The 57,671-nt window shown below is 48.2% G+C and carries 49 protein-coding genes and 1 pseudogene (1 of these 50 running past the window's edge); 13 read left to right on the forward strand and 37 right to left on the reverse strand.

Annotated features, from left to right (window positions below; all coding sequences use genetic code 11):
- The 7 genes and pseudogenes from J1784_RS06975 to J1784_RS07005 all read right to left on the reverse strand — a co-directional run.
- Positions 1 to 133: pseudogene (locus J1784_RS06975) on the reverse strand (IS256 family transposase); the annotation flags it as partial.
- A 69-nt stretch (positions 134 to 202) separates the two neighbouring features.
- Positions 203 to 463 (reverse strand): hypothetical protein, encoded by a 261-nt coding sequence (locus J1784_RS06980; protein WP_217148575.1) that lies wholly within the window; start codon positions 461 to 463, stop codon positions 203 to 205.
- A 294-nt stretch (positions 464 to 757) separates the two neighbouring features.
- Positions 758 to 1,228, reverse strand: coding sequence for an ECs1072 family phage-associated protein (locus J1784_RS06985; RefSeq protein ID WP_120508691.1), 471 nt, complete (start codon positions 1,226 to 1,228; stop codon positions 758 to 760).
- Between the two features lie 106 nt (positions 1,229 to 1,334).
- Entirely contained in the window at positions 1,335 to 2,024 is a 690-nt protein-coding gene (locus tag J1784_RS06990) for a LutC/YkgG family protein (RefSeq protein WP_120508690.1), read from the reverse strand.
- A complete protein-coding gene (locus J1784_RS06995; protein WP_217148576.1) occupies positions 2,017 to 3,441 on the reverse strand; it encodes a LutB/LldF family L-lactate oxidation iron-sulfur protein in 1,425 nt (474 codons plus the stop codon). The genes J1784_RS06990 and J1784_RS06995 overlap by 8 nt, the downstream gene beginning before the upstream one ends.
- Complete coding sequence (locus J1784_RS07000; protein ID WP_119823139.1) at positions 3,432 to 4,169, reverse strand: (Fe-S)-binding protein; 738 nt, start codon at positions 4,167 to 4,169, stop codon at positions 3,432 to 3,434. Before J1784_RS07000 ends, J1784_RS06995 begins: the two co-directional genes overlap by 10 nt.
- Before the next feature lie 167 nt (positions 4,170 to 4,336).
- A complete protein-coding gene (locus tag J1784_RS07005; protein WP_217148577.1) occupies positions 4,337 to 4,798 on the reverse strand; it encodes a fructose PTS transporter subunit IIA in 462 nt (153 codons plus the stop codon).
- A gap of 677 nt (positions 4,799 to 5,475) precedes the next feature.
- Here J1784_RS07005 and J1784_RS07010 point away from each other — a divergent pair.
- Positions 5,476 to 6,771: a porin gene (locus J1784_RS07010; protein ID WP_238485430.1), complete on the forward strand. Its 1,296-nt coding sequence runs from the start codon at positions 5,476 to 5,478 to the stop codon at positions 6,769 to 6,771.
- Between the two features lie 263 nt (positions 6,772 to 7,034).
- Here the strand turns inward: J1784_RS07010 and J1784_RS07015 are convergent, their stop codons facing one another.
- Entirely contained in the window at positions 7,035 to 7,925 is an 891-nt protein-coding gene (locus J1784_RS07015; RefSeq protein WP_217148578.1) for a LysR substrate-binding domain-containing protein, read from the reverse strand.
- A gap of 186 nt (positions 7,926 to 8,111) precedes the next feature.
- Between J1784_RS07015 and J1784_RS07020 the strand changes: the two genes are divergently transcribed.
- Genes J1784_RS07020 through J1784_RS07030 form a run of 3 tightly spaced genes read left to right on the forward strand, consistent with a single transcriptional unit; the run spans position 8,112 to position 10,905 of the window.
- Positions 8,112 to 9,608 carry a UbiD family decarboxylase gene (locus J1784_RS07020; RefSeq protein WP_217148579.1) on the forward strand — a complete coding sequence of 499 codons (1,497 nt, stop codon included), beginning with the start codon at positions 8,112 to 8,114 and terminating at the stop codon, positions 9,606 to 9,608.
- Positions 9,608 to 10,195 carry a UbiX family flavin prenyltransferase gene (locus J1784_RS07025; RefSeq protein WP_120508685.1) on the forward strand — a complete coding sequence of 196 codons (588 nt, stop codon included), beginning with the start codon at positions 9,608 to 9,610 and terminating at the stop codon, positions 10,193 to 10,195. The genes J1784_RS07020 and J1784_RS07025 overlap by 1 nt, the downstream gene beginning before the upstream one ends.
- Positions 10,192 to 10,905: a DUF554 domain-containing protein gene (locus tag J1784_RS07030; RefSeq protein WP_217148580.1), complete on the forward strand. Its 714-nt coding sequence runs from the start codon at positions 10,192 to 10,194 to the stop codon at positions 10,903 to 10,905. Before J1784_RS07025 ends, J1784_RS07030 begins: the two co-directional genes overlap by 4 nt.
- A 185-nt stretch (positions 10,906 to 11,090) precedes the next feature.
- On the opposite strand, the gene J1784_RS07035 is transcribed toward J1784_RS07030, so the two are convergent.
- From J1784_RS07035 to cfa (J1784_RS07095), 13 genes are all read right to left on the reverse strand, one after another.
- A complete protein-coding gene (locus J1784_RS07035; protein WP_217148581.1) occupies positions 11,091 to 12,719 on the reverse strand; it encodes a DsbA family protein in 1,629 nt (542 codons plus the stop codon).
- Positions 12,720 to 12,820: 101 nt separating this feature from the next.
- Positions 12,821 to 13,927: a CfaE/CblD family pilus tip adhesin gene (locus J1784_RS26725; protein WP_217148582.1), complete on the reverse strand. Its 1,107-nt coding sequence runs from the start codon at positions 13,925 to 13,927 to the stop codon at positions 12,821 to 12,823.
- A gap of 56 nt (positions 13,928 to 13,983) precedes the next feature.
- A complete protein-coding gene (locus tag J1784_RS07045; protein WP_217148583.1) occupies positions 13,984 to 15,228 on the reverse strand; it encodes a CfaE/CblD family pilus tip adhesin in 1,245 nt (414 codons plus the stop codon).
- Positions 15,228 to 17,822 (reverse strand): TcfC E-set like domain-containing protein, encoded by a 2,595-nt coding sequence (locus tag J1784_RS07050; protein WP_238485431.1) that lies wholly within the window; start codon positions 17,820 to 17,822, stop codon positions 15,228 to 15,230. Before J1784_RS07050 ends, J1784_RS07045 begins: the two co-directional genes overlap by 1 nt.
- A 235-nt stretch (positions 17,823 to 18,057) precedes the next feature.
- On the reverse strand, positions 18,058 to 18,561 hold the full coding sequence (locus J1784_RS07055) for a CS1 type fimbrial major subunit (RefSeq protein WP_238485432.1): 504 nt from the start codon (positions 18,559 to 18,561) through the stop codon (positions 18,058 to 18,060).
- A 51-nt stretch (positions 18,562 to 18,612) separates the two neighbouring features.
- A complete protein-coding gene (locus tag J1784_RS07060) occupies positions 18,613 to 19,359 on the reverse strand; it encodes a fimbrial protein (protein ID WP_217148585.1) in 747 nt (248 codons plus the stop codon).
- A 322-nt stretch (positions 19,360 to 19,681) separates the two neighbouring features.
- Complete coding sequence (locus tag J1784_RS07065; protein WP_217148586.1) at positions 19,682 to 20,290, reverse strand: helix-turn-helix domain-containing protein; 609 nt, start codon at positions 20,288 to 20,290, stop codon at positions 19,682 to 19,684.
- Positions 20,291 to 20,871: 581 nt separating this feature from the next.
- Positions 20,872 to 21,537, reverse strand: coding sequence for a tetratricopeptide repeat protein (locus tag J1784_RS07070; RefSeq protein WP_217148587.1), 666 nt, complete (start codon positions 21,535 to 21,537; stop codon positions 20,872 to 20,874).
- Positions 21,538 to 21,953: 416 nt separating this feature from the next.
- Entirely contained in the window at positions 21,954 to 23,096 is a 1,143-nt protein-coding gene (cfa, locus tag J1784_RS07075) for a cyclopropane fatty acyl phospholipid synthase (RefSeq protein WP_120508678.1), read from the reverse strand.
- A gap of 34 nt (positions 23,097 to 23,130) precedes the next feature.
- Entirely contained in the window at positions 23,131 to 23,475 is a 345-nt protein-coding gene (locus tag J1784_RS07080) for a PerC family transcriptional regulator (RefSeq protein WP_217148588.1), read from the reverse strand.
- 117 nt (positions 23,476 to 23,592) lie between these two features.
- Positions 23,593 to 24,024 carry a PACE efflux transporter gene (locus tag J1784_RS07085; protein ID WP_217148589.1) on the reverse strand — a complete coding sequence of 144 codons (432 nt, stop codon included), beginning with the start codon at positions 24,022 to 24,024 and terminating at the stop codon, positions 23,593 to 23,595.
- Between the two features lie 562 nt (positions 24,025 to 24,586).
- Positions 24,587 to 25,012, reverse strand: coding sequence for a hypothetical protein (locus J1784_RS07090; RefSeq protein ID WP_217148590.1), 426 nt, complete (start codon positions 25,010 to 25,012; stop codon positions 24,587 to 24,589).
- An 85-nt stretch (positions 25,013 to 25,097) separates the two neighbouring features.
- Entirely contained in the window at positions 25,098 to 26,237 is a 1,140-nt protein-coding gene (gene cfa, locus J1784_RS07095; protein WP_238485433.1) for a cyclopropane fatty acyl phospholipid synthase, read from the reverse strand.
- A gap of 216 nt (positions 26,238 to 26,453) precedes the next feature.
- Here cfa (J1784_RS07095) and J1784_RS07100 point away from each other — a divergent pair, with 216 nt between their 5' ends.
- A complete protein-coding gene (locus tag J1784_RS07100; RefSeq protein ID WP_274387317.1) occupies positions 26,454 to 27,203 on the forward strand; it encodes an AraC family transcriptional regulator in 750 nt (249 codons plus the stop codon).
- 77 nt (positions 27,204 to 27,280) lie between these two features.
- Here the strand turns inward: J1784_RS07100 and J1784_RS07105 are convergent, their stop codons facing one another.
- The gene (locus J1784_RS07105) at positions 27,281 to 28,846 is read right to left on the reverse strand and encodes a glycoside hydrolase family 43 protein (RefSeq protein ID WP_217148592.1); all 1,566 of its coding nucleotides are present in this window, start codon (positions 28,844 to 28,846) and stop codon (positions 27,281 to 27,283) included.
- A gap of 14 nt (positions 28,847 to 28,860) precedes the next feature.
- A complete protein-coding gene (locus J1784_RS07110) occupies positions 28,861 to 30,291 on the reverse strand; it encodes a glycoside-pentoside-hexuronide (GPH):cation symporter (protein ID WP_120508672.1) in 1,431 nt (476 codons plus the stop codon).
- Positions 30,292 to 30,600: 309 nt separating this feature from the next.
- Here J1784_RS07110 and J1784_RS07115 point away from each other — a divergent pair, with 309 nt between their 5' ends.
- The gene (locus tag J1784_RS07115; RefSeq protein ID WP_217148593.1) at positions 30,601 to 31,437 is read left to right on the forward strand and encodes a spermidine synthase; all 837 of its coding nucleotides are present in this window, start codon (positions 30,601 to 30,603) and stop codon (positions 31,435 to 31,437) included.
- A gap of 1,030 nt (positions 31,438 to 32,467) precedes the next feature.
- Here J1784_RS07115 and J1784_RS07120 read toward each other — a convergent pair.
- Both J1784_RS07120 and J1784_RS07125 read right to left on the reverse strand, forming a co-directional pair.
- Complete coding sequence (locus tag J1784_RS07120) at positions 32,468 to 32,737, reverse strand: metal-sensing transcriptional repressor (RefSeq protein WP_217148594.1); 270 nt, start codon at positions 32,735 to 32,737, stop codon at positions 32,468 to 32,470.
- Positions 32,738 to 32,771: 34 nt separating this feature from the next.
- Positions 32,772 to 34,070 carry an MFS transporter gene (locus tag J1784_RS07125; RefSeq protein ID WP_217148595.1) on the reverse strand — a complete coding sequence of 433 codons (1,299 nt, stop codon included), beginning with the start codon at positions 34,068 to 34,070 and terminating at the stop codon, positions 32,772 to 32,774.
- A 758-nt stretch (positions 34,071 to 34,828) separates the two neighbouring features.
- On the opposite strand from J1784_RS07125, the gene metK reads away from it, so the two are divergent.
- The 6 genes from metK (at position 34,829) to J1784_RS07155 (ending at position 42,075) form a co-directional block, all read left to right on the forward strand.
- Positions 34,829 to 35,974, forward strand: coding sequence for a methionine adenosyltransferase (metK, locus tag J1784_RS07130; RefSeq protein WP_217148596.1), 1,146 nt, complete (start codon positions 34,829 to 34,831; stop codon positions 35,972 to 35,974).
- Positions 35,975 to 36,610: 636 nt separating this feature from the next.
- Entirely contained in the window at positions 36,611 to 37,153 is a 543-nt protein-coding gene (locus J1784_RS07135) for a spore coat protein U domain-containing protein (protein ID WP_217148597.1), read from the forward strand.
- Between the two features lie 29 nt (positions 37,154 to 37,182).
- Positions 37,183 to 37,704, forward strand: coding sequence for a Csu type fimbrial protein (locus tag J1784_RS07140; protein WP_217148598.1), 522 nt, complete (start codon positions 37,183 to 37,185; stop codon positions 37,702 to 37,704).
- A gap of 37 nt (positions 37,705 to 37,741) precedes the next feature.
- The gene (locus J1784_RS07145) at positions 37,742 to 38,497 is read left to right on the forward strand and encodes a fimbrial biogenesis chaperone (RefSeq protein ID WP_217148599.1); all 756 of its coding nucleotides are present in this window, start codon (positions 37,742 to 37,744) and stop codon (positions 38,495 to 38,497) included.
- A 17-nt stretch (positions 38,498 to 38,514) separates the two neighbouring features.
- A complete protein-coding gene (locus J1784_RS07150) occupies positions 38,515 to 40,902 on the forward strand; it encodes a fimbria/pilus outer membrane usher protein (protein WP_217148600.1) in 2,388 nt (795 codons plus the stop codon).
- Between the two features lie 9 nt (positions 40,903 to 40,911).
- Positions 40,912 to 42,075 carry a Csu type fimbrial protein gene (locus J1784_RS07155; RefSeq protein WP_217148601.1) on the forward strand — a complete coding sequence of 388 codons (1,164 nt, stop codon included), beginning with the start codon at positions 40,912 to 40,914 and terminating at the stop codon, positions 42,073 to 42,075.
- Positions 42,076 to 42,527: 452 nt separating this feature from the next.
- Here the strand turns inward: J1784_RS07155 and J1784_RS07160 are convergent, their stop codons facing one another.
- From J1784_RS07160 to J1784_RS07210, 11 genes are all read right to left on the reverse strand, one after another.
- Positions 42,528 to 43,382, reverse strand: a complete 855-nt coding sequence (locus tag J1784_RS07160) for a tagatose bisphosphate family class II aldolase (protein WP_217148602.1) — start codon at positions 43,380 to 43,382, stop codon at positions 42,528 to 42,530.
- 12 nt (positions 43,383 to 43,394) lie between these two features.
- A complete protein-coding gene (gene agaF / locus J1784_RS07165) occupies positions 43,395 to 43,841 on the reverse strand; it encodes a PTS galactosamine/N-acetylgalactosamine transporter subunit IIA (RefSeq protein WP_217148603.1) in 447 nt (148 codons plus the stop codon).
- Positions 43,842 to 43,850: 9 nt separating this feature from the next.
- Positions 43,851 to 44,744 carry a PTS system mannose/fructose/sorbose family transporter subunit IID gene (locus J1784_RS07170; protein ID WP_217148604.1) on the reverse strand — a complete coding sequence of 298 codons (894 nt, stop codon included), beginning with the start codon at positions 44,742 to 44,744 and terminating at the stop codon, positions 43,851 to 43,853.
- A complete protein-coding gene (gene agaW / locus J1784_RS07175) occupies positions 44,734 to 45,525 on the reverse strand; it encodes a PTS N-acetylgalactosamine transporter subunit IIC (RefSeq protein ID WP_119825127.1) in 792 nt (263 codons plus the stop codon). The genes J1784_RS07170 and agaW overlap by 11 nt, the downstream gene beginning before the upstream one ends.
- A 12-nt stretch (positions 45,526 to 45,537) precedes the next feature.
- Complete coding sequence (gene agaV, locus J1784_RS07180) at positions 45,538 to 46,020, reverse strand: PTS N-acetylgalactosamine transporter subunit IIB (protein ID WP_119825125.1); 483 nt, start codon at positions 46,018 to 46,020, stop codon at positions 45,538 to 45,540.
- Between the two features lie 3 nt (positions 46,021 to 46,023).
- Entirely contained in the window at positions 46,024 to 47,211 is a 1,188-nt protein-coding gene (locus tag J1784_RS07185; protein ID WP_338019899.1) for an SIS domain-containing protein, read from the reverse strand.
- Positions 47,204 to 48,523: a D-tagatose-bisphosphate aldolase, class II, non-catalytic subunit gene (locus J1784_RS07190; RefSeq protein ID WP_217148606.1), complete on the reverse strand. Its 1,320-nt coding sequence runs from the start codon at positions 48,521 to 48,523 to the stop codon at positions 47,204 to 47,206. Before J1784_RS07190 ends, J1784_RS07185 begins: the two co-directional genes overlap by 8 nt.
- 32 nt (positions 48,524 to 48,555) lie before the next feature.
- Positions 48,556 to 49,329, reverse strand: coding sequence for a transcriptional repressor AgaR (gene agaR, locus J1784_RS07195; RefSeq protein ID WP_217148607.1), 774 nt, complete (start codon positions 49,327 to 49,329; stop codon positions 48,556 to 48,558).
- A 1,664-nt stretch (positions 49,330 to 50,993) separates the two neighbouring features.
- Positions 50,994 to 51,590: a DUF2913 family protein gene (locus tag J1784_RS07200; protein WP_217148608.1), complete on the reverse strand. Its 597-nt coding sequence runs from the start codon at positions 51,588 to 51,590 to the stop codon at positions 50,994 to 50,996.
- Positions 51,591 to 52,456: 866 nt separating this feature from the next.
- A complete protein-coding gene (locus J1784_RS07205; RefSeq protein WP_274387318.1) occupies positions 52,457 to 53,785 on the reverse strand; it encodes an L-cysteine desulfidase family protein in 1,329 nt (442 codons plus the stop codon).
- A 20-nt stretch (positions 53,786 to 53,805) separates the two neighbouring features.
- Complete coding sequence (locus J1784_RS07210) at positions 53,806 to 55,137, reverse strand: amino acid permease (protein ID WP_217148610.1); 1,332 nt, start codon at positions 55,135 to 55,137, stop codon at positions 53,806 to 53,808.
- A gap of 560 nt (positions 55,138 to 55,697) precedes the next feature.
- Here J1784_RS07210 and J1784_RS07215 point away from each other — a divergent pair.
- Positions 55,698 to 56,090, forward strand: coding sequence for a Rid family detoxifying hydrolase (locus J1784_RS07215; protein WP_119825111.1), 393 nt, complete (start codon positions 55,698 to 55,700; stop codon positions 56,088 to 56,090).
- A gap of 259 nt (positions 56,091 to 56,349) precedes the next feature.
- Here J1784_RS07215 and traI read toward each other — a convergent pair whose 3' ends face one another.
- On the reverse strand, positions 56,350 to 57,671 hold the end of the coding sequence (gene traI / locus J1784_RS07220; protein WP_217148611.1) for a conjugative transfer relaxase/helicase TraI. The gene runs 3,910 nt beyond the window's last position; only the last 1,322 of its 5,232 coding nucleotides appear in the window; its start codon lies off the right edge, out of view — the gene reads right to left on this strand; the stop codon is at positions 56,350 to 56,352.

The following is a 57,671-nucleotide window of genomic DNA, read 5'->3' on the forward strand; positions in this document are numbered from 1 at the left end:
CAGTCAGCTCTGCATTGAGCGCTGTTTCGACAGTAAGCTTGGTCAGCATACGGGAAAACGCATTGAGATCGGCTTCGGTTTTAAGGCCTTTAGCCAGTTCAGCCGCAAGGGCTTTAAGTTTCTTTTCATCCATAATTTACCTGTCTCCGTTGCTGGAGTGAACATATCAAAAACAGGCAATTACACAATTTTAATTACAGTCTCACTGTTCCAACCGTGTTCGAAGACGCTCGACAACCGTCCTTTGCGCCTCATAGATTGCCTTAGCACTTCTTTCAGCCTCCCATAACTCTCCCATCATTTGCTCATGAAGACTATCGTATTCCGTATTTTCATCCGGATCTTCAATTTCCTTTTCAATAGCTAGGTGTAAAGCCAGTCTTGCGTCTTGGTATGACTGATAACATTTCTCGAGTACAGCTTCGGCGACTACCCTATGTTTTTCCACTTCTTCTTTAGTCATATTCACTACCCCTTATCATTAACTCATTAAATACACGGACTCGCTGTACATGTGAATGGTGCAACCTATTTTCACAGCGGGGTGATTGTCTGGATACGGAATTTCCGCCAAACTGCCCCGCCCCATAATGACAAATAAATGCTGTCCCAATTTCAATGAGGGTGCGTGGCATACTGAATCAATTTGGACAATCCCCCTGTTGAAAGAATACGTCTAATGAAAGCAAACCGTTTGAAAGCGAAAAAGTGTTGAAACTGCGTATTCTCGAAACGTTAATCCCACGTCAATATCACCCTATTTCAAAAACAACGCATCGCACAATTCGGGATCCCACTCACTGTCATCGAACATAATTTTATTAACGCAATGTTTTTGTGTTTCATGAAAATGAAAGGTCACCCCGTCGATATTCAGTAAAGCAGTCATTAATTTTTGCGAAATTTCCTCGCCGTTTATATCCGGTAAAATAAGGGTGAGTGCATCATGCAAAGAAAGCGATTTAGCCTCCGTGAACGGAACCTTGTAATGAGTGAAAAGGTATGAGGCTAAGGCATTTCTGCCATAAAGAATAAACCTGTGCTCATCCATTTTCTGTTTGTAAGCAAATAAGATAAGGTCTAATTTAAATATCATCAGCGTCCGGTGAGAAATGCAAGCCTTCACGTCCTGGTCTGAATTGACCTTTTCGGAGATGCCCACTGAGTGTTTGACATTTTTATGCACTTGTTCAAAAAGCGTTGCCATGTCTGTCATCGAAATGCCCATAGGTTACGTCCTCTTGCTCATTAGCGTCTCAATCCTTCGCACTTACGCAGGAAAGAGAGGGGATAAAATCTGTCATCGCGTTGACTTCGGCTTCCATACCCACGCCTCATTCATCATCGATAACGACACAGACCGAGTTCGCTGGGCCATGAACGCCGATCACCTTAATAAGTTCAATATCTGAGGTGCAGCTTGGGCCGCTGATAATATTGATGCAGGACGGCAGGACTAAGCCCAGTTCCACCATCGCATCGAGCCGAGCAGCCAACTGGGCAACCGACGGGATAAGTGCGCTTTTTCTTACGATAAACAGCGTCGTTTCAGGTAACAGGCTTAAGCTACGGCTCTGTCGCGGCGAGGAAAAAAGCACCACACTTCCTGACTCTGCCAGCCCGTACTCGGCATAGACAATGCCCGTCCTGGCATTGCGCGCGTTACGGGTGTTCTTATTACCTTCAGAAGGTGACTGAACAGCAATATGGTGCGTCGGTTGAAGAATTGAGCGAAAGTCAGGCAGCCCGCTCCCGTCCATGTCTGCTAGCACCACCGGTGTCCCATATTCCCGGCATAGGTCAGCCACCAGCCCCGTGAGCAGCGCTGAGGTTGTGACACAGTTACGGTTACCGGCCTGTTCTGAGCGAATTAAAAATAAAGCAAGCAGGTCCTCCGCGGTCATCCCGGTCAGGCGAGTTTCCGGCAACCGGTTCACCGGCTCAGGTCGGGAAGCGGGCACGGTGCGCAGGGGGCGCCCGAGCTGCGATGCCAGATGGGACAGGAATGCTATTTTTTCAGTCATTTTTGCGCTCCTTTTGATGATCGCGAAACCAGCTCCGGAAGCTTTCCCCGTCGCCGGTCGGGAGATCCCTTGTCCGGGTCCATTCACGGAGTACCCCGATATTCAAGGGAGCACGCCCCTTGCGGATAAACCAATGCGCCATTGGCGCCCCGGCCACCATCCCTATTTTCCAAAGGCTCGGATGACTATTGAGGAAGCTGAATGCCTTAATGGCCATCCGTTCGCTCGTTGGCGGGATATGCTGTTTGACCATTTCCTCACGGTGTTTACGGATTAAGGCTGAGAGGGGGATCTTGACCGGGCAAACGGCATCGCACGCGGTACACAGCGAACAGAGGTGTGGGAGGAAGCTGAAATCCTGATACCCTTCAAGCAGTGGGGTGAGTACGGCACCCACGGGGCCGGGATAAATCGACGCGTACCCCTGACCGCCAATATGTCGATATGCAGGACAGGTATTCATGCAGGCACCGCAACGAATACACCGCAGAATGTCATTAAACGCGGAACCAAGCACTGCTGAGCGCCCATTGTCTACGACGACCAGATGGAATTCTTCCGGACCGTCACTCTCATCGGTTTGACGAGGGCCGGTTAACCAGGTGTTGTAGCCTGTCAGCCTGAGGCCCACGGCGTTGCGCGCCAGCAGGGTTATCATGATATCGACATCCCGGAATTCGGGGACGATCCGTTCCATCCCCATCACCGCTATATGAGTCTTTGGCAGAGTCGTACACAGACGCGCATTGCCCTCGTTGGTGACAAGACAGACGGAGCCGCTTTCTGCCACGGCAAAATTACACCCTGTGATCCCAATATCGGCTTTAAAAAACTCACCCCGGATAAATGTCCGAACGAAGCGGGTCATCTCTTCCGGCGTTTCAGAGCCTTCATAACCCAGTCGGTCATGAAAAAGCTGCCTGATTTGGTGCCGGTCTTTATGAATGGCAGGCACGACAACGTGTGAGGGCGCATCTCGGGCCACTTGCAAAATGTATTCCGCAAGATCGGTTTCGGTTACCTGGATGCCTTCGGCGGCAAAGGCATCATTAAGACCGATCTCTTCTGTGACCATAGATTTGGCTTTAACGACGGTTTTGGCCTGTTTCTCGCGGGCAACCCCAAGGATATAGTCCGTTGCCTCTTCTTTCGTTTTTGCAAAAAAGATATGCCCGCCGTGATGCGTCACGTTCTCAGACAACTGGTAAAGAAGAGCATCCAGATTCTCCAAAACGTAATGACGTAGCTGCGCCGCCCTGTCCCGCCAGCTTTGGGTATCCCCCAGTTCATCGAGTACTCTCTGCCTGTTGGCACTGATGGTATCCTGAGCATTGGCGATAGCAGTCTGCATGCCGGCGTCTTCCACCTGACGCCGGATGAGGGTTTTATAAGGTAAATGACTGGTTTTTACCGACATGCTTTCTCCTCGCAAGACATCAACGCCTCGGCAATGTGCATGACTCTGACCGAGTGCCCTTCTCGGGCCAACCGCCCGCCAATATTCATCAGACAGCTGATATCAGCCCCAATGAGAAAATCCGGTTTTGCGGCCATAATGTGGCTGACCTTCTCTTTCACCATCTCCCCCGACACATCCGCCATCTTGACCGAGAAAGTGCCACCAAAACCGCAGCAGGTCTCTGCGTGTGATAAGGGGAGTAGCTCGAGTCCCTGGATGTGGTTAAGCAGGATCAGGGGTTCCTCCCTGATCCCCATTTTGCGAAACAAGCTGCAGGAAGGATGGTAAACGGCGCGCCCCTGAAGGCGTGCGCCCACATCCTGTATTGCCAGGTCATTGACGATGAACGAGGTTAGATCCCGCATTCGCGCGGCCACACGCCTGGCTCTTGCCGCCCAGTCAGGTTCGCCGGCAAGGTAGTTCGGGTAACTTTTTATGGCATAGGCACACGAACCTGCGGGCGAGACGATGGGAAATTCATTCTCCTCGAGCGCGCAAATAAGCGACTTGATAGCGGGAATGGATTCCCGTGTATAACCACTGTTAAGCGCCGGTTGCCCGCAGCATCCTTGCTTGTCGGGGAAATGGACATGACAGCCCAACTTTTCAAGCAAGAGCACACAATCTCGGGACGTCCGGAACTTGAGTACATCACCTAAGCAGGTGACATAGAAATTGACATTCATCCTTCCCTCCTCAGGAAGACAACGGGGGCAGTCGGTATGGGTTTCCCCCAACGGATTACATTAATTTTCTCTCACCCGAGGAAACGCGCACTCTTAACGTGGGCCTTACTGACCCTGTTATTTGCACATCGCATCGATTCTGATTACGCGTAGCCACACAGAGGAGTTTAAAGTGCATCCATTTCCGTAATCCGGTCGCTCATGAAATTGAATATTTCCTGGGCATTTATCGACTCTAATAAAATTTGGCGAAACTTATCATCAATGATCTGACACATGAGCTCGTTTATAATGTGCAGATGTAAGCGCCGCGCCCCTTTTTCAGGAATAAAAATGGCACAGACGAGTTTTATCAGGCCCGAATCGTGACCTTCCCAATTTATCGATTTTGGCAACCTTATAAACATGACACCGGACTCTTTTACGTTGGCTGTTTTCACGTGAGGCATGGCAATTTTCCCATCAAATCCTGTGTGATATTCATTTTCTCTTGTCCACAGATCTGCTTCTAATGCCGCTGCATCCTCAGTCCATCCTTGTTTTTCGGCTTGCACAGCCAGAAACCGAAATATAGCTTCCTTACCCGAGAAGTTTTTATCCAAAAAAATCGTCTCTTTACCTAAAAACATACCGTGATCCTCACAGTCCTCATCCGCGACATGTGCATCTTTTATAAAAGAAAACCCAAAAAATATTGGAAGGTTAAAATTATCTATACATCATGGGGTTACATAATAAGACGCGTTATCTCCCACCTATCTTCGGCAATTTCCATACCCACCACCAGGCGGCGATAATGTTCAAAATCTTATGACTCCATGCAGGTGAAATAAGTGATCCAGATAACACCTGAATGAATATCACACTTTCTTTCATTTTCATTATGGAATTACCCGCCTTCGCTAAGTCAATTGCATCATATTGTAAAATTGTGCAGAAGTTCCATCTTTTAGATAGTCAAGGCCGATAATCGAAACAGTTTGTCTTTATATAATAATACCTGCGGTTAATTTAATGACAATAATCCCACACCCTTTCCTCTCATCTTATTAGGAGGCTTAACTTAAATTTAAACGCATTCTCAACAGAGCTTTTATTTTAAATAAAAAATCATCAACTGTGATTGATGTCTCATATGCCTTTTCATTTTTAATTGGCAGAAATAATGACGTCTACAGAATGATTCAGTCGTGTTAGCCCTTATTCATGAACTGCAGGGAAAAGATTTTACATTCAACCTTTTTTATTAACTTTCACTTCATCTCTTTATTTCATTAGGCACATTTTTACAGAGAAGGATTAAGCAATGGTCCATTCAAAATACATGAAACGCTACGCCCCCCTGGTATTAGTGATCACGACCGGTGTCCTCGCCGACGGTGCCTCAATGGCGGCAGATAACGAAACGCCTTTACAGGCCGCGCCGGCATATACCGCCACCCAGACGAAAGGCGAGACAGTCTGGAGTGATGCCGATACGTCAGTCGGTGTACTGGGCTCGGTCCGTATGTTTGGGAAAACGGATTCGAAACGCTCTCAAAAGCATGACATTCAAAACAACGACTCCCGGCTAGGGATAGCGGTACGTCATAATTTTGATTTCAACGGCGGAGACAGTTTTTCATTAGGCTATTATGAAACCGGCATTCATGGATTAGATTCCGCCACGGATGACCAGGGCAACGATGTCTACACCCGCCAGGCTTATGCCGGTTTAGGGAGTGATGAATACGGTATTGTCACCTTTGGTAAGCAATACGCCCCGACCGACTGGGCGCTGGGGGTTGATACCACCTATGCGTGGGGCGGCAAGGGTAAACATAACACCGCCGGCATGTCGACCGACATCATTAACTCCGCCGCGATTTATTATTACAGCGATGACCATCTCACCCTCGGCCTGATGGGACAAGGAAACGATACGGTAGACAGTATTGGTTTTGCTGACTACGGTGACGGTCCGAAATTACATGATGCCTATCGCGACGGTTCGGCGAATGTCCATGGGGGGGCGGCGCTTGGCGGGCAATATCTTTGGGATAATGGGATCTCTGTATCAGGCGCGGTGGCTTATAACAATTACACCGTCAATAGCGGCACGGTGACGGATTGCACGTTAGTCAGCAGCGGGCATTGCTATGTCTATACCGATCACGACGGTGCCTCGTATGACGGGAATACCTACTCGGTAGGGGCCACCACCAAATACACGGCGAACGTTGGCGATCATGCCTGGTCTAACGGCGCCCAGGTTACCTGGTATGTTAATAAAGTTAATGATGTAAAGGCCGCAACGCTCGGCAGCTATCGACATAACCAAACAACCAGCAACGCCCAGGAAACCCTCCTTGGCCTTGAGTATAATTCTCAGTTCAAGATCACCCCGGAATGGGGCGTGTATGCAGATTACAGTTGGTTAAAAGGGGGAGACGCAATGGAAGGGCAGCATTTCGAATCTGCCGTTTTCGGGACCGATTATTGGTTAGGTAAAAATGCGGTGACCTATGTTGAGTACGGTTACGAAAAAGCATGGGGTAACGACAATAAAGACTGGAACACCGATGACCATTTAACGGCTGTTGGCCTGCGTATCTTCATCTAATAAGCCAAAAATTTTCATTCACCTCCCGTCATTGCCTGTTTTCGGCATGTCGCCCGCGACAACGAAGGCAGGCAAATCATGAAAGAGACACGACGCCAGCCGGTGGTTGATATCGCGTTGAACCACTCTATACGTACCCTGTCCCGTACATACCTTTTATGACCCAAACGCTCTGCGTACCCTCTCCCCAGGATTGAGCGTGATCGCGCCCTACGCTGCCTTTATCGGACAACCAGAAGAAGATCTTAAGCCGCGAAGTCATGTCATACACGCAGGATTTCCTTCACAAAATGGATGAAGTCAACAACTAACTTGTTTTTAGTGCGTGATGACCAGACCAGCGACAGCGTGGTCAGCGTGGGTTCTCCTTCAAGTTGACAATATGTCACGTTGGGGATTTTCACGGTGCTCTGTGTTTGCGGCACCAATGTCACCCCCATGCCCATGGAGACCATGCCAATTGCGGTTGAAACATCCTGCGTCAGCTTCACGCCTTGGGGGGTAAATCCGGCCTGAAAACACGCATCCAATGTAGACCACCCTAATCCTACGCCGGGAGGATCTTGCTGAATGAAGAAAGGGTCTGACGAGAGTGAGGCAAGTGGGATCGTGCCGTTTTGAGCCAACCTATGATCCTCAGGCAGCACGGCAATGAGTGGACAGGTAGAAATCGTGCAATACTTTAAGTGTTCATGTTGTGATATGGGCATTCTCACCACGGCGACATCGAGGAGATTATCTACTAGCAGTGCTATTTGGTCACAGACGTTGTGCTCTTCCAAAATTAATTTTACATTCCCAAATTCTCTTTTATAACCTTGTATCAGCACCGACAAAACAGGATCGGTAATAGAGGAACCCACATAGCCTAGTTTGAGGATCCCATGTTCTCCTGCCTGTAAACTTCGCGCTACGTCTTTAACGTTTTTATAGTTTTTAATTAACAACCGTACTGGCTCCAGCAATTGCCTCCCTTCATCTGTCAGGGCTACCTGCCTGTTTGTTCTTTTAAATAGCTGTATTCTAAGTTCACTTTCCATTCCTTTAATATATTGACTTAACGCAGGCTGAGTAATATTCAACTTTTGTGCAGAAATTCCAAAATGCAACTCTTCAGCAAGCACAGAGAACGAGATTAAGTGCCTGTATTCCATACCATTACCCTCTTGAAAAGCGACGATAAAGAACTCTTATCAATCACACGTAAAAGATTATTATCCTTATGCAAACAAAGACTTTACAGTCCAAGTGGATGTTATTAAGCATACAGGCAACCTCTCTCTATAAATATATATTTACCTGTTTCGTTTTTCATTCATTTAACACAAAAGGAAAAACTAATGACTATTAGCCCGAAACCTGTAACAGATTTACGTTCCGCACTGGACTTACTCAGTCAATATGAAAATGAAGTGATTACCACGGATGAACCGGTTGATCCTATTGCGGAGCTCTCAGGGATATATCGTTATGTTGGCGCGCACGGGACATGTAAGCGGCCAACAAAGCTGGGCCCTGCCATGATATTTAATAATATTAAAGGCTATACCGATATGCGCGTGCTGATAGGGCTGCTTTCCTCCCGCAAACGGGTATCCCGCATGCTGGGCACCACCCCGGAAAAGCTGGCTTTTGCGCTGCGTGATTCAGTGGCTCATCCCATTCCCCCTGTCGTTATTGCGCCACAGAATGCCAAGTGCCAGGAGGTGGTTCACCTCGCAAGTGACCCGGACTTTGATATCTTAAAACTTCTGCCCGCCCCGACCAATACCCCAGAAGATGCCGGTCCTTATTTCACCTTGGGAATGTGCTACGGGGCTGACCCAGATACCGGTGAGCACGACGTGACCATCCACCGCCTATGTGTACAGAGCAAAGACGAAATCACCATGTATTTTGTACCGGGTCGTCATCTTGATGTCTTCCGTCAGAAATATGAGTCCCGCAATCAACCTATGCCTATCTCCATCAGTATTGGCGTGGATCCGGCGATTGAAATTGCGGCCTGTTTCGAACCGCCAACAACGCCGCTGGGATTCGATGAATTGTCCATCGCCGGTGCACTCCGGGGGCAGGCGGTAGAGCTCTCTCAATGCGTCAGCGTGAACGCCCGCGCGATCGCCAATGCTGAGGTGGTCATTGAAGGTGAATTACTGCCAAATGTCCGCATACGGGAAGACCAGAACACCAATACAGGCAAAGCCATGCCTGAATTCCCGGGGTACACAGGCGAAGCCAAGGCCGAATTGCCGGTCATTAAGGTAAAAGCGATCACCCACCGCCAACACCCTATTTTACAGACCTGCATTGGCCCAAGTGATGAGCATACCAACATGGCGGGGATCCCGACGGAAGCATCCATTCTTTCCATGGTTGAACGTGCACTGCCAGGATTTGTGCAGAACGTCCACTGTCCTTCCCCAGGCACGGGCAAATACCTGGCTGTCATTCAGGTCAAGAAAAGCACCATGAATGATGAGGGTCGCCAGCGCCAGGCAGCATTACTTGCCTTCTCCGCGTTTTCAGAGCTCAAACACGTGATTCTGGTGGATGAAGACATTGAGATCTTTGATATGAACGATGTGATGTGGGCGATGACCACACGATATCAGGGTGACGTGAGTACGATTTTCATTCCTGGCGTACGTTGCCATCCACTTGATCCGTCTTCTGATCCGGCCTTCAGTCCTTCCATCAGAGCACATGGCATTGCCTGCAAAACGATCTTTGACTGTACCGTGCCGTTTGCGATGAAAGGCAGCTTCCACCGTAGCGAGTTTCTTGAAGTGGATGTGGACAGGTTCATTCCGGGCTTTTCAGACAGTAAGGGGGGCTGATGAGGGTCGTTGTCGGCATTAGCGGTGCCTCGGGTTTTCGGTACGGGGTGGAAGTGCTCCGCCTGCTGCGTCAGATGCATGTTGAAAGCCATCTGGTGATTTCCGCTGCCGGGCACATAAATCGGGAGCATGAAACCCCCTTAAGTGAGGAAGACGTCAATGCCCTCGCCGATGTGGTGTACTCCAATACAGACATTGGGTGTGCCATAGCGAGCGGGTCTTTCCAAACGATGGGTATGATCATCGCGCCCTGCTCCATGCACTCGCTGGCGGCGATTGCCAACGGGATCACACCCAACCTGCTGACCAGAGCGGCTGATGTCATTCTGAAAGAAAGACGCAAGTTGGTGCTCATGGTGCGAGAAACGCCCCTTCACATGGGTCATATTCGTAACATGTTACACGTGACAGAGGCGGGGGGGATCATTTTCCCCCCTGTTCCTGCCCTGTATGCCAAACCACAGAGTGTTGACGAAATCATACGCCACAGTGCGGCACGCGCGCTTAGCCTTTTGAATGTTGAGTGCGAGGGCATGCCACGCTGGGGGAAAGATATTTCATTGAGTCAAAAGGATAAAATAATATGATCATCGGTCCCTTTATCAATGGTTCTGCCGTGCTCATCGGAGGGGGGGTAGGCGCAGTACTGGGCACGCGATTACCTGAACGGTTGCGCGTCTCCATGCCTCTCATGTTTGGTGTGGCATCGATGTGCATGGGTGTGATCCTGGTGATGAAAGTCAGTCACATGCCCGTAATGGTGCTTTCCATCATTCTTGGCGCACTGATAGGTGAATTAATTTATCTCGAAAAAGGCATTGCCATTCTGGGCGGAAAGGCACGGGGCATCGCGTCGGTGTTTTCGAAATCGAGCGCAGGCGAATCGGATGAAAAATTTCTGCAAAGCTATGTGGCGATCATCGTGCTGTTTTGTGCCAGCGGAACGGGTATTTTCGGTTCGATGCATGAAGGGATGACCGGTGATGCCAGTGTACTCATTGCAAAATCCTTTCTCGATTTGTTCACCGCCGGTATCTTTGCTACGACCCTGGGTGTCGCGGTGTCGTTAATCTGTGTCCCTCAACTGATCATTCAGTTAGTGCTGGCCTACGGGGCCATCTTTATTCTTCCCTTTACCTCACCTGAAATGCAGGCGGACTTCTCAGCCGTGGGCGGGGTATTGATGGTGGCCACTGGTTTTCGTATTTGCGGCATCAAGGTGTTCCCCGTGGCAAATATGCTGCCCGCTCTGGTTCTTGCGATGCCCATTTCGCATTTCTGGAGTAGCGTATTTTAAGCACAACAGGCGGGTCGCCGTCATTGTGCCCTGTTCCTTTTCTAAGGGTGGAGGAGAATTTTTACCCTCACAAACACATCTTGTGTAAGGGGGGTGACGTCACTCGCCAGGAAGCTTTGCCATCAGCAGATAGCGGGCTTCCTGGCGGTTGCTTTCCTAAGCTAGGTCGTGGCGACAAAACGCCGTCAATTCACCGCTTTTTTCCCTTCCCGTGCAAGCTTCACCGCGGCCTGAAGCTCGCCCTCTGACGGATAGCCCGGTATGACCGTGATGGTATTCACATCTCCACCTACCACCGGCATCACGAGTACGGCGGGCGTCCCACTAAACCCGACCTTGTGTGAGAGTATGTCGTTTCTTTCCAGTACGGCGTCCACGTCTTTCGCTTTCTTAGTATTGAGCTTCACTTCCGAGCTCACTTTGCGGATATCGGCTGTCGTCAGTTCTCCTTCCGTGTGCCCAATAGCAAACAGGCCATGGTAGTAATCCAGATAGGCATTTGGCCCCTTTTGATACCAGATTTGCAGCCCGGTTCGTGCCGCTTCGACAGAAGCCGGCCAGCGCGCCCCCAATATCGGCCATTCCTTAAACGCAACGCGGACATCAGGGTTAGACTTCATCACTCTGTCGATTTCATAAGACAATCGGTGGCTCCAGACAGACTGATAATCAAAGAATGTCACCACGACCACTTTTGCATCCGCAGGTCCATAGGATGGGGTATCGGGGTCGGCAGTCAGCTCGGTATAATTTTCGAACGCCGCCTGCGCCATCGCCACTTTTCGTTGCGCCGCCTGCTGTGCCTGCAGTGTCTCCCCCGCCTTGACCAGAATTTCAGGGTGCGCAACCAGGTAGTCGGACATGATTTTTTCAATCTCGGCCTGCTGTGAGGCAGTAAATTTGTTCGCTGCAACAGGACATGGTGTCTTCCCTTCAGCCTTTGCGACGTCCTCAGAAGGATAAATCACGGCGCCCGCGGCAGGTGCAGGTGCAGGTGCAGGTGCAGGTGCAGGTGCAGGATGACTGACTTTCTTCTCCGGCGTGACTGACACCGGATTAACCGGTGTCTTTAATACTGAGGATACAGGTGGTGAAACAACGGCCTGGTCCCCTTCATCTCCCGCCTTGGCTGAAGAAGTGCTTACCGACTCTGGTATTACCGGGGGAGCGGAAGGAGTCAAAGCCGGGTGACTCGATGGCGCCACGGGCTTGATCGAAGGCTGACTACCCTGCACCTGTGATGCTGCCGGTACGGAAGGTGTTGTCGAGAGAGGGCTCACTTCCTCCACAGATTTTGCGGAAGGCGAATTGGCCGGCACCTGCGTTTTAACGGATACGGAAGGAGCAGTCCCCCCATGATCCACTTCTTCTCCCGGTGTGACTGACGACTGGCTACCGGGCCCGCGTATTTCCGGGGGGGCGGAAGGCACTATGGCCGGCTGATTCGATTCCTCCACTGGCTTGATGGAAGGCTGATTACCCTGCGCCTGTGATGCTGCCGGTACGGAAGGTGTTGTCGCGAGGGGGCTCCCTTCCTCGATTGGCGTTACAGAAAACTGGCTCACGGACGGGCGTATCGTTACGCGTGTGGTGGGGGTTGTTGCCGGGCGCTTCACTTGCGTATTTCCTGAAACGGGGGGCTGACTGTCGGGTACAGGTATCGCAGACGCCTCCCCCGCAGGCAAGGTTGCAAATAAAGCAGGATCGTGGCCCGCGGGCTCAGTGACAGCAGTCTGCTGCGCGAACACAGTCCCGGTTAAGAGCCCTGCGGTAATAGATAGGATGGTGAATACATTTTTTCTGCGGTTATCCATGGAAATCGTTAACTCCCTTTTGTTCAAGTTCTCTTGCAGCCGAGGCCATCGCATCCTGAATGAATGCCCTAACGTTATGGCACCGGTCACATTGGTGAGGGTCAGGTGGTAGATGGGCGGTAAATGATCTTCAACTGACCGCCGTATCGCCCTGCACTTTTATCTCCTATCCCGAAGGCCGGCGTGCGCAGCGTTAGCGGCGCGGGAAGACAGTGAGAGAGCCCCGGAATGCCCGGCAGTGACACCAGCTGCTGCACGGCGCGTTTTGCCGTCCCATTCCAGACAATCGCATCCCCCTGGCTCACCTGTTCACGCGCCCCCGTTGTCGGGTTGATAATGCTCACCTGATAATCCACCCGGTCAGTCTGCGCGGTTTTATTGCCACCCAACCGATACACCGAAAACTGCCCCGCGGGTCTGCCTGGGGCGGGGCTCCCTTCATCCATAAGGGTTAACGTCGTACGTGAACTGGAGGCATCATCCCCGTCGTAGAGGCACATCTGCACGGTCTTGGTCCCTTCCATCGAGGAAGGCGTGGCTTTCTGGAGCATGAGGTTGACGCGAGGTGAACCTGATGGAGAGTCCGGAAAATAAATCTGGAACTCACGTGGGGGGACAAACACAGAATTTGAGCCCGATACCGATACCGTCCAAGGCCGCGAATAAATATTGAGTTCAGCCAGAGCTGTGGGCGAAAAAATCAGGGGGTAATGGCCTGACTTTAATTTCTCAGACGTTTTAATAATTTTGGCGATCATTCTTCTAGGCACTGTGTTGCCTGTATTAGGCCGCTCAATTTGACCGAGGTAGACTTTCGCGCCCGCACATTGAAGAGCCCTTCCCTTATCATCATAAAAGGTAATACCCAGCCCTTGCGTGCCAGTGGAGCAGACACTGCCCGCGCCGGTGGCATTTGGCACCAGATAAAGTAACCAGGGATTATAACGGTTGGGCGCTTGCATTGTTACCTTCCCAGCAGGTACCCAGACGGAAGAGCAATAAAATCCTCCACCCTCGAAATACATCTGACCAATCACGGTACCTACTGGTTCACTGGACGAAAGATAACCGTCGATTTCAGTTTTCAAACTCAGTGAAAATCTGTCACCACCGGTGCTGTAACAGACATCAGCCCCAGTGGCAGCCAGTGAGCAGACAGAAAATACACAGAAAAAAATAGCGGCTAACACTCTGAAAATTGTGTTCACAGTGAAACACTCTCCCAACCCACTTTACTTGCAGACATGCGATATCCCTTCGGTATTTAACCAATGGTGGGGATGCGGTAAATAACCTTTAATACACCCATGTAATGCCCGGCGTTCTTTCCATTAGCTTTGAAGGCAGGTGTTTTCAGGGTAAGCGGTGCAGGCACGCAATAGGTCAACCCGGGGACGCCCGGTAATGCGACCCGACGCTGTATGCCGCGGTTATTCGTTCCCCCCCAGTAAAACTCTTTACCCTCTGTCACCGCCTCAGTTGCACCGGTAGTTGGATTAAGGACACTGAGCTCATAGTCCAGCCTATCAGCCACCTTCGATTTATCCGAGCCCTGACGATAGACCGAAAACATACCCGGTAAGCGTCCTGCCGCGCTCACCCCTTCATCTCGTAGTGTCAGTGAAATAAGTTTACTGGTGGAGTCGTTGCCATCGTAAAGGCACATATCCACTTGACGTATCCCCGACATGCTTCCGCTAGGTCCGCCCTTAAGACCCAAATCCACGTTCGGTGAGGCGAGGGGGAATTCTGGAAAAAAAATTAAGGGATTGCCGGTGGAAACTTGTATAACATCACTCCCTCGATTTAAAAAACCCCCCCAAGGAACACTGTCCGTATGTCCTGGGTAATATGCTGTAAGCCTAGCAGTTAAATTTAATTGATGAGCTCCAGCCGTTAACGGACCGCTTATCCTTATAAGTCTGGCTAATACTTTTCCATTATTAAGAAACCCACTCTTGGTGTTATTGGGTATCTCAAGTATGTCGTTCCAATGATCGCAACGGATACCGTTCCCGTCAACATTTAGATATTGAATTCCAATTCCATTAATATTGGTTTTACATACATCCTGTCTGCCATCAACAGATATAGACCTTGGTACAAGCTGCAAATCCCATCTCCAAGATCTTAATGGGCAGGTAAAGGCAGTTCCTATGGCAGATATTTGACCGAAGACAGTACCTGGAGGAGTATTTTTCGTTATTTTCCCGTAAACATGTAAATTATAACTTAGAGAATATCTATCATCTCCAGAAGAGGTTTGGCAATCTTTTCCGGATATTGCATAGGCATTATTCAACAGTGATAGTGCTATCACTGCGCTAAAAACAAATACTTTTAGTTTCACACAAAGACTTTTAAAATTAACCGTTGGGCCAGTATTACCTGTCAATACGACGTTTGGACGGGCAGAATAACCTGACACGGTTTCATGAGGGGGGTTTAATACCCTTGACGGAAGTGTACGATGTATCTGACCCAATACACTGCCTAACAGCATTATCATTACTCTGCTCCTTGCAGTGATTTTTCAGCTTGGTTGGCGGCCACCGGCGCTGCATCCCGGTCGTCCTTACGCACGGCCATCAGTTGCACTTGCTTCTGCTCTCTCTCAGGCAGCTTCGCCATCGTCGTGTTGGTACACAGCGAGGTGCCCGTCCAGCGCACCACGTCACGCATGGATTTCACCTTAAGACCGCACCGCCAGAACTCGCTGTCTTTCATCACAAACACCACCTTGAGCAACTGTGTTGTTTCCATCAGGAATCCCCCCTGCCCGAGCGGCGTCCAGGACGCCACATTCAGCGGGATCCCGCGCTCCAGGGGGCGGCTGGCACTGTCGAGCATTCTGCCCAGCCAGGTGTAATGGGTGGTGATGCCGACATCGCGGCGGTACATTCTCCCCGGTTGCATGAACACCGAACGCGTGCCGGCACCGCGATTAATTGCGCTGCCCGCCCCTTCGGTGACGCCCACGGATTCGGTCACCCTTAGCGTGCTTTCCCGAAAGCCTGGTACGGTAAACAGGGCCCGGCTGTTTCCCCTGACATTAGCTTGACCGCTACCGTCCACGGCGATATTCACTCTTGCTCCTTCACCCTCATCCTCTGGCGTATCAACGCCGACGGTAAAAGCTGAGGATGGCGTGCCATCTCCCCACCGTCCCCAGTAAAATCCGCCCTGACCGAGCGCCACAGACGAACTGTAATTGCCGCTCGCGCTAAGGGAATGACCACCATAATCCCTGTTCCATGCATCGCTTACCGTCAGTGAACCATTTCCCAATTGTCCGCCAGAGCGGGTATAGGCCGATAAGGTAGACGAGTCGGTATTGATCCCACTCACGGCGGCACCGAGTTCGTTTTCTCCGCCTTCATCCATGTAACGACTGTAAGCCATGTTGTATCCCAGCCGGTCCTCGTCGCGCTGGCTATGCTGCCAGCTCGCCCCTAAGGAAGAGGTACTGTGTCGGCCATTGACACCATTGTTTCCGTTAAACGACATGTTCATGCTCAGAAATACCCCCTTGTCCCTGGCGGTGTATCCCGTGTTGTTACGGACGAATGCGTTGAGGTTGCTGTTGATATTGATGCCCGCCACTGAGAAATACCGGCTGACACCGGCCTGCCACGTTTGGCTGCGATAGCGAGAAAAGTAGATCCTGTCCCAAGGTGCGCCGTCACGAACGCCCTCGTCGTCGACGGGCAGCTGGTTACGATAGACATACCGCCCCTGGTTATTTTCCAGGGAGTAGCCTAAGTTGAGATACCACTGATGGACGGGGACGGAGAACGTCAGGCTGGTGCTTTCGCTGCAACCGCTGTAGCTTCCGTAATGCTGACTGTCGCCTGAGCTATCACAGTCCGGGGCCATCATCGCCGAACGATAAAAGCTCAGGGAAAAGCCGTCACTGTAAGTCACTTGCTGCATATTCCCGCGTGAGCCATCACTGCTGTAGAGGAAGCTGGCCCGGGAGGTGAGCAAACCGTCCAGCGGACCACTGCTGAAACCATGGCTCCAATCGGCGGCGGCCTCATAATACTGAACGTCTTTTAACAGGGTGCTGCCAAGTGTCAGTGACAGCTCGGTGGATACCGGGATCCTGACACCTCCCTGAATGACAGGCGGGTTACCATCGCGTTGATAACCCTCTTCCGTGTCCAGGCGCCCCCCTTGGAGAAACCACTCAAACGTATTCTGTTGCGGGTCACCCGTCCCGGTATAGGGTACCGTCTGCGTTCTGACCAGTTGGTTACTTTCATAAATTCTGAGCGTGACAGTGTAACTGCCAGTCGGAAAGGCGCGCGTATCGAGTTTCTGCATGCCCGCCTTAAGATAAAAAGAGGACAACAGCTGACCATTGCGGTACGCATCGACACGTGAGTCTGCCGATAAGAAGACCGTGACGGGGGTTCCCCGTGAAACCTGACTTTGGTTAACCCAGGCTTGGGTTGAGCCTGTTCTTAGCCCTTGGATCCGGCCAATAGGCAATAAGCTCAGATTGATATTGCCGCCCGCGTTACTGAAGATGTCACGGGAATCCATGACACCGCCCTGCACGTACATGCGTTTGAGGAAGTCCTGCCGGAAATACGCGTTATTCACCTGCGCATGTTGCTGGCTTTCCGTGCGATAACGCTGCCCCTGCCACAACCAGTCAAGGTTCGCATAGCCATTTTGTGTGACCCCCAGCGTGCCATTACCCTGAACCGAGGCGGACTGAAAGTCCTGGTCAGCGACAAAGTTAAGATTTTGCTGGTGAATAAGGGCCCGACTGCTTTCAGGGGTAGCCTGATAATATATGTCGGGGATTTGTTCACGAGGAAGATAATGCGCAGGCAGAAAGAGACTGAGCTTTGCATTGTTTTCATCATAAATCACGGCCACCGTTTTGGTAGCGATAAAGTCACACCCTTCGGTTTTCCCGGTCGTCTTGCATGACAGGTTGTCATTACGCTTAAGCGGCGCACGAAGGGACATGGCCAAAAGCCGCGCGAGTGCCGGATCGTTATTATACTTTTCCTTAATGACTGCCATCAGATCGTCCGGTTTCTGGAATGTGACGTTGTCCAGGTCGACTTTGAGCTGAAACAATCCCATCGGTTCACCGTATAAGGAAACATCCAGCCACAGCTGTTGCCCCCGAGCCAAATCTTCAAAACCCGGCGGAACGTTTACGGCAGCATGTGCATTGGCCGCTATGCCCGCTAACACCAAAGCGGCTAAGACTGATAAACACGGACCTCTCCTGAAGCTATACATCCCTGTGGTCTCCCAAAAATACAGGCGGAAAGATCCCCGCCTGTATGGATAAAACGTGAAATTGAATAAATTATTACGGCGTTGGAGTGGTCGCCTGGGAGACGATAATGCTGACCAGACCGCTGTACTTGCCTTGTTCTGTCACCACTTCACGCGTGGTCTGGGAGATGACCAGTGGCATGACACGTGAACCATTCGCAATACCGGATGGGAAAGTTGACGCATATTCAAACGTGGTGGCCGTCGTGCCAAGCGGCTTTCCGTCAAGCGAGACGCTGAGCGGAATATTCTTGGTTGCATCTGGAGAAGTCAGAAGCGGATTTGATGCCAATGCCACGGTGAGGTTTTTATCTGTGGAGTTTGACCACAGCTTAATTTGTTTATTGATCGGATCCAGACCGCGCCCTGGCTTATAAAGCATCGGCAGGGTATCTGGCATCGCGGTACCGTCGCCACTGGTGATAGACACTGTCGGGTCAATATCGGCGACAACAGTAATATCGGCCTGGAAGGCATTTGCGGCAAAAGCAGTAAGCATAGCAGCAGAGCAAAGTGCCATTTTTGGCAACATTTTCATGGTATTTTTCCTTAGTAGAGTCGTGCTAATTTCCCTTTCTCCGAAAGGGGGTTATTTCACCTGCGTGGCAGGTAATTCGATTTCCTGGTTGCTATTTTTTATCCAATCAAAATATTTAATCCGATAGGTCTTGCCGGCAGTCAAAATCATTTTCGGCAGATGGACCTCCGTGCTTGGATAAATTGTGGCTTTCAGGGTTTTCCAAACACAGTTATTACCCGAGTTACATGTTGCGATCTCTTTAATAGGTACGCGTACGGTTCCCTCATTAATAATGACGTCAGAGGCAGGCTTATATTTCAAGCTTACCCAGGGGTTGACTGGGGCGACATGAATGAGCGCTCCCCAGACCACACTGACCCCCACATCGGCGGAGCTGTGCACGGGCTCGCTTGTTTGACTATGCCCATCGAAAACCTCTTCTGACACACTTTCGAAATAGACGCGCCAGGTGGCTTCTTTTGTAGGTGGAAAAAGAGAGACCAGTCTGACAATCCGCTCTCCACCGGGTGTCAGGGCCAATTTTTGAGGCGTCACAACTAGGGCACTTTGGTCGGCAACGCCGGCCGGAATTTCCTTTTCATTCTTTGTCCCGGGTTCGGTAATCTTTTTCACCGTGATCCGAATAAACTGAACTTTATCGTCCTGAGACATCACCCTAATTTGTGCAGAACCCGTTTCCCCAACAGCCGTTTCCATCGGATAAACCGTCATGCCTGCGGACGCTGAAAAAACTGAAATAGAGGCAGCGCCAACGATTAATTGAAGGAGATAACGTATTGATGGAATATTCTTCATTTTTCTTTCCATGATTGAAAAAGCTTTAATAGAATATATTACTCAATTAAATAATTAATGAATTTCATACATCCTTCAAAAAAGGAATGCTTTCCAGAAAAATTAATTAGCCCATACTGATAGGCAAAAATAATTGCATTAAAAAGACAACGCGTGGCCGCATTGATTAAAATCAATGTGTCGATTTTAAAAAACAACATTCAAACACGCAATATAAATGCGCGTACTTACCCCATCCAACATAAATCATGGGGTTTTACCTCTCTGAAGGTCTATTATAGAGAGATGCTTCCCAGCAGATCGATTGTAGGTTTGCTACCCATTACAAGTTATATAACAGTGAAAGTTTTCGAATATTCCGCACACCCATTTTTTCCATACAGTTATGATAGTAGCTGTATATTGTTTTAGGCGAAAGACCTAAAGTTTTAGCAATTTCATGCACCTTTAAACCCAATAAGTACCCCTTTAGCACAGATCTTTCGCGCACAGACAATTTCTCATCACGATATCCTGACTGTCGACGATTAAAATGCCCCTCACCATTTTCAGCCAGGATCGCGCCTTGCGTATTACGGACAGTATCATTGTCATAAATCACGCTTATTCGGCAGGAAAAGAGTCGAGAAATAAGCTCCTCTCGAATACGTTGCTTGTTTTCCAAAAAAATGACGAGATGGTTTATCTGCAAGTCACAAAGTTGAAGTAAAATGAGCAGCCAGGAGGCCAGGTCCTGAGAATTAGGTGGACAAAAAATGACAAGACCATGGCTACTTTTTCGGACCCTCACAATGCCGCGAATTTTATTCTGTTTATCAATGTCACATACGTCCAGCAACCTGCCATTTTCAAAAGCATAGGTTCCTGCCAGTAAATAAACACCATAGTTATGAAGGCTACGTCTTCCTATAAAAGTTACTTTCTCGTCCATAAAACCTAGATCTCCAAAATGTTCCTGAATGTGATGGATATATCTTCTTTGATTCCATACCTTCACTTTTATAGTTTATCTCTGTGTAAGATTTTTCCCTCTCACACCCAGAAAAGCCAAATCTGTAATGAGTGGTGCTACGAGGTAAATACCAAAAAGCTAATTCTCATATCACCATTCAATCTTATTCCCTTCACAAACAGACGATAAACCGTATTACTCATTTCGATGTTGAGATACTACAACACGAAATATGAATTGATCAACATAAACGATCGTTATTTGAAATATGATAGGCACAGGCTATCATTATCGATCTATCGATCGATAATGACAATGCGAATGATTATCATTTATTGATCTAGATCAATGAAATATTTATGTGTTTGAATTTTAAGGATTAATTAACAATCATCTAAGTTTTCATATTGAAACGTCCAGTAAATACATGTTTCAGGCAGGCAGATATTGGCTGGTTTATTGCGCATTCAGCACCCTTTTCCAGCGGCCACTCACGCAGAAGTCGACGAGTGGGGAGGTGATCACTTCGCGTGTTATTAGGTTGTAAAAATGAAAGCAATTTACTCAGGTTTCTTTTGGTGTATGGCAGTCAGTGGAGGTAGGCAGGGAATATCAGCAACAGGATGAATAAAATATTTCAACGGTAAAAGAATCAGCACTCTTTTGGTCAAAACAAGATTGTCAATTATCAGCTGGGAGCTGCTTGCTAACCGCTCGAAGTGAGACATAATCCTCCAGGCAATAATTGCTTTTTGGGTATGGCATTGTTGAATACCCCTCATCGTTTGCATATTGAGGGATTCCGTTTTGTCAGGGCTTATGACGATAAAATTATTCAGAAGCTGCTGCGCCTGATGGTTTTTTATAGGATCCGCGGAATGGGCCAATACTTCGGCGTAGCCTATTCTGGCGACAACGTTTCTTGGGTCTAATTGATAGGCAGACGCAAATGCCTCGGATGCAGTGTCAAAATCATTGAGCGCGATGCCCACCTGCCCTAAAGAAATCCAGCAATTTAATTGTGTGGGATGGGTATGTAGACGTTCTCTGAGATCGGTTCTAAGTTCGACCAAATCATCACGTGTCTGCGGTGCTCCCCCAGGGATAATGACCCGATGGAAAGCCGCTGTGGCGTGTGACGCAATCATATTGGTTTTTTTTCTGCTGATCGAACACCCTAACCACAAAATAATGATGACGAAGATAACGACATAACGATAAAACATGGTATCTCCGTGCAAAAAGGAGGGGATGTTTCAAAAAGCCATCACGTTTTATTGATTTTGATATCTCATGTGGCATTTCTCAGCCATAAATCAGTTACTGCATCCAAGAAAAAGTCCTCACCGTGATCCGAAAATTCATGTCTACATTGTTTTAATGAAGTTGTTAAAAAATTACTTTTCTGCGGGCCTGGTTAACTATTTCTGTGGCCTTTGTGTCAAAAAAGTCATCCATTTAAGGGCGGAAATCTCCGCCCCTTCTTCGATGGTTGTGTTCTGATTCACCCACTATCGAAATGGTAGGTTTCAGCAGGGAGTGACAATTTGAGTACTGGCATAAATAAAAAGCATAAGGTCCGTTATTGGTTTTACCGTGTGAATGGTTAACCTCATTATGCGGGTTTGATAGTGCATTTTTATTAACGTGGAACGGTCAAGCCTCCCATCGTCCCTCTTGAAAAGACCACCTGCCAGAGTTGAATATCACGAGCGCGAAAGGCACCGGCGCAGGAGTTTAAATAATAAACAAACATACGTTTAAATCTTTCTGAGTAGTTATCTTCAATGGTATTCCATGACGCTAAAAAACGCTCACACCATGCCATTAATGTTTTATCATAGTCCTGACCGAAATTATGAACGTCCTCCGTCACAAAATGCCGTTCACTTGCCGCGGCAATATGAGCAAGAGAAGGTAAACATCCATTAGGGAAGATATACTTGTTGATCCAGGGATCGACATTGAAATCGGTTTTGTTTGCGCCAATGGTATGCAATAAGAAGATGCCCTCAGGTTTCAAATTTCTGTTTACGACATCGAAATACGTTGCATAGTTTTTAGGCCCCACGTGCTCGAACATCCCGACAGAGACAATGCGGTCGAATTTTCTGTCAAGTTCCCTGTAATCCTGCAAAAGGATTTCAACATCCAGACTGGAGCAACGCGTTTGGGCCATTTTTTGTTGTTCTGCTGATATCGTAATTCCTGTCACTTTGGCGCCATAATGTTCAGCCGCGTATGCGGCAAGCCCACCCCAGCCGCAACCGATATCCAGTAGGCTCATTCCTGGTTTTAGTTTTAACTTTTCACAAATCAGCTTCAATTTGTTCTGCTGGGCCTGGTAAACATTTTCTGCATTCTTCCAATAACCGCAGGAGTATTGCATCCAGGGGTCGAGCATGAGACAGAAAAGATCATTACCGAGATCATAATGTTCTTTACCTACTTTCAACGCCCCTTTTTTGGACTGGAAATTGATGAATCGTGCGCCTGCAACACGAATAATGTCCTTCAAATTTTCAGGCACACGGGATTGCAAATCAGCATTGATGATTTTTGTAAAAAAGACATCTAATTGGGAGCACTCCCACCAGCCGTCCATATAGCTTTCGCCCAAACCCAGAGAGCCTTTTTTTAACACGCGCTTATAAAATTTTGGATTTTTAACATGAATATCGTAGGGTTTATCCCCGTCAATCTCGATACCCGCTTCATTAAGAAGCTCCCGGCAGATTCTCTGCCATTGATTAAAGTCCTTCGGTAAAATCATCTTCTTCTTCATGCGCGTGCCTTTTAATATATTACGTTATACAAAATCATGAATTTCTTTTGCAATTATAGATAAAATCTCGTGAGCGCTGGGTGAGGTGTTGTATTTCCTTTGCGCTGACCCCTTGATGAAGCAATTGGATTATTTTATCTTTATCTTGTGCGATGTTTTTATATCTATCAGGAAAGGTCTTTAAACCTTCTCTCTGCCTGGCGGCTTTTTTATCAATGATGGTGGAAAGGCGTTTTAAGTGGATTAAAGCCAACTCTCTCTCATACTGGCTAAATGTTTGGCCCAGAGAAATCTCCTGCCAGACTAATATTGCTCGTCGAAATAGCCCTTTCCTCTCCAGCACGCTGGCTTTTTGTTTCAGAATGGATAAGTCATTCATATAGGCAACCTCATAAATTTCACCAAAAAAAATTAATTCTAATAATGGCAGTTTTATAAGTATTACATTTCAAAAAGTTAAAAACCGGTTATAACTTCTCCGTATCAAAAAGCCTGGTTATTCACTTACCACAAAACGCCAACGTATATAATCATAAGACCAGTTAAAGAGTAGTGTGTAGGGAAGGAACACAAATATTAACCCTATTTCAACCATGAAAGCCTTTACTAAAGATAACTGGAGCAGGAACATCGCAACAGGGGTGAGGGAAAGAACAAGTACGAGTTCAAAAATCACGGCATGCAAAACCCTCACGATAAAGCTTCTTTCGAATAAGTAATGTTTTTGAATTGCATCAAAACACTTATTAAACACGTAGTTCCAAACTGTTGCAGTGACCGCAGAGGTCACAGATAGTTTGCCGGATTGTAATATAGACACCTTAAGGAGGCTTGAAAGAAAGAGAGCGATGACAACATTCCCCAGCAATTCAAAAAGAACGGCATGAAAAACCCTCTCGGCTATACTCTTATTCAATTCCACTTTCATCTTACCCGACTCCAACGTAACGCAAATATCCGGACCAGAACCATTCTTGCTCATCAATGTAATGAATGCACCATCATTTCAATTCTTCCCCGAAGATGCAGCCAGTAATGGATCCCGTTGAAATGCTTATGGAGCATGGCCGCGGATATATCATCGCTGACCTCTCTGTACACAGGATGAAAACGAAGTAAACAGTAAGGAATGTGTTTAACGGGTACATTTAGGGAATTAACTAAACGCATATCCCCCCTTTGCTGCCCCACCGTTATTTTCCGTACCCTACAGACCTCGCCCCACCCGAGCCCGCAATCTTCCGTGGTGTCACCCACGGCCATGTTGAGCAAGACATCGTCGAGGACTTTGATCTGATCTGAGAAACTATTGCCAGGCGTACAAACGACAAACAGACAGGGTTCAACTGCGAGAGCCGTCATATTTGAAAAAATAGATAACAAAGATATGCCGGCTAAAAGATACTTACTCATTAACAAGCCACATGAAAAACCATTGCCTCAACACACGTTTAAACCATTACAAAATGCTCGCTTATTCATTGTCTTCATTAGCTTGCGGATAACATCGCGGCAAAACCTGCACCTACTGCTGCAGTAAAGACAACCGCAGCAACGACCACTGTCGTGGCCACTCCCGTGCCGACGGCGGCGGCAGTTTTCCCTTTCGAGATGTCCTTGCGCTTAAGTGAGGCAAGGTCCGACAAATTAATCACAAGCCCCTTGTCGCTGATGAGGGTCTGAGGAGTAGTTTTCTTAACTGTCATTGTGCCGCTTGATCCATTGTGCAGCTCATATTGCACGACATCCCCGTTGTAAAGTGGCGGATCAATTTTGTAATAGGTATAAGGCGTGGATGTCGGGTTTGAAACCTCCGGCAACTGCTGCTTACTCAGGTGCAGAGCATTATAACTGGAGCAGCCGGACAGGGTCAGAGCGGCGATAATAATAGTTGAATATAACGTCGTGAATTTCATAATATCTCTTACTTAGTAAAAATAAACTTTGTATGTAAATACCCAGAAGCGTAAAAAGATTGCAGAACCCATCACGCACTTAACTTCAAATTTTTTTAGCATCATTTCGGCTAAAGACGACTTCCCACATATTTAACTTCCTGGCCCGCAAAAAACCGGCACAGGAGCATAAATAATAATCAAGCATTCGCTTAAACTTGGGTGAGTAATGATGTCTCAATTCAGGCCAAGCAGTGTTTACTCTTTTTTCCCAGGCCATAAATGTCTTATCATAATCCTCTCCCAAATTAATCCAGTCTTCAATGTGAAGATACAGTTGGGTAGAATGAATGATTTGCTCCCCTGAGGGTAAACATCCTCCTGGAAAGATATACTTGTTAATCCATGGGCCGATATGGTTAACCAACTGACCACTGCCGATACTTTGCAAAAGGAAAAGTCCATCTGGCCTCAGGCAATTAGCGACCCATTCAAAAAAAGTCTGGTAGCTCTTCAGACCGATATTCTGAAGCGTGCCCAGAGCAATAATGCGGTCAAATTGGTCATCAAATGGGTCGCGGAAATCTCCCAACATGATGGTTACATTAAGTCCTTCACATCGTGCTTGAGCTATTTTCTGCTGCTCTGTTGAATCAGTTATCCCTTCCACATAGACGTCATAATGGCGCGCCATGTACTCAGCCGTCCCTCCCCAGCCGCACCCAATATCTAATACACGCATACCCGGCGTTAACTGAAGCTTTTCGCACATCATATCTAATTTGGCCGTTTGAGCTTCGTTTAAGCAAGAGGCCTGACGCCAGCAACCACACGAATACTGCATATAAGAATCGAGCATGACGGCAAAAATATCACCCCCGATTTCATAGTCGTTGTGGCCCCGTTTAAAATTGCTCTCATCAGATCTGATACTTAACAGTTTGGCACTAAAGAACTTCAAAATATCGTGTAAATGCGTGGGCAAAGCTTCGTCTAATTGTCCGGAAAGGAACTTATAGACAAATATATCCAGGCGTTCACATTCCCACCAGCCATCCATATAGCTTTCACCCAACCCCAAAAGACCTTGCTGCATAATGCACTTGAAGAAGCCTGGGTGGCATATTTTGATATCCCAAGGTCGACTACCCTCTATCTGGATATCTGCCTGCTCAAGAAAGGCTTTACCCATGAGATACTGTGAGTCATGCTGACTCTCTTGCGCAATTGAATAAATACCTTTCAAAATTTTTCCGATTATTCAAGAATTTGTTTCTATAAAGGCTGATGCTTTTCTTCGACCATGACATTTCATGCGAATTATTATTATCTATAATCACGGCATATGTATTATTATAAGAGGCCAATCTATATCGATAAGCAGTCTATGAAAGATGTTCTTGGGAAATGAGCAATGAAAACCTTCACAAACCGAAATTGGCTTTCACCAGAGCACTATTCAATGTCTAAGGGACCCCGCCCTGTTCATTTTCGCTCTTATTTAATTGAGTCAAACACCTGTGTGTCACCTCATTTGCATGAATTTGCACAGTTTCATTTTGCGCGGAAGGGGAATATGCGTCTGGAAACTGCTGATAATTGTTGGATTGTTCCCTCACATTACGGTATCTGGATCCCCGCTTATATGGAACATGCCGTATGGGCGATGGATGATGTTTTCCTGGAAAGTTTGGATATTGAAACGGAACTTTTAGACGAGACTATCTCCATGTGCCAGGCGGTCACGATCAGTGATGTGGCAAAAGAGCTGATACACCATGCCTCAGAAACTATTCCTGAGTTGTACGACGAGCATGGCAAAGACGGGAAACTGGTCAGTGTACTACTGGATATCATTTTCAATTTACCACAAGTGGACTTTGTGCTTCCCTGGCCGAAAAATCCTGCCCTGAATGAGATGTGTCGTACCATCCTGGAATCACCCGGCGCAGAACATTACATCGAAATTTGGTCCGCCAAAGTGGGAATGTCCACCCGTAACTTTTCCCGAAAATTTAAAACTGAAACAGGATTATCTTTCAGTCTCTGGAAGCAAAAGATGCGCATTTTTGAGTCAGTGATTATGCTCAAGCAGAATAAAAGTGTTACCACTATTGCCCTTGAAATGGGCTATTCAAGCACAGCCGCCTTTAGCTATTCCTTTAAAACCATATTAGGTGTGCCTCCTACCGAGTACGCAGGGCAGAGTTAAACGTGGTCTGAAAATGACCGGCAGAAACACCAGGGTGGTCAACGCACCCTGGTGACCTACTCGGCAGTCTCTGATATTTAGGACGACATCCCGCTGATATGAAAATACGAAAATGCGCCATAGCCTGGGGCTGAATTCTCCGTCGCTGAGGCTGCAAAAATGCCAATTTTCGCGCCGACCCACTTTCCTGCCGAGGCTGAAAATGGGGGACTGATACCCTTCCACACATCCCTGTCATCTTGCCGGAATGCAAAGTGACAAACTCCGCGTGGAAAAATTTCTGCCTTGAGAAATACCGGCTTATCTTCTTTCAACGTTTCCAATAGGATCCTTTTCTGGCTCAGCACACCCTTATCGCTCATCCATCCGAAATCGAATACCAGCACCCTGGCCTCCTCCTGCTGACATACAGAAACTGCACCATACCTTTCGCCATAGACAATCAAACCACTTTGTTCGCCAGTATGGTGGAAATGCGGTTCAAGACGCGTTATCGCGGTAAAAGCCGGCGCAGAGAACTTTTGCAATAAAAGTTGCGGTGTATCATACAAACCTCGCGGCCCCAGAAGACAGCACGTGAGTTGCAATCCCATGGGGGATGAAACCCTCCAGTTATCTTGCGGATTCGCCTGCCATTGCCACTGCAGGCCATACTCACCCTTTAAGAAGTCATCCGAGGTCTGGGGAATGCAGGGGGTTACGGGTAAATGGATAGCGGGTTTTTGATGAATCATTACCGGCTGCCCGAGCCCTTCACGATTGATATTTTCCCCGATTTCGGGCCATCCATCTTCCCGCCAGCGCATGGGTTGCAGATGCACAATACGCCCCGCATGCGCAGCTTCCTGAAAATGCATAAACCAGCATTCCCCGTTTTTGAGCTCTACCCATCCACCCTGATGCGGACCGTTCACTTTTGAGTTGCCCTGATGCAGCACATCACGTGCCTCATAGGGACCGGTGATGTGACGCGACCGTAATACCGTCTGCCAGCCGCTTTCTACGCCCCCAGCAGGCGCAAAAATGTAATACCACTCATGGCGCCGGTACACTTTGGGGCCTTCAAGTGTCGGGTGCGAGATGGTGCCATCAAAGAGGATCCTGCCTTCATCCAGAAGAGATGTCGCATCGGGAGCCATTTCGCAAAGCTGCAACTGATGTTTGATACCGGAACGGCTATAGGCGAACGCATGGACCAGCCAGGCGCGGCCATTGTCATCCCAAAACGGACAGGGATCGATCCAACCTTTCACGGCTTTAATACAATGCGGCTCGCTCCACTCTTTCGTCGGATCCTGTGCAAAAGACATAAAAATGCCTTCGTCCGGCATGCTGTAAAATACCCAGAACAGACCGTTATGATAACGAATGCTGGGTGCCCAAATCCCTTTACCCGGCTGAACCTGGTCGTAGTGCACATTATTGATTCGTGGCACGACGTGATTCACAAGGGTCCAATTGACCAGGTCTTTAGAATGCAGGACCGGTAGCCCCGGAATATGGTTAAAACTGGAGGCCACCATGTACACATCGTTCTCCACACAAACAATATCCGGGTCTGAATAGTCTGCATACAGAACAGGGTTCTGGTATAACCCCTCGCCGCAGTCCGGTACCCATCCGGATGTGCTGATTAGTTCCATACAGTTTTCCTCCTTCATTTAACGGCCATCACTGGTGCAAGACCTCCGGCGTTGTTTTCTTGCTCACGGCTGATTTCTGCACTTCGAGAAGCCAAATCGGTTTGAATTTTCTTCATGGTCGTATCATCAAGTTTGTAGAAACGTGCAAGGAAATAGAGGATCAGATACGAAATGGAAGGGCCGACCGTCAGCAGGCCAATGATGCCTGTCGTCGCCAGCGCGGTTTGTGTTTCCGCCCCGGCATGATAGCCAAACCAGCCGAGTGAGAACCCGACAAAAGCGCCAGCAAAGGCCATGCCCAGTTTTAATGCGAACAAGTTGCCTGAAAATGAGAGGCCCGTGATACGTCTTCCCGTTTTCCATTCACCATAGTCTGCCGCATTAGCCATCATGTTCCATTTAAAGGGCTGATACATTTGGTGTAAAAAACCAATGATGAAGTACAGGGGGAAAATCACGGGAAGAAATTTTGGTGGTACAAAGAACATCACACCTCCTGCCACGACCAGCAACAGGTTAATACTTTTAAACATCCCCAACGTGCTGAAACGTTTGGCAAAATAGCCTGCCGCCATCGCCCCAAAAATCGTCCCGACGACGCTGGTGGTGATAAAGGTACTTTTCATCGCTGTGCCACTCACCACGCTTTGCCCCTTATCCAGCATCAGGTACGTTGCGTAATACAGCGTTGCAGAACTGCGCATTACACCCGCCATGCTGGAGAAAAAGGTAATAATCGCAACGATGCGCCACTGGTCATTCCCCAGCAGATTTTTCAGGTCACTGAGTACCGACGCCTCGCGGGTATCTTCGGCAGTAATTCGCTCTTTGGTGAAACAAAAACAAAACACCAGCATGCATATGGCGATGGCCCCCATCACCGCCATTGTGGCCTGATAACCGGCCTGGAGGTTTTCTTTACCAAAATAGTCCACCAGCCACAGTGTCCCGACAGAGACCAGTAATCCTGCCAGTGATGAAATGGTAAAACGATACGATTGTGCCGACAGTCGGTCTTTATCATCACTCGTGATGACGCCGCCCAGGGCGCAGTAAGGAATATTGATAAAGGTGTAACACAGCATGAGCAGCGAATAGGTAATATAGGCGTAAAGCAGCTTGCCGGAGTGCCCGAAGTCAGGCGTGGTAAAGGTCATGACCGCCAATACTGCATAAGGGATGGCAAACCAAATCAGCCAGGGGCGAAAATGTCCCCATCGTGTTTTCACGCGATCGGCAACGATCCCGGTTAGCGGATCGCTGACCGCATCAAGAATGCGCGTCACCAGAAACATGACCCCGACAGCGGCGGCAGAAATTCCGTAAATGTCGGTATAAAAGTAAGTAAGAAACATCGTGACGGAAGAATAAACGATGCCGCATGCGGCATCCCCCATACCAAAACCCAGTTTTTCGATAAAAGTCAATTTCTTAACGTCAGCCATACTCTGACTCCATACCATTAGGTAGAACAGCTTTTCGGAATTGGTATATTAACTTTTGGCGAGTGCGTAAAATTTAACCATATTTGATTTGTGGTTTATGAAATTTTACAACTGGGAGGCCAGTCACAATGAGGGGAAGTGAAGGAATGACGACGTGTTGGGGTCAGGTCTACTGCATGTCTTAAGATATCCGACGCCTGGAGGGACTCTTTCCGTCACGCCTTTGCAGCCATCGATCTAACCTGCGAAAAACCCGGCGTATTCGGGCATAATTTCATTATCTTGTAATTTAAAATGATAGGGACAGATATGTCGAAAATGGATGATTTTATAAACAAATTCAATATTCAACCCCAGGGGAAAATCGTTTTCCAGGTAACCGATGAGTATGGGGACATCATCGTCGCAGACACAGACGATTATCGGATCCTGCGGTTTGAAGGCATTAATGAACAGAGCAAAATGTCCAAACAAGACGTTAACGTGCCTGTCCATAATTACAGTAAGGCCATGCTGATGGCGACGGCTTTTACGCCTGCGCAGACCGTCCTTCTCCTCGGGCTTGGCGGCGGTGCTTTACTGCGAGCACTTTATTTTCTTAATGAGCAACTCGCCTTCGACGCGGTGGAGTTGAGACCGCGAGTGTTATCCGTGGCACGTGACTGGTTTACGTTGCCCGAGTCGGGAAAAATCGCTTATCACCTTGAAGATGCAGAACATTATTTACGCCGACAACATCTGCCTCGCTACGACCTTATTTTCTCAGATTTGTATTCAGCCTTTTCGATGGAACCTCGTCAGGGCACTGAAACTTTTCTGAGATTGTGTCTGAATAAGCTCAGTGATCAGGGCTGGCTGGTCCTGAATTATTACGAAATCCCCAAGGTTGGAAGTGTAATGTATTGCGCATTGCGCGAAGTATTTGATGAGGTACTTTATTGCCGCGTGCCGAGTGGAAATGTCGTCATATATGCAGCCCAACAACCTCACCCGCAAACGGTAAGCGAAAGAAGAGTTGAGGCAAAATCGCTGTTATCCCGTCTTGGCTGTGTTAGCGAGTCGGATGACCTTTCCCTAAACATCACCCCTCTCTTCGAATCGTTGCCTCGTGATGGTTCTTCATTCGACTCAGTCCGATTAAATTGAGGGGCGCAGGTTTCGGTTTGACAACATGTCCTTAAGGTTCAGGATTGAGGGACGTTTTTAGAAGATGATATAACCCGTTAAGCTGCTGAAAATCCACACTGACCGAAGCACAACCTGACAAACGATGTGCTGCCGCCATCTTGTCACCATGAAACTTTTCAGCCCCTTCTTGTTTCAACTATTTCGTGCCCAAATCATGGAAATGGGGGAAATTAGAAATAAGGGAAAGTGGCGGACGCATTAGGCAATAATGAAGAAACAGGACCTTCAATCATCCGGTTTTATGCATTTCGATGATCAGCCATCGTTTTCACCTATCACTTCGCTACGTGACAAGCCCTGAGCATATAAAGGTCAAACAGAAGGGAAACGCAGAGGTAAATGATGCGGGAAATGACTAAAGCGAAAAATGGCACAGGAAGTGTCAGATAGCACATGCTAACTGCTGAAGCAAAGACTTCCCTTTTACGGTTCTCAACCCGCATCTTACGCAAAAATACCGATTTCTGTCCGCGCGCGAGGTGTGACTATTTTACTGCTCGTAGCTGAGTGCAGAAAGGACAGTTGCACCCGGGTACGGGTGTGGCTGCACATGTCCCCAAAGGACTTAACTGAGAGTCCGCATGTTTTACACTATAGAACTCGCTGGTGATACGGTCTTCAACATTTCTGACTTGAGCAGAAGACAATGTTGAATCCTGAGTAATACGGGACTGGAAGGCATGGGCATTAAGCGAACCTAAAGCCACTGATGCAGCAATGATGTGAGACACTTTCATAAGACCGCCTCCTTTTAACCGAACACTTCAACAAAGGGTTTAAGCTCAAGATACTGAACTAAAAGCGAACAAAATGTAAGGGGCCACCCTGCCATATTGAAGGGTTAAGCTCGCGCTTATCGTGCCCGGTTCCCAAAATGCCTTTGCTGCCTACCCTAAGAAGTGAAATTGTCCATTCCGTCGCGCACCACCACCAGATACCCGTCACCGCCGGCATTCCCCGAAGCGAAGTCAGGTGCATCTCACTGGTGTTAAAGATATTTCGTGATCGTTTTAAATTCACTCAGCGCGCCATCCTGTTCGAGATGATCGGTATGGAGCACTGTTTCAAGACAGTGGTCCAGATGATCATGTATTAATGTACGTTTCGCATTCGTTATCGCTTTTTCTACGGCATGCAACTGTTGGGCAATGTCCAAACAGGGTTTTTCATCCTCGAGCATTTGAATGGTGCTTTTCAGATGGCCTGCGGCACGCTTAAGTCGTTTAATGATATCGGGGTGGGACGTATGTAAAGTCATACGGGATCCTGTCTGGTCTGAGAGATTAAGGTTTTTATTTCAATGACTTTGGCCATGACGTATGTTCATCATCAATGACAAAGTTATGTTCATGAAACTTTTGCTGGTTGGTTTCGGGATCAATATGGCAGTGTAATTGCGAGGCAATTTCATGCTCTGGTCGCCAAATGATAACCGCAACAAGTAGTGAAGTAACGGCGACCAGGGATAATGCAATAAATGAAGCCTGGATACTAAATTCGGCCCCAATCCATCCGGCCAGTGGATACGTCAGCAGCCAGCACGAGTGTGATAATGCGAACTGGGCTGCAAATAACGCCGGCCGGTCTTCCGAAGTGGAAGAGCGCCGTAGAAGACGTCCGCTGGGTGTCTGAGATAAGGAATAGCCCACGCCCAGCAAAAACCAAAGAGCAAGAAGCATCGTGTAGCTAGTGAGTAAGACACCTAATCCAAGTCCCGCCACCAAGATGACTGTCCCCACCAGCATAGGTGTGCGGTCACTCATATTATCGAGTAAGCGTGGTAACAGTAATGCCGCGATAATTGAACCCAGGCCAAAAACGGCCAGCGCGATCGCCGTTGAACGCTGTGTAAGGCCGAAATCTGCTTGAATCAGTACGACGGTGTTAACAATGACCATGGCGCTCGCCGCTGCAACCGCCATATTCAGCGCCAATAATCCCCGTAAACGTGGCGTTTTAAGGAAAATGCGCATGCCCCGGGTCGTTCTCTCGTAAATACATCGTTTCACAGCTGACACCTGCATTCTGGGCAACGTGACTGAGACAACAAGGGCGGCAGATGCGAGGAAGCCAATGGCGGTTCCCGCAAACAGATTATGAAAGCTCATGAGGGTCAACAGTGCGGCGGCAAGCATAGGACTGATGACACTTTCCAGATCATAGGCGAGACGGGATAGTGAGAGCGCCTGCGTGTACTCACGTTCATTTGGCAAAATGTCTGGAATGGTGGCCTGAAAGGTCGGTGTAAATGCTGCCGATGCCGACTGAAGAATAAAAATCAGAATATAGATTTCCCAGATCTGAGTGACAAAAGGCAGTGAAATTGCGACCGCGGCTCGAATCAAGTCTAACGTGACCAGCAAGGTGCGGCGGGGAAATTTGTCCACAAAAGCGGCGGAGATGGGCGCAACCAAAATATAAGCACTCATTTTGATTGCCAGGGCAGTTCCCAATACGGCGCCCGCTCTTTCTCCTGCCAGATTGTAAGCTAATAACCCCAATGCGACAGTAGCTAACCCCGTGCCGATAAGCGCGATAACCTGTGCCAGAAACAGGTGACGATACACACGATGATAAAGAATACTTAGCATGCGTTTTCCTCAATTATGAGCAGACAACATCCCCCCTGGGGGGATATGAAAAGCATAATGAAGGGGAAAGACTCTGGCAAGCGATATCCTAAGGGGGAGGATAGGAAGCTGATTTCATATGTCCGGATAATGCGCATCACGAAGGATATTCTTAACATTTAGCGAGACCGCTGTTCAGTGAGGAGGCCAGGTAACAGGGGTTGGTTAGATACCCCCCAACGTTCAATAATCATACTGATATGACCGACTCATTAGCTGCATTTTCATGCTCTCAAAGCTTACGTCGCTTAATATGTCTCTTAATAGATACACTTTGGCAGCTTCTCACCATACTTCATGAACGTTATTTGTAATACTCAACACAAATACGCGCCCATTTATAAAATGGACTTATTAAAATGAGATGCGCAACCTATTAATTAGAACGAATATCGGAGAGCGCAATCAGTAAATATTTTATACTTGTCCTGATGAGAGTTTCTAATTATTAACTTATTTATAACAGGTAACTCAAAGCAACCCAAAACTGATATTGCTAACATGATACCTGTAGATAAAAAGACACTAAAACATCATTTTTCTTGATATCCGAAAAGACAGCGGGCATCAGACATGAATTAAAAGCTATTGATAATGCTAAGTTTTCTCTCAAAATATGGCGAGCACTCTCGTCAGAAGAATATATTCTGGCTACAGAGCGTGTTGGGTCGTCTCGTTTTTATATCTAGGAAGATGAATTAATTATTTGAGGATTTTATATGACACAACAACTTTTCACCTCGGAGTCAGTTTCAGAGGGACATCCCGATAAAATAGCAGATCAGGTATCTGATGCTATTCTCGATGCGATTATTGCGCAAGATCCCAAAGCGCATGTCGCCTGCGAGACGATGATAAAAACAGGTATGGTGTTAGTAGGAGGGGAAATTACTACCGACACCTGGGTTGATATTGAAAGTATTGTACGTCGGACCATCAATAATATTGGTTATAACCATTCCGATACGGGTTTTGATGCAAATACTTGTGCCGTCTTAAACGCCATTGGGAAACAGTCACCGGATATCAACCAAGGCATAAATCATGACAATGCCGGGAATCAAGGCGCCGGCGATCAAGGCCTGATGTTTGGTTATGCCTCTAATGAGACGGATGTGCTCATGCCTGCTCCTATTACCTACGCCCATCGACTAATGGCCCGCCAGGCGCAGGTTCGTAAAAGTGGTGTTTTACCTTGGTTAAGGCCGGATGCAAAAAGCCAGGTCACCTTTGTTTATGAACACGGAAAGGTCGTAGGTATTGATACCGTGGTTATCTCCACCCAACACAATGAAAGTATTTCTCAGCCCGACCTGCACGAAGGCGTAATGGAAGAAATCATCAAACCTGTGTTGCCAGAGGAATGGCTTACCTGCAGTACCAAGTACTTTATAAATCCCACAGGGCGATTTGTCATAGGGGGACCGATGGGAGATTGCGGTCTGACCGGGCGTAAAATCATTGTGGATACCTATGGTGGCATGGCCCGCCATGGCGGTGGAGCATTCTCCGGAAAAGATCCTTCAAAAGTGGACAGGTCAGCGGCTTACATGGCGCGCTATGTGGCGAAAAATATTGTTGCCGCGGGCCTTGCCGAGCGCTGTGAAATTCAGATTTCTTATGCGATAGGCGTTGCTGAACCCACCTCCATTATGGTGGAAACCTTTGGCACAGGAAAATTGGACGATGAGAAGCTCATCATGCTGATTCGTGAATTCTTCGATTTACGCCCCTATGGATTGATCCGCGCCTTGAATCTGTTACGCCCTATTTATCAACAAACAGCGGCATACGGACATTTTGGACGGGACATCTTCAGCTGGGAGCAGACAGACAAAGCCGAGTTATTACGTTGTTTCTTATAAACAATATTCTCTTTAGCTCAACTATTGGCTTTGCTAACGAGCGCCTTGAACCTGTCGTTCAAACTCAGTTTCCTGCCAAATAAAAACGTCTGACTTACCTGGGTGACTTTACTGGATACCAATCGTCTGAGAAGAAATTTTTCCCGGAATTTGTCCTCACCCTTTGCAAAAGATAGACCGGCAATGACTTCGCAGGGACACCAGGTTGAAATAACTGTGAGGCATTTAAATACACCAGCGATATTACTTCAGAATGTAAACAAACGTACATGGATAATTCCGCTTTGATTTTAATCAAAATTTGCTCTTTTTTCACACAGATTCAATCGATCGATTAACCCCTATTGATAGATTTAATCTATTGAACACAATTTATTGATCGTTATTATTGATCAATGGTCTGTGTGTAATGTATGGTCCTTAACAAGTTTGAGTGCCCATGTACGGTTGTCATCTTCATTGAGTAAAAAAATGGCATGCCAAATACTTATTGCGATTTAAGTATTGTTTTTGTGAAGCCATCCTCTTTTAAGCAGGGGGGGAAGTATTAAAAAGACATCGTTATCAGCGACCGCAATTTTATTAATAACAAATTCGTTGATTAAGCCAAAATGTTTAACAAGGAGAGTAACACTTATGTCTATACGCCAGTTAACCGGTGCAGGTTTTATCCTCACTTCATTAATTTCATTTCAAACCCATGCAGAAAGTAGCCTTACAGGAAATATCACGGTGAAGGCCACTGTGGTGGCAAGTTGTCAGGTATCAACAACCGGTTCAACAGACCCGCTAAAGAGTGATTTTGGCGTCATTACTTTTGATCCCTCTGAATGGATGTCCCATAGAAATATCGATGCTGAGGATATGGGATTGACGGTGACCTGTACTTCAGGCAATACACCGTCCGTAAAAATGATCAAAAACGCCAACTATGATGAAACCTCTAATAGTTGGAATATGTCTGACGAAATAAAGATCAATAAACTCTCTTATCAATTATTTAGTGACTCTAGTCACAAAACACTTATATATCCCGGGGAAAATATCAATACAGGAAATGCCAATCCCTTTGATCTGACCATCTCGGCGAGAATGACGGCAATTGCTGATGGTAATACGATCGCGGCAGGAAATTACAGTGACACCGTTCAAATGACCGTGGACTGGAGTGGAAGCTGATTGTCAGGAAAGGAAGAAGGGTCTACCTCATGGCAGCTCATGGCTTTTGCAGATATATCACACCACGTTACACGCCGATAATACTCCTATTTTGTTGGTGTTTTACGGCGCAAAGCGTTGCGGGTCAAGCGCAAGTTTCTTTTAAGGTTTCGGAAACTATCATCAACGGTTGCCAAATTTCCGAGGTTCAACCGGTCGACTTTTCAGACCTTAATATCGCAGATCTGCTGCACAAGACGCTCGCGGCAACGGGAAAAATTGAGCTGAGTTGTACCCCAGGAACTGACATGCAAATTGCCTTAGATAACGGCAAATACGCAAAGGAGAATCAACGCAGGATGCGGTCAACAGACGGGGAATATTACCTGCCTTATATGGTATACCGCGATCCTGCGCATTCCCAACTATGGCAGCAAGATAAGAAGTATCCGTTACCCCCCGCAGAGGATAAAGCCATTGCTATCTGGTTGTATCTCTCATTGCCACCTCAAGTATCTGTACCCCATGCAGGAAATTATCAAGACACATTGGGCATTACGGTGACGTATTAGCCATCACGTGATTATATTATTTTATCCGAGGATTGAAATGAAGCGTTGCCTTTATTTATTAATGCTGCCCCTATTTTTTATAATCCCTGCTGCCTTAGGCGCTGTCAATCTGGCCTTATGGCCCGTCAACCAACATATTAATACGGGAGAATCTTCAAGTTTATTATGGTTGAAAAATACAGGCGGGAATAATTCTAACTTGTCTATCCGGGTGCTTTCCTGGAAACAAAATCAGGGGAATAACTACTTCGAGGATCAAGAGGAGATAAACATCGTTCCGCCGGTGCTAGGTATTATGCCAGGTGACAAAGCATTTGTTCGGTTTTTTGTTTCTCCTGCCCTGCATCCTACCGATGAGCGAGCCTATCGAATTATTGTGGATGAGGTCCCACAACTCAGTTCCACTAACAGCGATAAAGTCGTATTAAGAATGCGCTACGTCTTACCTCTGTTTATTGCAGGTAGCTTAACGCCACCGGCTTTTCAACAAAAAGGGGATGCTCTCCCGGAAAGATACCCTCAAGTCAGGTGGGAAATGACGCGATATAAAGGCGCGCAGGTCATTGCCCTACATAACATTGGGCCTGTCCATGCGCGATTGTCAGATATTACACTGCAAAACGCTCGGGATGAGAAGCCTCTTGCCTTGCATCAAGGGTTGTTTGGTTATGTCCTTCCAGGCGCCACGCTCTATCTGCCCATACCTCCCACGGTCAAATCCGAGGCTTATCAAACCCTGTCGGCACGCTTTTTTGATGGTGACAGTAAAACTGTTGCTATCCCCCATGAATAAGACTGTGGGGGACGGGAATGAAATCCATTAACACGCGGCAGAACACCCTTAGGCTACTGACCGTTTTTGTCGCCTTTGCGCTGCATAAAAATGCATTAAGCCAGGAATACATCAACGAGTTGCCAACACCTATTACTTTATCGCCTGAATTTTCGCCCGAATACAATGTCAACGTCATTCTCAATGGCAACAGGTTAGCCACGCGCGTTCCCATCAAAATCACAGATAATCATTACCTCGTTCCGCGCTTTTATCTGACACAACATCTTCGTGCCCCCACCAATCTTCTTCCGAAGGAGGGGGACACGCTCGTTGATATTCGCCACATCGCCGGCATGACGTCCCGCTATGACAACAAACAGCATGCTTTAGTCATCAGTGTCCCCCCTGCCTGGTTACCCGAACAGGCTTTTTCAGCAACGCAGGGAGAGGAACACCTCGATTACAGTCCCTCATCAGGCGCGGCACTGGATTATGATGGCTATGTTTCTCGAAATAGTCTGGTGGATACGGGGGCATTATTCCTTGGTGGGCGTTTCTTCACCGGTTCGGGATATCTTTATGCTTCGGGGACGGCAAATCGCTATAGCCTGCACAGGAGTGGGAGCAGCAACACGACTTATACACGCTACCTCACCTATTACCGGCAATACTTTGCTGATAACGACACATCCCTCGTATTAGGGGATTTCATTTCCGAAGGTGGCGTGTGGGACAGTGGCGTACGCATGGGGGGCGTCTCGTTTAGAAAAGATTTCAAGCTCAGTCCAGATAAAAATATCTACCAGTCCCCCAGTGTGCGGGGAACGGCTAAGACACCGTCAATTGTTGATATTTTTATGGATAACCGCAAAATCACCTCGAACTCTGTCGATAGTGGCCCGTATGAAATCAGTAATCTTCCCTTTATTAATGGGGCAGGCCAGGTCACGGTGGTCACGACCGATAAGCTTGGCAATAAAACCAACGAAACGGTGCAGTTGTATAAATCCAACTCCCTGCTTGCGCAAGGCATGCACGAATTCTCAGCCAACGTGGGTTATCTTCGTTATAACTACGGCTACAGTGACAGTAAATATCGAAATCTTGCCTTCAGTGGATACCTGAGCCGCGGGGTGAACGCCCTGCTCACCCAGTCGGTGTTTTTACAGTCTGCCCAACGTCTGCAGATGGCAGGAAGCGGCGTAAATTTTCTTGTCGCTCCCGTGGGCACATTCAGTATTACTGGGGCGGTTAGCACCGATAATGAGTCAGATCGGTGCAATGGGGGGCGAGCTGAGCTGGGTTACAGCTATGCCAATTCGCATATAAATTTTTCCTATAACCATAGTCAGTACACCCGTAATTTTACCGACCTCGGCAATTATGGCTATCACAACGATGGCTATTCTTCTGTCTCTACGCGCAGTGTCGATCAGGTCTGGCTCAGCCATCAGTGGCAGAATTCTGTCACGTTAGGCTTAGGTTATTTCTACATTCAGCCTTACGGTTCAGACTCCTACAGTATGGGTAATATTTCACTCTCTACCCCGACGCCTCTTCAGGGCCAGTTAACCCTTTCCTTAAGTGCTTATAACGCCAGCGGCCAAGATATGATGTCGATGCTGAACTGGAGCGTGCCAATCGGCAGCCGCACGCGGATGCAGTACACGATGAGCCATTCGTCCCTGGGCTACCGAAACGATATGAATTTGTCATGGGGGGACTATGGCCCTCAACAAACCCATGCTGACCTGCAGGTGACAAGAGATGAAGCGGGCTATCGTTATGAACGCGCCAGTCTCTATCACAGTAACCAGTATGCCAATCTGAGCGCAGGCCTTTATGGCTATGACAACAAGACATACTGGCTGGAAGGCTCCGGCACGGTCACCCTGGCTGGCGGGTCTATGCAGTTGAACCGGGAATCCCATGGTGCCTTTGTGTTAGTGAATGCAGGGATCCCAAACCTTCCTTACTACAATGGCGGCAATCTCGCGGGGTATACCAACAGCCGAGGGTATGGCTTTATTCAGAACGTACCGGCGGGTATACCGGTGGAAATTTCTGTCGACCCCACCCATTTACCTGCCGATTATCATGCCGCCCAGTACCGGCAAAAAGTGCGTCTTTATCCCCACTCCGGTACAGAGGTGAAATTTGGGGGTAAGAAAGGATTGCCTGCCCGTTTCAGGTTGGTTGATTCCGAGGGTCACTCGCTTCCCTTGGGCAGTGTTATCAGAGACGAAAGCGCCGAAACAAGTACTTTCGTTGGCTACGGCGGGAGCACCTTCCTTTATCTGAATGATGCAAAACCCGTCATGCTCTCGGTTTATCGCGGCGCGGCCCCTTCCTGCAGGGTGGTGATACAACCGCGGAATTTCACCACGCACCACGCACCAACACCCACCTTTACCTGCCGTTGAGGAATATGTATGAAATCACGCCATCGCCTCATATTACTGTTTTTACTCTTAAATTTCTTTTCTCCGCGCGCGTCGGCAGCCTTGGTGGATTTTGAATTTAATCAGTTGTGTAATGTCTATTGGGACCATTCCGGCACCATCATTCTCGGTTCTTTCGATAAATCGGGACTGGATATTGAGGATGGGGGAAACACAAGCGTCGACGTACCGTTGGATGTGTTCTGTCTGGGGCGTCCGGATAACTTCAATCAAAGCGATGCCTATTTCAGATTGGCTGTCACCAATGTTTCACCCGGCCCTTATATCGGTAATGATTTGGTCTTAACCAATGAAAGGCCCTCTACCCGAAATGCGCATTATCAGATAAAAGCCAACCTCTGCGCCGGTCAGGCAATGGGAGGGATTTCCCAGCTTTGCGTCAGTACTCTCAATACGCCGACTACGTACGTCTTGCCCGAAGGCGGGGATCAAAGAGAGTTGGTTGATAACGTTCTCTCTCCCTCAAGCGATGAAAACAACGCGATGAACAATCAGCTCTGTAGTGCCCACCCAAGTGAGTGTGATTATTCTTCTCTCAAAACGGGTTTCTTCAACATAGGAAAGTGGGAGCACCCTTATCGTTTGTTAGCCCATTTTATCATTCCTCAGCAGAATGGCATTGCACCGGGCACCTACTCCGGGACTTACTCCATTAAACTTGACGGTAAACTAAGAGCGGAAACGATCCTTAAGATCCCCCTGATGGGCTTTAACATTACCAACGTCCAACAACCGTTGACTTTTAGACTGAGTGTCTCGTCCGCATGTCAGATTAGTCCGCCCGTTGATATAAACTTTACCCCACAAATGTTTTCGGGCCAGAGCCAGTCACAAGCTGCGACAGCCCAGGTTCGGTGCACCTATGGGACCCCGTACACCGTCAGTTTTAAGGGGGAGAACGATGACGCCACCGGGGTTGGGTATATGGTTTCCGCTGACGGAAAAAATAAAATCCCTTACCAGATCTCCGATACGACAGGTGAGCCCTGGAGTATGCTGGGTCGTAAATTTACGGGCACGGCGGAAAAGCAGCCGATTGATTTTCAGGTTAAGACGCTTCCAGGCCCAAACAAACCTGCTGGAAAGTATGAAGATACCATCACCATGACCGTCGATTACACAGAGGGCACTTGATATCGGTATTTTAAGGCAGAATCATTCGGTGACTTGTCTCGGTTTGGGAAGACTATGGCGCGGATATTAATCATTTCTCCGCAGCCGAAAAGGCGGCTGGGAATCATCAGGCGTCTCAATGCTCTCATTCGGATTGGCGAGGCCTTCCCGGATTAATGGCTTCAAATTTGAGCGTTCACTGAATTCAGGGAAGAGGTCTATGCGCAAGATAATGATAAACACTTTCGTGGGGTACTGATTCACTTTGAAAGAAGTACTACTCCACGATTGAACGATACGTCCTTCGATACCATTGATTAGGTCAGTGAAAGGGCTACATTGGCACTCAAACCCAGAGTGCCAGTGGTAACCGCTTCAATGACAACGATGCTTGGAGTCTTTTAGTTAAACACCCTCCCTTGGCTGCGGGAATGTATTTCGCTTCTTGTTTCGTTAAAGCTCGCTTATTGAACTTACAATTTTCCCTCGCTCCCGCAGATACGTATTTTCTCCCGCACGACTTTACGCATCGCTTCCTTACCCGGGGTAATATATTTACGAGGGTCATTCGCCTCTGGATGGTCAGTAAAGTAATCTTTTACCGCATCGGCAAAAGCAATTTTCAGGTCTGTCGCCACATTCACTTTGCATATCCCGAGTTCTATTGCCTCATGTACCATGTGTTCAGGAATACCCGATGCGCCATGTAAAACCAGTGGAACGTCTACGACCTTACGGACTTGTGCTAAACGGGCAAAATCAAGATGCGGCTCCCCTTGATATAGCCCATGCGCGGAGCCAATTGCCACGGCCAAAGAATCAATCCCGGTACGTTCGACAAAAAGGCGCGCTGAAGTGGGGTCGGTAAAGAAGCTGTCTGCACTGTCGACATTCAGGTCGTCCTCTTGGCCGCCGAGTCGCCCCAGCTCGGCTTCCACACTGACGTCATATCTTTGGCATAAACGCACCACCTCTGACACTTTGCGAATGTTGTCTTCAAACGCGCAATGTGAACCATCGATCATTACCGAGCGCACACCAGCCGTGACTTTTGTGCGGATATCGTCTAACTCTTCATGATGATCCAGGTGCAATGCCAACGGCAAGTTGTGCTGATGAGCGGCTTCCTGGCAAATAGACACCAAATAATCCGTGCCTGCGTAAGTAAAGGTCCCCGGCGTACCTGCCAAAATCACGGGGGAGTGTAGCGCAGCTGCCGTTTCTACCACCACCTGCACGGTTTCCAGATTGTGTACGTTAAAGGCAGGAACGGCATACCCTTCTCGCTGCGCCTTTTTGAGCATTTCTCTACTTGAAATCAAGTACATAGGATAGTCTCCTTAAATGCCGTCTGATCCGACGCCATCATTTTGTTTTTGGGTGCATTGCTTTTGTTCTTCATGCCACAGACTGGTGATCCCTCTTTGCCCACACTTGAGCGCCATGTCGCGAAATCGCTGAGGAGTAATTCCTTCGCGCTCAAGCATCATTTCAGCTGCGAGTTGCATATTCGTACCCGTGATCACCTGATAGTCCGGATGCTGCTTTGCGAGAACGGCGGCAACCCGAAAGGGAGACCCTCCCAGCAAATCGCTTAAGATCACTACGCCTTCACCGCTGTCGCATGAGGCACAGGCCTGCTCGAGCAGACACCTCAACTCGCCGTGACTGACCCCTTCAGGGAAATCCACCGCGCAGCACTGCAACTGTTCACCCACGACCTGCTCAACGCCCTGTAATAGACCGCTCGCAAAGCGGCCGTGGCCAGTGATAATGACGCCTAACATTGTGCCCCCTCAAAGAAACCCAACTAATTTACCCACCACCCCAAACAGCACGGTCAACCCGATCAATTTCACTGGCGAGAAGCTGCGCTTCATCAACCAAAACACTACCAGCGTGAAACACAGCGGGAGAATATTGGGCATCAACTTATCCAGCACGTCTGTTTGCAAGGCGACACTGGCTTTACCAGCATGCATGATCAGGGGCGTTGAAAGATGCACGTACGAGGCAACCAGTGCGCCAATCACGGTCATTCCAACAATCGATGCAGCGTGCGAGATTTTTTTGGTATGCGTCTTAAGCAGTGTCAGCGCACTGGTCCCAGCGTGATAACCGTAATGCGCCAGGCCGAAACGCAGACCAAAATGCACCACATTGAAAATCAACAAGAAAACGATGGGTCCAAACAAACTTCCTTGCAGCGCAAGTGAAGCACCGATACCGGCACAGATAGGCAGCAGCGTCAGCCAAAACATTGCATCGCCGATGCCGCCCAATGGCCCCATGAGTGCCACTTTTACCGCCCGGATAGTGGAAATTTTCTCTTTGCTTCCCTCCATCGCCAGTACCAGGCCGGACAAAAAGGTGACGTCGAAAGGATGCACGTTGATAAATTCCATGTGCATCTTCATGGAGTTGGCCAGATCCTGTGGGTGTTTATGAATTTTTCTAAGCCCTGGGATCAAGGTATAAAGCCACCCCCCGGCCTGCATACGTTCATAGTTGAAGGAAGCCTGCAACAGCAGGGAACGCCACGCCATGCGGTTAAGATCTTTTTTAGTCAGCGCCGCCGAGGGTGCGCTGTCGATGTAGTCGTCCTGCTCGACCTGACTGGTGGCTAATGCCCGCGCCATAAGGTGTTCTGCTTTTGACGCCTGCATGGATTCATCATCATTAAATGCCATCTTCCATCTCCTGAACGTTGTTTGAAGAAGCAGGGACAGGTGTCTCGTCCTCCAGCCCATCACGTGAACGGTTAAAGAAATCGATTAACGCGATGGCAAAGGCTCCCAGAGCAACAGCGATAATCGGCATATTTAGGAAAGTCACAGATATAAAACCGAGAATGAAATAGGCCACATAGGTCTTTTTCATCATAATTTTCATCAATAATGAGAACCCAATCGCGGGCATCATGCCGCCAGCCACTGACAGCCCATCCAGTAGCCAGGTTGGGGCTTTCTGAACCATGACACTGGCGGCATTGGCACCGAAATACACGGGCAGAAACGCCACAATGAAGTAAAAACAGAACAGGATAGCGATCCCTAGGTAGTTCACCCGTTCAACACCGCGCCAGTTCAGTGCTTGTACCATCTTGTCGCACTTGTGCATCATCGGTGAATACACCGTGAACAACAGGGTGATACAACCTTGCACGGCTATCGCGAAAGGCACCGCGACACCAATGGCAACCTTCGGGTCAGCATGCGTTAAAATGGCAAACGCTGTACCTACGACGCCCCCGATGACGACATTAGGGGGCTGGGCTCCTGCCAGCGGCACCATGCCCATCCATACCAATTCCAGTGACCCACCGACTAATAATCCCGTATGCAGGTCGCCCAAGATCAGCCCGACCAGCGGGCCAATGACCACCGGACGGTGGATGTGAGTCAGACCGTTAAACATGTCTACCCCAGCCAGTCCGGCTAATAATCCGATCAGTAACGCATCTGTAAACATGGCTAACTCCCGTTATGCTAAGAGTTTGATAAGGGATTCACCGGCCTCATCCGGCACTCGCCGAATTTCGCAGGTCACCCCTAACCTCTCCAGTTCGCGAAATGCCGCCGTATCGCTTTCATCGACAGAGACGGTTTTATGAATTTGCTTTTTACCCTCTGCAAAGTGCATGTTCCCCACGTTGACAAAGTTGATTGGGACGCCGCCTTTGACTAACGTCAATACGTCCTGAGGGGTTTTACAGACAATGAAAATCTTTTGTCGGTCTGCCGCGTTGTGGATCACTTGGATGGTTTTCTCGAGGGTGAAATAGCGTGTCTGCACACCTTCAGCCACCACCATATCCATCAGATTTTGCTGTACCGGGTCGACGGCGGCGACATCATTGGCCACTAACACTAAATTCGCCCCCAACGAACTGGTCCACGTCACGCCTACCTGGCCGTGAACTAACCGGTTATCGATGCGAGTCATAAGAATATTTGGGGTTGCCATGCATCACTCCTGAGTGAAAATTTTGCCAGGGGACTTCTGGGAGGTGGCGGGGGTGAAAGGATAGATATCCACGCCTTTTACCACGCGATTTACCTCCCCTGTCGGGCAGGGGTTATCCGGTGTGATGCCGAGCGAAAGGGAGGTTTCTAACGCCAACATCTGTATGAAGAGGAGGTAAGGAAAGAGAAGCCAGATATCATCAAGGTCACTGTTGAGGACGGTGAGCGACTCGCCAGCGATACTGCTCAGGGCCACGACATGCGCCAGGCCATCACCCCGCAACTCATCTAATAGGTCTTGCTCATAGCGACGGCAGTAACTGTCTGATGACATCATCAGCAAAACCATCGTGTCCCGATCCGCCATAAACTTTGGCCCATGCCGGAATCCCATCGGCGTGTCGTATCGTGTTGCGATCTTTCCTGCCGTTAATTCCAGCAACTTAAGGGCACCCTCTTCGGCAAGCCCCGTAAAGCACCGATTACCGAGTAAAACTGCGCGCTTGAATCCGGCTCGCGCTAGTTTTTTGGTATGAACACGCCACCCGAGGGATTCGCGCTCACACAGGGTTACCATTTGCTGCAGTGGCGCATGGGTCTGTTCGAGTGTTTGAGGACCCAGCAATAAAAGCGTGGCCAGTGTCATGCAGCTAAAGCTGGAGGTCATGGCAAAGCCCTGATCGTGCGATCCCTGAGGCATGACCAAGGAGCACACATTGCCTCGCCCTTTGGCGTATTGCGCCAGTTGACCTTTAGGATTACAGGTCAGCATCAGGTGATAACATTGCGGCAAAAGTTGATCGGCAAGTCTCACCGTGGCAATACTTTCCGGGCTGTCGCCCGAACGGCCATAGGAAATCAGTAATGTAGGCCGCCCAGGATCAAGATACTGCAAAGGGGATGGGACAATATCCGTGGTGCCACAGGCCATAACGTCGAGGTGGCAGTGTTCGCGCAGCCAGGGTGCAAGTGCCCGTCCTGCGAAGGCGGAAGAACCTGCGCCGCAAAGCACGATTTGCAGTTGGAGATTGGTCAGCAGCGGCTGGAGAAACGGCTGCCAATAGATTTTGGTTTGGACCAACATGTCATGCAGTTCTTTCCACAGACACGGCTGTTGCTCAATTTCCTGCGCGGTGTGGAGTGCGTGATGGTTGAGTAACCACGCCTTTGAATAGGAAAACAGCTCACTCACTTTCATACTCCTGGTATTGGGATTGTTGGCGGTCATGGCGCGGCTCACAGGCCGAGGCATAACTGAGCAGTACGCGTTGAATGTTGTTCATGACCCAGTGCTGTGGATCGTTGCTCAGCGCACCGGCACAGAGGGCCTGTGCCTGCTGGGGTAAATATTGACTGAGTAACGCCATAGGCACTGGCTGATGGCGGAGATTGTCCATCAGGCGGTTCACTGCTAATTTCACCTGAGGGTGCGCCCAGTAATACCGCACGCGATCACTCAGGCTGTATTGGCGGTCGATATATTGCTGGTGAGGTGAACCGTGGTAGTACCGGCTCCACTGATGAGGTTCTTCGCGCATCACCTGCTCCAACGTATCGCGAAGGTGCGCTGCGTTAAGTTCGCCGTTCCATTCACGGTCAATGTGATCCAGGGCGAAGAGGGCTTCGCGAAGGGCAAAGGTGAGCGCAGGCCCCACTTTCAAGATGGCAAAATGATCCCGTACTAACGCGCTGTAAGCGTGTGGCGTCTGATAATCGGTAGAGTGCGCTTCATAAACCATATTCGGTTGCGCCTCAATAAACTGACTCAGTGCGATCGCTTTCCCGGGCTGATAATGGACAACGTTCTGATGGTCGAACTCAACGCCCGGCTGCACCACGAGTGCAATCACTCTCCCCCACGCGTTATCCAGCTCAGCCAGACGCCAGGCGAGGCGGTGCACTTGAAGCGTAGTGTCCGCGGCCTGCGGCGTAGTCACCGCCACCCCTTCCATATTGTCTTTTGCACCACCGGGAACAGGTACTTCGGTGCCAATCACATACACCGGACGCTCTCCGCCGGCCTGGAGCCAGGCCTTCTCCGCCACCGCACACAGCAGCGCTGCGCGCGTGGCAATATCGATATCACTCAGCGGAACCGGATCGCCTTTGCAGGACATGGAACAATCAAGGTGGATTTTGCGAAATCCTGCACTGACATAGTCATGGATGAGGGTTTCAGCCAGTTGCATCGCTTCATCCGCGGGATGGTCTTGCCAGACGTTTGGCCCCAGGTGATCACCGCCCAGCCAAACGCGATCACGCGATAACCCTATGCGATCGGCGAGAGCAAAAACGGTGTCCCGAAACTGGGCGGGCGTCATGCCTGTATAGCCACCAAATTGATTAACCTGATTTGAGGTTGCCTCAATCAGCACAGCGGTATGTCGTTCTTTGGCAAGCCTGAGCGCGCTTTCCAATACCCAGGGGTGGGCCGAACAAACGGAATAGATGCCCACCGCCTCGCCCGATTTATGGCGCCGGATTAGTTGTAATAAAGGATGCATGGTTTCTCCACGAGTGCGTCGTGATAACAGAATCAGTCGTCGGCGATAATGACGTCCACGCCGAGGTCAGTTAATTCTTTGTGGTAGTTGTCAGGGATACCGGAATCCGTAATCAGCCGATGGATTTGTCCGGCTTCACGGATCATGCAGAAGCTTTGACGGCCGAACTTACTGGAATCAGCCACCGCAATAATTTCATGTGCCACTTCGCACATAACTCGATTCAAGTGGGCTTCACCGCTGTTAGGCGTCGTGATTCCGGATATGAGGTCAAAGCCATCGACACCGAGAAACAACGTCTTAAAACGATATTGCCGTAATTGCTGTTCTGCAGATGGCCCGTAAAGGGAGTAGGATTTCTGTCGCACACTCCCTCCCAAGACCATCACTTCGATTCCTTCAAAATCGGCCAGTTGATAGGCGATGTTCAGCGCATTGGTCATGACCACGACATCACGCCGAAATTTAAGGTGCGGCGTAATGTGTGTGGTGGTTGAACCAGAATCCAAAATCAGGGCATCACCGTCTTGTATGAATTCTGCTGCTTTTGCTGCGATGCGGGATTTCACATCGCGGTTCATGCCTCCCTTATCCTGTAAGGGTCTGTCAAACGCGAATTGCCGATTAAGGATGGCGCCGCCATGGAGGCGTAACGCACACCCTTTTTTTTCGAGATAACGCAGATCATTACGGATAGTGACGCTCGAAACGCCAAAACGTGCGCTCAGAGGTTCAACGCCGACACTGCCCTCTGTACACAGTTGGTCGATAATATGTTCACGGCGTTTAACGACACTGGATGTCATATTCGTCCCTATCAAAAGTGTTTTATAAATAGCGCGCGGCAAGCGCATAAATAGGTGTTAAAGCTCTTTCCTTCCCTTTCGATTTAATTACAACAAAGGAAAGAACACAGAAGTGTGATCAAAGTTACAGGTTCATTTGACGCCAAAATGGGCTAAAAAACTTTCGTTTGATAATGAAATGAAAGTTTCCCTGCCCACGGATATTTGGCACTTGAGTCTTTTTGATATTGCTGTGCTCAGGTTTATGCAGAAAACCCCTCAGCGAAGTGAAAGTCAGCAGTTTGTTTGCAAAGTCATTAACTTATTTTTAGCTAAGTGATCGCACTCACATTTCTTGTAAATGTTCCCCTACGCAAGCAGTAAAAAGATCGTCCAGCCCGCTGTCATGAAAAACCTATGCGATTATCTTCGCAGAACTGACTCAGCGAGCAGGACGTTTTTATAAAGACACGGCTTACTGTTCGGCAACCTGTTATATCAAAGGTTGAAAACCTCCCCCTATCACATTTGAGTATCCCGCGCTCAGCCCATACAGGGGTGCAATCCCTCATTACAGCCAGGAAATATTTTCAATGCCTATGTCAGAACCAATGGATACTTTTCAAGGTCAATATCCATTTTTGAGAAATTTCTATTTATATCATCACATCTCTCCCTGTAAGAAAGTGTTTGTATATTTTTCACCACCACTACCAATAATATCAATATGGATATACAAATTGTTTAATATCATATAGATAATGAAAATATAAAATCAACTTCAAAAAAATTTACACACGCAATTTAATATAAAATGATAAAATGTAATTTTATATTAAACGAACGGCAAACCAATTACTTTAAAGCAGAGAAATGTGACGCCCACCCATCATATTAAATTGAAATATTGCATTCCCCAATCCACAATCTGCATTGTCGAACGATGTGACAATAATAAAATGGCTCTTCATGCCTTACCGTTCGCCTCTCTTTTTTTTAAGAACGTTGCGTCAGAGAGGTGGACGGTTTTTTTCCACGAACATCACCCCGAAATATGTTTTATTTACACACGAAAGCCTTGATAAATATTTTTATTTGATCAAATATACCTTTGCACTTCCCTAGTGTAATTACCGATATTATCCTCCTTGCATTATTTACCGTTCTCTTCGCTATAACTCCCCTCTGCTCCATGTTTAGCGAAGAGAACGGATTTTTTTCGCCCTTTTATTCTCACAAAACCCATGACAATTCATTAGGAATTTTCTTTACCCTCTCTATTCTCAAATAACGACATTGCCTTTCAACTATTTTACTCATCAGGGAAACGTCTCTTTAAGCTAACGTGTAAATGGGCATCATTAGTTATGCCTCGTTATTCGCGTGCGATACAACATTTATCATGCAGGATGTCGATCTTATTTATAATAAGAGGGAAAAATTCGGATGACGACATCGTTTTATATTGAAGAAGAGTATTGCGAGCTCTTTCTCATTGCCGCTGATATTTAACATGAAAAAATCATTTTCATGTCACTGATCCGGCGAAATGTCGCATTAAAAGAGGGGAATTGAGTCAGGAATTACCCTGCCTGCAGAAACAGTCAGGGTCAAGAGGTGGAATGTCGGATTACCGGGATGTGCGTGCTGTTGATGCTAATCGGACATCAGAGGATAAGACATCGTCAGAGGGGAAGTATGAACTCCGAGAATCCCTCATGCTTTTCTTGCGGGGCAAAACTGAGATGGCATTGTTCCATCAATGCAAAGACACCCGACACATCGCCGGTAAACCTGATGGATAATGGCTGGATTAACTTGCCGGTGTCGTCGAAGGCCGGATGCAGTTGAGCCTTGGGTGTATAGACCGCTTTCGCGGTGTCAGAAGATGTCCAACCGCTCTCCCAGTCTTTAGGGGGGAGCAAATAATCCGTCCATCCCATCGTCTTGAGTGTCTCAATAAAAAAGGTGAACCTAAAAAGCGCGCTCTGATCGGCCAACGCCCCTATGCTTGAGCGATAAATGTAGTCTAATTTTTTCAGCAGGTTTGCGCCAAAACCGTAACGTTTCCCCTGACTTAGCAACCACGAAATATCTGCTGCTACGCTTTTGGGAAGGAGCCTGCGCTTTTGTGCGGTCGTCAGCCATTTCATAATGAAAAGATGTTGCTCGAGTTCGGATTGGGCTTTGCCTTGCTGTTGAGCTAATTTTACAGCAATAAGGGCGCACCAGGCGAGATGGGCCAGATCGGCGGTAGGACGAGTTTCATAACCAACGGTCAAACAATACACCTCTTTTTAAAATGAATGGAAGCACAATGAACCTCCCCTCTCTTAGGCTCTGGTATTGCATTCGTAAGCCATACGAGGGCGTAAACTTCGTTTCCATGACAGTGACGCAATTGGCATCAGAGGCGATAGAAACAAATGACATTATCGTGCGCTTATTCGTCACCCTTCCCGTCATTTCAGCCACGATTCTCCCCTGCAATGGGAATTATGTGAGATACACATGCCTGCATGGACACCTAAGTTGTCTTCCCACCGAAGTGGAGTCCCGATTTTATCATTAAACATTGTCCCCAGGACTGTGATATAGGGCTCAAAATAATATAATCCTATGATTATATTATTAAATAATTACTGTTCACATTCCCATTCGCGAGAATAGTTACTGCGCGTAATCGTGACACTGTACATAACGATTATTCGCCGTTGACTGACAGACGTCTCGTTCAATGACAGCTTTTGCTATTTTCCAGCTGTCCATAAGTAAGATGATGTCCCCTTTAAAGGAGCGATTTGCCAACGAATAGGTCATCGATGTCCTGCGTGGGAAAGGACTGGAAGTTAAGCTTTTGAACATTCTCCGGGAGGTAACGTTCGCCTGACAAAACTGCTCTCCCATACCCTGTGAAATATGAAGATTCAGTTCATTACAGCGCAAACCTACCGCGCCATCATGAGCTCAACCGTCACCGAAACGGGGAATTATGTGCAAAAAATTGAGTAACAGCCCTCATCAGATTTAGCACAGGCGAAAGCTGTTGTCTTTACTACTGTTCTGGCAAATTGTCACCGTTCAATCTCGCTACAGTGCCCAAATCGCCAACGTACCCAATTCAATCCCCCCAGCGTAAACGGGTCGGTTAGCAAGATGAAATAAGCGAATGCTTTTTAAGGAGCATCATCTCAATAACTTGCGTGTCCGTATGGCGCATAGCATGGCTTGCAAGCGAGGTAAGATTGTTTAAGGACTCCTCAACGTTATCGCACACAATACCGTCACTGCCCAAAACGGATGTCCCATCCAGCGCCATCAATACTGCTTTCCAGGCTGACACCGCCCCCGTTGAAACCTTCATCGCACAACTGTTCGATGCGCCATCACAGATCATACCGCTGATATCCCCAACCATGCTGTTTATCGCCATGAGTATCACTTTGCTCTCACCCCCCAGCAACCAAGCCATTCCTGCTGCAGCGCCCATAGAGGCCGTTGTTGCAGCGCACAACGCCGACAATTTTGGCAGTTTACTGTGAATATAAATCGCGGTCAGATGTGAAAGCATTAATGCCCGGCAGAGCCTTTCTCGACCTGCTCCAAGATGTTCTGCCACCACCACGACCGGCATGGTGGCCGCTATCCCTTGATTTCCAGAGCCTGAGTTACTCATTGCGGGCAGCGCCGCTCCCCCCATTCGTGCATCTGATGCGGCAGCCGTCCGAATCAAGATCGATGACAAAATATCGTCCCCGATCAGATGGCGACTTCGCTGTCGCATGAGAGAGGCGCCGATATGCAATCCCCAGTCGTGCCTGAGCCCTTCCAGGGACAGTTCATTATTGATCTCTGCCGCCTCGACAATGAAGTCGATATCATTAATCGGCACAGCATCAATACACTCTACGATTTGCGTCAAGGTCACAGACGAGAAATAGGCCTGCAAAGACGCAGAATCATCACACTGCGAACCCTTTGAAAGTTTGAAGACCACTTCACTGCCTTTTTCTATCGCCGTGATACGCGTATGATCTCCTGTAATGGTGACCGTCGCGTGTTCGTTTTCAAAAAACACCCGCGCGCGGGCATACAACGATTCAGTACAGTCAGGCTGGAGGTTAACAGCCACTTTTCCCTGTCTCATCCAGTCTTGGGCGGTTAAAACATCCTGTGAAGTCACAGTATGCAAGACTTTCAGACCGGCCTTTGCATCACCGCATATTGCTCCCAGGACTGCCGCGACCGGCAGTCCTTTCATTCCCGACCCTGGTACGGTCACCCCCATGGCATTCTTCATCAAGTTTGGCGACACCCAGGCCTCCACCCGTTGAGGTAAACCGGAAAGATAAGTCGTCGCCGTCGCCGCAGCGAGCGCCAGTGCGATAGGTTCAGTGCATCCCGTCGCGGGTTTCACTTCTTCCTTCACAATACGTATAAAATCATTCCACTGCTGAGGTGAAAAAGTTGTCATCATCATTCGTGCCTTTATGCCGATTATGCAAACGCCAGGAATGGCGAAATACAAAGCAGGATCCCCGTGATGATAATGATCACCAGTGAGGTACCTTTGTATTTGTGTAATGCAGGAACTTTCAGAACGAGCCAAGCGGGGATCAAACACCCGACCAGACCAAAGATAGGGCTGCAGATGGAGGTGAAACTTAAGACGGGTGCATTCAGCGCCACGGCACTCCATGCAAGGAGAATGGCAAACAGCATGATCCCACGCTGCACAAAGGCTTCATTAATTTTATCTGCGGGCAACTTGCGGCGCAGGAGATTCATGACGATGCCTTGAGTGGCTTCGCGGAACCCCAGGTAAACGCCGAAGAACGCTGTCATGACAGCAAAAATGTTCAGGATGACGCTGACAACTTTCACCCATGAGCCCCCGTCACCCATGAACTGGGCAGCAATTGCCAGCGCTGAGACATTTTGTTGATACGCTTTAAGTGCCTCGTCATGCCCCATCGCAAGGGTGTATGACACGGCATAAAAGAAGATTGTCACAAACAGAATGCCAAATGCGATATTCATGGCCCGCAGTGCCTTATGACGTGCCACTTCAATTGATTTTTCACGAGATCGATACGAAATGACCATGGGACTGAGTGTCTGAATAAACAGTATTGATGTCAGCGTGAACGGCAAAGTAATAATGGCGTTTTTAATCAGTAGGCCCGAAGGGGGTAAAGTGCCTGCATTATAGAGGTGCCACAATCCCACCATGGAAATGCCCAGCGCGGCGACCACTAAAAGTTTGGTTAATACCATTCCTGTTGAGACTTTGAATAAGAGTTTCTCACCCCGCGAGGATATAGCCACCAGGACACAGATAAGGATAAGGCCGTAAAATGGATTGTCGGAAAGGAGGCCTTTTGTTACGCCAAAGGTGTGGAGGTATGAAGCGCTATCATTCGTAATTGCCGTGGAGTAAACAAACATCCAGATAACCAACATGACGAAATAAAGTGCCCCCAGCAATATCCCCCAATTCTTACCCAGGTAACCACTGATGACACTCGGATAGTCTTTGCACTCTGGTGACTCGGCCAATGTGTTTATAAATAAACGCTGAAAAAGATACATTGCCGGGTAGCCAATAACCGACGAGAGAAGAAATACCCATAATCCCATCAAACCCACTTGCACCGGTAAAAATACAATGCCGGCACCGATAGCCATACCTATACTAATAATGATCCATCCCCGGTCAGTACTATCAAACCTGATCGCCTCGTGCCATTCGCTGTCTGTCATGCCCGCTCTTTTTGCTTGTGAGGAGAACGTGGGCGTGAGTTCTGTATTTGTTGTTTCCAGTGTCATAGTCATTCCTGCTTAAAAGGTAGGGTAAAAAGTTATTGTTTTTAAAATTACGCGTACTCATGGGCCAGTCGATTCGGTATTTGTTATAATGGGATAAGTATAACGGAGAGAAGAGGGAAATGTTTTCTGGATTCCATAGCAAAAAGGGCCATCCGTAGGATATTTTCCTCCTGGTAGCGATAAATAATGCCGTTTACTTCTATAAAAATAACCTTTGCTGAAAATATATTCCACACTCCTAAACACTGACTGCAACCACTTGATTTAAATCATTATATTAAATAACACCTTTTATCTTATTACCCTCCAAAGCAGAGAGATATGTGATCTTAACTAGCAAAATATAATGTTAGTTAATTGTTTCAAAGCGCCCCAAAGTTGGACGCATATCACAACTTCATCGACCCTGCTTTGCTAAAAATTGGCAATATTCTCTTTTATGTAATCAGTTTGTTTAAATTTGAAATAATGCACTTTTTATTAGGGGTTTATAAATAATGGTTTCCCTCAAAGATGAGGCTTAGGATTGCCCCTCAATTTATTTTTTGAGGAGTGTTGGAATGGCTCACGAAATTAAGACCTATAACGCACCCAGTGCTATTGGCCCCTATATTCAGGGGATCGTATTTGGAAGTCCGGGAAATATGGTGATGACCTCAGGGCAACTGCCCGTCCATCCTGAAACGGGAGAAATTCCTGAAGGGATAACCGCGCAAACCCGGCAATCACTGGAAAATGTACTGGCCATTATTGAAGCGGGAGGATTAAGTGTGAACCATATGATAAAGACGACGGTGTTCGTTAAGGATTTAAAGAGTTTCGCCTTGGTCAATGAGGCTTACCGTGCTTTTTTCATTGAACACCATACGGGTTTCCCCGCTCGTACATGTGTTGAAGTTGCCAGACTCCCTAAAGATGCATTAATTGAAATCGAGGCCATTGCCGCGCTGTGAAACAGGATGTATTAGGATGACAAGGACGTTGTCTTGGTCAACTGTCTCTGCAGCGCTAAGTGTGATTGTTGTGACACGGTGCATCCCTTTCGTATTCCGAACAGGTGAACGAAAGGGATGAACTGATGCTAATAATATGTGGGAAGCCGCCCTCAGACATCACACACTCACGGCATTTTACTTTTAAAACAAAGGGTTCAGACACGATGAGTCAACGTGCCAGGGCAAATAAAAAGTGCCGCCCCGCTGAAGACCTGTTTCAGTTTTCATCCAAGGTCTTGTCGCTAACCCCGCCATTTTCGATCTGTTGAAAACGCTCTCTATGACGATTTTCTGACACGATATGATTCACAGCGTCTGCTTGCTTTTGTCGTTCTGACAAATCGAAGACGGGTAACTTTCCCGAAAGACATTTTTTGTCCATACGGCTGATGACATCACTGATCAGCGTCTTGATTTTCTCATCTGGCAACGTAGCAATTGACGAGGATTTGTCAGTCTCCCTCATAGCCCGCCCCGTTTGTTCGGCCCGTCTTTCCAGCGCTTGCCGCTGAATTTCATCTGCACGTCTCGCTTGTGTTACTTCGTTTGAGATGCAGGCATTTTCCTTCGAAAGCGCAATGTCCGTGACACCGTCTACCCATAATTTCCCGCCGGTCATTCTCCCAGGATTCCAGGGCCGACCTTCATCAAACAGTCTGACCACAATGCCGCTTTCGGGGTGCCGTGCCGCCAGCGCCGTACCTTCATGCATATTCTGGGCAAGACGAACCTCACCAGTACGGCTTGCCTGTAAGGCCACAAACTGGGCCTCCGGGATCCCCAATACTTGTCCCTGCGATGTCAATACATCGAGATCCAGCCCCTGCTTTAGAGGGTTTAGCCAGATACCGGCCGATTTTCCATTGCTGTCATAAACAGGAAAAGAGATATGGGGCTGGCTATCCTGCCCCAGGGTAAGCCATCGTGCCAGCGAGTGTCCCTTTTGCAACCCTGAATGCTGGAGCAACGCTCGGCCCATTGCCACGTCCTGCAATGGCAGGGCGTGTTTTAAAAGCCGTTTCGCATTTTTTACGGCATGCTCGCTGCGCGGTACCAACACATCGTGAGCGGTACTTCTCTCTGTGACGTTGTCCATGGCTGCTATCCACGCATTGCGATTGTCGGTGTAGACCTGTACATGTTGTTTTGAACGAGAGAGCGCCACATACACCGATTCAAAACTTACCATTCGTTCACGTCCCCCATCAGTGCCTTCAAGCGCGATAGCAAACGACTCACTGGCCCCTTGCGCACCGTGTGCCGTCACGGCATATGCCAGATCGATATGACGTTGCGCCTCATCACTTTCGGGTTTGACCGTACGGGTCTGTTCTCCATTCGTCAGCCTGATCCCCTCACGGGAGACTTCTACGACGGTCCACACACTGTTAGCGATGTAGCCACGTTCATTGTCACTTTTTGAAAAGCGTATTTTGTCGCCCGCCCCTACGTCAATGTGATCGGATAGATAAAGAGTGAGGCCTTCGCTGGTCGCTTCACGTGGGGACAGTAATCGTGTGGTCCCCTCACTATTCCGAA

It is taken from the genome of Rahnella ecdela, from assembly GCF_019049625.1.
GTDB lineage: Bacteria > Pseudomonadota > Gammaproteobacteria > Enterobacterales > Enterobacteriaceae > Rahnella > Rahnella ecdela.

Excerpts from the sequence above, each read along its gene's own strand:
- agaW (WP_119825127.1), bottom strand. The coding sequence starts at position 45,525 with ATGTTTACAGATGCGTTACTGATCGGATTATTAGCCGGACTGGCTGGG.
- J1784_RS07190 (WP_217148606.1), bottom strand. The coding sequence starts at position 48,523 with ATGCATCCTTTATTACAACTAATCCGGCGCCATAAATCGGGCGAGGCG.
- J1784_RS07065 (WP_217148586.1), bottom strand. The coding sequence starts at position 20,290 with ATGGACGAGAAAGTAACTTTTATAGGAAGACGTAGCCTTCATAACTAT.
- J1784_RS07045 (WP_217148583.1), bottom strand. The coding sequence starts at position 15,228 with ATGATAATGCTGTTAGGCAGTGTATTGGGTCAGATACATCGTACACTT.
- J1784_RS06990 (WP_120508690.1), bottom strand. The coding sequence starts at position 2,024 with ATGACTGAAAAAATAGCATTCCTGTCCCATCTGGCATCGCAGCTCGGG.
- J1784_RS07155 (WP_217148601.1), top strand. The coding sequence starts at position 40,912 with ATGAAATCACGCCATCGCCTCATATTACTGTTTTTACTCTTAAATTTC.
- J1784_RS07030 (WP_217148580.1), top strand. The coding sequence starts at position 10,192 with ATGATCATCGGTCCCTTTATCAATGGTTCTGCCGTGCTCATCGGAGGG.
- J1784_RS06980 (WP_217148575.1), bottom strand. The coding sequence starts at position 463 with ATGACTAAAGAAGAAGTGGAAAAACATAGGGTAGTCGCCGAAGCTGTA.
- J1784_RS07150 (WP_217148600.1), top strand. The coding sequence starts at position 38,515 with ATGAAATCCATTAACACGCGGCAGAACACCCTTAGGCTACTGACCGTT.
- J1784_RS07055 (WP_238485432.1), bottom strand. The coding sequence starts at position 18,561 with ATGAAAATGTTGCCAAAAATGGCACTTTGCTCTGCTGCTATGCTTACT.
- J1784_RS07060 (WP_217148585.1), bottom strand. The coding sequence starts at position 19,359 with ATGAAGAATATTCCATCAATACGTTATCTCCTTCAATTAATCGTTGGC.
- J1784_RS07050 (WP_238485431.1), bottom strand. The coding sequence starts at position 17,822 with ATGGGATTGTTTCAGCTCAAAGTCGACCTGGACAACGTCACATTCCAG.
- J1784_RS07000 (WP_119823139.1), bottom strand. The coding sequence starts at position 4,169 with ATGAATGTCAATTTCTATGTCACCTGCTTAGGTGATGTACTCAAGTTC.
- J1784_RS06985 (WP_120508691.1), bottom strand. The coding sequence starts at position 1,228 with ATGGGCATTTCGATGACAGACATGGCAACGCTTTTTGAACAAGTGCAT.
- J1784_RS07140 (WP_217148598.1), top strand. The coding sequence starts at position 37,183 with ATGGCAGCTCATGGCTTTTGCAGATATATCACACCACGTTACACGCCG.
- J1784_RS07135 (WP_217148597.1), top strand. The coding sequence starts at position 36,611 with ATGTCTATACGCCAGTTAACCGGTGCAGGTTTTATCCTCACTTCATTA.
- J1784_RS06995 (WP_217148576.1), bottom strand. The coding sequence starts at position 3,441 with ATGTCGGTAAAAACCAGTCATTTACCTTATAAAACCCTCATCCGGCGT.
- J1784_RS07070 (WP_217148587.1), bottom strand. The coding sequence starts at position 21,537 with ATGTTTTATCGTTATGTCGTTATCTTCGTCATCATTATTTTGTGGTTA.
- J1784_RS07160 (WP_217148602.1), bottom strand. The coding sequence starts at position 43,382 with ATGTACTTGATTTCAAGTAGAGAAATGCTCAAAAAGGCGCAGCGAGAA.
- J1784_RS07110 (WP_120508672.1), bottom strand. The coding sequence starts at position 30,291 with ATGGCTGACGTTAAGAAATTGACTTTTATCGAAAAACTGGGTTTTGGT.
- J1784_RS07105 (WP_217148592.1), bottom strand. The coding sequence starts at position 28,846 with ATGGAACTAATCAGCACATCCGGATGGGTACCGGACTGCGGCGAGGGG.
- J1784_RS07125 (WP_217148595.1), bottom strand. The coding sequence starts at position 34,070 with ATGCTAAGTATTCTTTATCATCGTGTGTATCGTCACCTGTTTCTGGCA.
- agaR (WP_217148607.1), bottom strand. The coding sequence starts at position 49,329 with ATGACATCCAGTGTCGTTAAACGCCGTGAACATATTATCGACCAACTG.
- J1784_RS07020 (WP_217148579.1), top strand. The coding sequence starts at position 8,112 with ATGACTATTAGCCCGAAACCTGTAACAGATTTACGTTCCGCACTGGAC.
- J1784_RS07010 (WP_238485430.1), top strand. The coding sequence starts at position 5,476 with ATGGTCCATTCAAAATACATGAAACGCTACGCCCCCCTGGTATTAGTG.
- J1784_RS07210 (WP_217148610.1), bottom strand. The coding sequence starts at position 55,137 with ATGACACTGGAAACAACAAATACAGAACTCACGCCCACGTTCTCCTCA.
- J1784_RS07090 (WP_217148590.1), bottom strand. The coding sequence starts at position 25,012 with ATGAAATTCACGACGTTATATTCAACTATTATTATCGCCGCTCTGACC.
- J1784_RS07080 (WP_217148588.1), bottom strand. The coding sequence starts at position 23,475 with ATGAATGACTTATCCATTCTGAAACAAAAAGCCAGCGTGCTGGAGAGG.
- J1784_RS07205 (WP_274387318.1), bottom strand. The coding sequence starts at position 53,785 with ATGATGACAACTTTTTCACCTCAGCAGTGGAATGATTTTATACGTATT.
- J1784_RS07100 (WP_274387317.1), top strand. The coding sequence starts at position 26,454 with ATGTCTAAGGGACCCCGCCCTGTTCATTTTCGCTCTTATTTAATTGAG.
- J1784_RS07005 (WP_217148577.1), bottom strand. The coding sequence starts at position 4,798 with ATGTTTTTAGGTAAAGAGACGATTTTTTTGGATAAAAACTTCTCGGGT.
- agaF (WP_217148603.1), bottom strand. The coding sequence starts at position 43,841 with ATGTTAGGCGTCATTATCACTGGCCACGGCCGCTTTGCGAGCGGTCTA.
- cfa (WP_120508678.1), bottom strand. The coding sequence starts at position 23,096 with ATGAAGAAGAAGATGATTTTACCGAAGGACTTTAATCAATGGCAGAGA.
- J1784_RS07015 (WP_217148578.1), bottom strand. The coding sequence starts at position 7,925 with ATGGAATACAGGCACTTAATCTCGTTCTCTGTGCTTGCTGAAGAGTTG.
- J1784_RS07120 (WP_217148594.1), bottom strand. The coding sequence starts at position 32,737 with ATGACTTTACATACGTCCCACCCCGATATCATTAAACGACTTAAGCGT.
- metK (WP_217148596.1), top strand. The coding sequence starts at position 34,829 with ATGACACAACAACTTTTCACCTCGGAGTCAGTTTCAGAGGGACATCCC.
- J1784_RS07170 (WP_217148604.1), bottom strand. The coding sequence starts at position 44,744 with ATGGCATTTAATGATGATGAATCCATGCAGGCGTCAAAAGCAGAACAC.
- J1784_RS07025 (WP_120508685.1), top strand. The coding sequence starts at position 9,608 with ATGAGGGTCGTTGTCGGCATTAGCGGTGCCTCGGGTTTTCGGTACGGG.
- J1784_RS07115 (WP_217148593.1), top strand. The coding sequence starts at position 30,601 with ATGTCGAAAATGGATGATTTTATAAACAAATTCAATATTCAACCCCAG.
- agaV (WP_119825125.1), bottom strand. The coding sequence starts at position 46,020 with ATGGCAACCCCAAATATTCTTATGACTCGCATCGATAACCGGTTAGTT.
- J1784_RS07215 (WP_119825111.1), top strand. The coding sequence starts at position 55,698 with ATGGCTCACGAAATTAAGACCTATAACGCACCCAGTGCTATTGGCCCC.
- J1784_RS07145 (WP_217148599.1), top strand. The coding sequence starts at position 37,742 with ATGAAGCGTTGCCTTTATTTATTAATGCTGCCCCTATTTTTTATAATC.
- J1784_RS07035 (WP_217148581.1), bottom strand. The coding sequence starts at position 12,719 with ATGGATAACCGCAGAAAAAATGTATTCACCATCCTATCTATTACCGCA.
- J1784_RS07085 (WP_217148589.1), bottom strand. The coding sequence starts at position 24,024 with ATGAAAGTGGAATTGAATAAGAGTATAGCCGAGAGGGTTTTTCATGCC.